41 protein-coding genes and 1 pseudogene (1 of these 42 only partly in view) are annotated in these 57,671 nt (G+C 62.8%); 21 read left to right on the plus strand and 21 right to left on the minus strand.

Annotation, left to right across the window (positions count from 1 at the left end):
- Positions 1 to 557: 557 nt before the first annotated feature.
- From HBO11_RS26015 to HBO11_RS26065, 11 genes are all read left to right on the plus strand, one after another.
- Positions 558 to 1,988, plus strand: coding sequence for a DUF6543 domain-containing protein (locus tag HBO11_RS26015; RefSeq protein ID WP_169955758.1), 1,431 nt, complete (start codon positions 558 to 560; stop codon positions 1,986 to 1,988).
- A 94-nt stretch (positions 1,989 to 2,082) separates the two neighbouring features.
- The gene (locus tag HBO11_RS26020; RefSeq protein ID WP_169955759.1) at positions 2,083 to 2,436 is read left to right on the plus strand and encodes a hypothetical protein; all 354 of its coding nucleotides are present in this window, start codon (positions 2,083 to 2,085) and stop codon (positions 2,434 to 2,436) included.
- A 245-nt stretch (positions 2,437 to 2,681) separates the two neighbouring features.
- Positions 2,682 to 3,641, plus strand: coding sequence for a MoxR family ATPase (locus HBO11_RS26025; protein WP_003218556.1), 960 nt, complete (start codon positions 2,682 to 2,684; stop codon positions 3,639 to 3,641).
- A 5-nt stretch (positions 3,642 to 3,646) separates the two neighbouring features.
- Entirely contained in the window at positions 3,647 to 4,579 is a 933-nt protein-coding gene (locus tag HBO11_RS26030) for a DUF58 domain-containing protein (protein ID WP_169955760.1), read from the plus strand.
- On the plus strand, positions 4,576 to 5,070 hold the full coding sequence (locus tag HBO11_RS26035; protein ID WP_169955761.1) for a DUF4381 domain-containing protein: 495 nt from the start codon (positions 4,576 to 4,578) through the stop codon (positions 5,068 to 5,070). The genes HBO11_RS26030 and HBO11_RS26035 overlap by 4 nt, the downstream gene beginning before the upstream one ends.
- On the plus strand, positions 5,063 to 6,151 hold the full coding sequence (locus tag HBO11_RS26040; protein WP_169955762.1) for a VWA domain-containing protein: 1,089 nt from the start codon (positions 5,063 to 5,065) through the stop codon (positions 6,149 to 6,151). The genes HBO11_RS26035 and HBO11_RS26040 overlap by 8 nt, the downstream gene beginning before the upstream one ends.
- Positions 6,148 to 7,884: a VWA domain-containing protein gene (locus HBO11_RS26045; RefSeq protein ID WP_170059009.1), complete on the plus strand. Its 1,737-nt coding sequence runs from the start codon at positions 6,148 to 6,150 to the stop codon at positions 7,882 to 7,884. Before HBO11_RS26040 ends, HBO11_RS26045 begins: the two co-directional genes overlap by 4 nt.
- Positions 7,881 to 9,521: a BatD family protein gene (locus HBO11_RS26050; RefSeq protein ID WP_169955764.1), complete on the plus strand. Its 1,641-nt coding sequence runs from the start codon at positions 7,881 to 7,883 to the stop codon at positions 9,519 to 9,521. The genes HBO11_RS26045 and HBO11_RS26050 overlap by 4 nt, the downstream gene beginning before the upstream one ends.
- A 217-nt stretch (positions 9,522 to 9,738) precedes the next feature.
- Positions 9,739 to 10,980 carry an exonuclease SbcCD subunit D C-terminal domain-containing protein gene (locus HBO11_RS26055; RefSeq protein ID WP_169955765.1) on the plus strand — a complete coding sequence of 414 codons (1,242 nt, stop codon included), beginning with the start codon at positions 9,739 to 9,741 and terminating at the stop codon, positions 10,978 to 10,980.
- Positions 10,977 to 14,615, plus strand: coding sequence for an AAA family ATPase (locus HBO11_RS26060; protein ID WP_169955766.1), 3,639 nt, complete (start codon positions 10,977 to 10,979; stop codon positions 14,613 to 14,615). The genes HBO11_RS26055 and HBO11_RS26060 overlap by 4 nt, the downstream gene beginning before the upstream one ends.
- Positions 14,612 to 15,220 carry a glutathione S-transferase gene (locus HBO11_RS26065; protein ID WP_169955767.1) on the plus strand — a complete coding sequence of 203 codons (609 nt, stop codon included), beginning with the start codon at positions 14,612 to 14,614 and terminating at the stop codon, positions 15,218 to 15,220. Before HBO11_RS26060 ends, HBO11_RS26065 begins: the two co-directional genes overlap by 4 nt.
- 21 nt (positions 15,221 to 15,241) lie before the next feature.
- On the opposite strand, the gene HBO11_RS26070 is transcribed toward HBO11_RS26065, so the two are convergent.
- From HBO11_RS26070 to HBO11_RS26080, 3 genes are all read right to left on the minus strand, one after another.
- Positions 15,242 to 15,421, minus strand: coding sequence for a hypothetical protein (locus tag HBO11_RS26070; protein WP_169955768.1), 180 nt, complete (start codon positions 15,419 to 15,421; stop codon positions 15,242 to 15,244).
- A gap of 155 nt (positions 15,422 to 15,576) precedes the next feature.
- Positions 15,577 to 16,752 carry a lactonase family protein gene (locus HBO11_RS26075; RefSeq protein WP_169955769.1) on the minus strand — a complete coding sequence of 392 codons (1,176 nt, stop codon included), beginning with the start codon at positions 16,750 to 16,752 and terminating at the stop codon, positions 15,577 to 15,579.
- A complete protein-coding gene (locus HBO11_RS26080) occupies positions 16,739 to 17,029 on the minus strand; it encodes a DUF5629 family protein (RefSeq protein WP_169955770.1) in 291 nt (96 codons plus the stop codon). Before HBO11_RS26080 ends, HBO11_RS26075 begins: the two co-directional genes overlap by 14 nt.
- A gap of 141 nt (positions 17,030 to 17,170) precedes the next feature.
- Between HBO11_RS26080 and HBO11_RS26085 the strand changes: the two genes are divergently transcribed.
- Together HBO11_RS26085 and HBO11_RS26090 are read left to right on the plus strand one after the other, a co-directional pair.
- Complete coding sequence (locus tag HBO11_RS26085) at positions 17,171 to 22,024, plus strand: DUF6543 domain-containing protein (protein WP_169955771.1); 4,854 nt, start codon at positions 17,171 to 17,173, stop codon at positions 22,022 to 22,024.
- 45 nt (positions 22,025 to 22,069) lie between these two features.
- Complete coding sequence (locus HBO11_RS26090) at positions 22,070 to 26,794, plus strand: hypothetical protein (RefSeq protein WP_169955772.1); 4,725 nt, start codon at positions 22,070 to 22,072, stop codon at positions 26,792 to 26,794.
- 3 nt (positions 26,795 to 26,797) lie between these two features.
- On the opposite strand, the gene HBO11_RS26095 is transcribed toward HBO11_RS26090, so the two are convergent.
- Positions 26,798 to 29,173 (minus strand): RND family transporter, encoded by a 2,376-nt coding sequence (locus tag HBO11_RS26095; protein WP_169955773.1) that lies wholly within the window; start codon positions 29,171 to 29,173, stop codon positions 26,798 to 26,800.
- Positions 29,174 to 29,188: 15 nt separating this feature from the next.
- A complete protein-coding gene (locus HBO11_RS26100; protein WP_169955794.1) occupies positions 29,189 to 30,229 on the minus strand; it encodes a YCF48-related protein in 1,041 nt (346 codons plus the stop codon).
- Between the two features lie 328 nt (positions 30,230 to 30,557).
- Between HBO11_RS26100 and HBO11_RS26105 the strand changes: the two genes are divergently transcribed.
- Positions 30,558 to 31,673, plus strand: a complete 1,116-nt coding sequence (locus HBO11_RS26105) for a Gfo/Idh/MocA family oxidoreductase (protein WP_169955774.1) — start codon at positions 30,558 to 30,560, stop codon at positions 31,671 to 31,673.
- A 122-nt stretch (positions 31,674 to 31,795) separates the two neighbouring features.
- On the opposite strand, the gene HBO11_RS26110 is transcribed toward HBO11_RS26105, so the two are convergent.
- The 10 genes from HBO11_RS26110 to HBO11_RS26155 all read right to left on the minus strand — a co-directional run bounded on the left by HBO11_RS26110 (position 31,796) and on the right by HBO11_RS26155 (position 45,510).
- Complete coding sequence (locus tag HBO11_RS26110) at positions 31,796 to 33,499, minus strand: AMP-binding protein (protein ID WP_169955775.1); 1,704 nt, start codon at positions 33,497 to 33,499, stop codon at positions 31,796 to 31,798.
- A 24-nt stretch (positions 33,500 to 33,523) separates the two neighbouring features.
- Positions 33,524 to 34,822 carry an acetyl-CoA C-acetyltransferase gene (locus HBO11_RS26115; RefSeq protein WP_169955776.1) on the minus strand — a complete coding sequence of 433 codons (1,299 nt, stop codon included), beginning with the start codon at positions 34,820 to 34,822 and terminating at the stop codon, positions 33,524 to 33,526.
- The gene (locus tag HBO11_RS26120; RefSeq protein WP_169955777.1) at positions 34,819 to 35,721 is read right to left on the minus strand and encodes a MaoC/PaaZ C-terminal domain-containing protein; all 903 of its coding nucleotides are present in this window, start codon (positions 35,719 to 35,721) and stop codon (positions 34,819 to 34,821) included. Before HBO11_RS26120 ends, HBO11_RS26115 begins: the two co-directional genes overlap by 4 nt.
- A 2-nt stretch (positions 35,722 to 35,723) precedes the next feature.
- Entirely contained in the window at positions 35,724 to 37,067 is a 1,344-nt protein-coding gene (locus HBO11_RS26125) for a 3-oxoacyl-ACP reductase (RefSeq protein WP_169955778.1), read from the minus strand.
- A 143-nt stretch (positions 37,068 to 37,210) separates the two neighbouring features.
- Complete coding sequence (locus HBO11_RS26130) at positions 37,211 to 39,736, minus strand: acyl-CoA dehydrogenase (RefSeq protein WP_169955779.1); 2,526 nt, start codon at positions 39,734 to 39,736, stop codon at positions 37,211 to 37,213.
- Between the two features lie 305 nt (positions 39,737 to 40,041).
- Positions 40,042 to 41,487 (minus strand): outer membrane protein transport protein, encoded by a 1,446-nt coding sequence (locus tag HBO11_RS26135; protein ID WP_169955780.1) that lies wholly within the window; start codon positions 41,485 to 41,487, stop codon positions 40,042 to 40,044.
- A 124-nt stretch (positions 41,488 to 41,611) separates the two neighbouring features.
- A complete protein-coding gene (gene praB, locus HBO11_RS26140; protein WP_169955781.1) occupies positions 41,612 to 42,136 on the minus strand; it encodes an alkane oxidation protein activator PraB in 525 nt (174 codons plus the stop codon).
- A 129-nt stretch (positions 42,137 to 42,265) separates the two neighbouring features.
- Positions 42,266 to 42,760: an alkane oxidation protein activator PraA gene (praA, locus tag HBO11_RS26145; protein WP_169955782.1), complete on the minus strand. Its 495-nt coding sequence runs from the start codon at positions 42,758 to 42,760 to the stop codon at positions 42,266 to 42,268.
- Between the two features lie 147 nt (positions 42,761 to 42,907).
- Entirely contained in the window at positions 42,908 to 44,185 is a 1,278-nt protein-coding gene (locus tag HBO11_RS26150; protein WP_169955783.1) for an alkane 1-monooxygenase, read from the minus strand.
- A 326-nt stretch (positions 44,186 to 44,511) separates the two neighbouring features.
- Positions 44,512 to 45,510: an alpha/beta hydrolase gene (locus HBO11_RS26155; RefSeq protein ID WP_262381121.1), complete on the minus strand. Its 999-nt coding sequence runs from the start codon at positions 45,508 to 45,510 to the stop codon at positions 44,512 to 44,514.
- Positions 45,511 to 45,810: 300 nt separating this feature from the next.
- Here HBO11_RS26155 and HBO11_RS26160 point away from each other — a divergent pair, with 300 nt between their 5' ends.
- From HBO11_RS26160 to HBO11_RS26170, 3 genes are read left to right on the plus strand one after another with little or no spacing between them, the layout of a single operon-like run.
- Positions 45,811 to 47,367: an NAD(P)/FAD-dependent oxidoreductase gene (locus tag HBO11_RS26160; RefSeq protein ID WP_169955785.1), complete on the plus strand. Its 1,557-nt coding sequence runs from the start codon at positions 45,811 to 45,813 to the stop codon at positions 47,365 to 47,367.
- Positions 47,364 to 48,260: an SDR family oxidoreductase gene (locus tag HBO11_RS26165; RefSeq protein WP_169955786.1), complete on the plus strand. Its 897-nt coding sequence runs from the start codon at positions 47,364 to 47,366 to the stop codon at positions 48,258 to 48,260. Before HBO11_RS26160 ends, HBO11_RS26165 begins: the two co-directional genes overlap by 4 nt.
- On the plus strand, positions 48,260 to 49,099 hold the full coding sequence (locus tag HBO11_RS26170) for a metal-dependent hydrolase (RefSeq protein WP_169955795.1): 840 nt from the start codon (positions 48,260 to 48,262) through the stop codon (positions 49,097 to 49,099). Before HBO11_RS26165 ends, HBO11_RS26170 begins: the two co-directional genes overlap by 1 nt.
- Before the next feature lie 44 nt (positions 49,100 to 49,143).
- Here the strand turns inward: HBO11_RS26170 and hemN are convergent, their stop codons facing one another.
- The 3 genes from hemN to HBO11_RS26185 all read right to left on the minus strand — a co-directional run bounded on the left by hemN (position 49,144) and on the right by HBO11_RS26185 (position 52,367).
- A complete protein-coding gene (gene hemN, locus HBO11_RS26175; protein WP_262381123.1) occupies positions 49,144 to 50,529 on the minus strand; it encodes an oxygen-independent coproporphyrinogen III oxidase in 1,386 nt (461 codons plus the stop codon).
- Positions 50,516 to 51,841 carry a coproporphyrinogen III oxidase gene (locus HBO11_RS26180; protein WP_169955788.1) on the minus strand — a complete coding sequence of 442 codons (1,326 nt, stop codon included), beginning with the start codon at positions 51,839 to 51,841 and terminating at the stop codon, positions 50,516 to 50,518. The genes hemN and HBO11_RS26180 overlap by 14 nt, the downstream gene beginning before the upstream one ends.
- Positions 51,842 to 51,923: 82 nt before the next feature.
- Complete coding sequence (locus HBO11_RS26185; RefSeq protein ID WP_169955789.1) at positions 51,924 to 52,367, minus strand: hypothetical protein; 444 nt, start codon at positions 52,365 to 52,367, stop codon at positions 51,924 to 51,926.
- Positions 52,368 to 52,695: 328 nt separating this feature from the next.
- Here HBO11_RS26185 and HBO11_RS26190 point away from each other — a divergent pair, with 328 nt between their 5' ends.
- Positions 52,696 to 53,301, plus strand: coding sequence for an SCO family protein (locus tag HBO11_RS26190; RefSeq protein ID WP_169955790.1), 606 nt, complete (start codon positions 52,696 to 52,698; stop codon positions 53,299 to 53,301).
- Positions 53,301 to 53,771, plus strand: coding sequence for a copper chaperone PCu(A)C (locus tag HBO11_RS26195; protein ID WP_169955791.1), 471 nt, complete (start codon positions 53,301 to 53,303; stop codon positions 53,769 to 53,771). The genes HBO11_RS26190 and HBO11_RS26195 overlap by 1 nt, the downstream gene beginning before the upstream one ends.
- A gap of 1,016 nt (positions 53,772 to 54,787) precedes the next feature.
- On the opposite strand, the pseudogene HBO11_RS26200 reads toward HBO11_RS26195, so the two are convergent.
- Positions 54,788 to 54,988 (minus strand): annotated as a pseudogene (locus HBO11_RS26200) (DHCW motif cupin fold protein); the annotation flags it as partial.
- 55 nt (positions 54,989 to 55,043) lie between these two features.
- On the opposite strand from HBO11_RS26200, the gene HBO11_RS26205 reads away from it, so the two are divergent.
- Positions 55,044 to 55,538 (plus strand): HIT family protein, encoded by a 495-nt coding sequence (locus tag HBO11_RS26205; protein WP_169957122.1) that lies wholly within the window; start codon positions 55,044 to 55,046, stop codon positions 55,536 to 55,538.
- On the opposite strand, the gene HBO11_RS26210 is transcribed toward HBO11_RS26205, so the two are convergent.
- Positions 55,519 to 55,989 (minus strand): GNAT family N-acetyltransferase, encoded by a 471-nt coding sequence (locus HBO11_RS26210; RefSeq protein ID WP_169957121.1) that lies wholly within the window; start codon positions 55,987 to 55,989, stop codon positions 55,519 to 55,521. The two genes, HBO11_RS26205 and HBO11_RS26210, sit on opposite strands and share 20 nt — an antisense overlap.
- Before the next feature lie 193 nt (positions 55,990 to 56,182).
- Between HBO11_RS26210 and HBO11_RS26215 the strand changes: the two genes are divergently transcribed.
- On the plus strand, positions 56,183 to 56,515 hold the full coding sequence (locus HBO11_RS26215) for a hypothetical protein (protein WP_169957120.1): 333 nt from the start codon (positions 56,183 to 56,185) through the stop codon (positions 56,513 to 56,515).
- Here HBO11_RS26215 and HBO11_RS26220 read toward each other — a convergent pair.
- A protein-coding gene (locus tag HBO11_RS26220; protein ID WP_169957119.1) for a hybrid sensor histidine kinase/response regulator crosses the window boundary here: on the minus strand, positions 56,512 to 57,671 show its 3' portion. 442 nt of this gene lie beyond the right edge of the window; only the last 1,160 of its 1,602 coding nucleotides appear in the window; the start codon falls outside the window, past its right edge; the stop codon is at positions 56,512 to 56,514. The two genes, HBO11_RS26215 and HBO11_RS26220, sit on opposite strands and share 4 nt — an antisense overlap.

The raw sequence follows: 57,671 nt of genomic DNA on the forward strand, positions 1-57,671 counted from the left end.
GTGAAGCTGGACAAGTCAATGAGGTCACATTCGACGTCCACTGGATGCCCCCCTGCGCATGACGGTACGGCGGGCAGGTCAGAGTCACGCAAAAGGCACATCCGTTGCGCAGCTTAACGAGTGCGGCAAGCTGGCTGCTTGCTGCACTGCGACATATTCGGTCAACACACGGCATTGCGCGGTTGCACCAAGAGCAACCCTTCCTACCGCTCAGGTGTAGGTTGAGGATTAAAAGCGCAGCCGCCAAGCAGGCATGATCAACCTGCCGCCCGGTAAAACTTCATACATCCGTAAAATCTAATTCCTAACTCCGCGCAGGAACCGTATTTCAATATTGAGTCACTTAGTTTGAGCAGGTATTTCCTTCGACACAGGCTCTATTACCACTCAACGAGGCGCTATTGAACGTATATTCCCCCGCCCTCCGCACCCCGCTGCCAGGGCACCAGCCCCCTTGCATGCAGCCCCCTGCACCATCACGTCCGGGTAGTGCAGCCACTGCAGGGCAAGACCTTACGGCGGCCTGTTTCAAAGCGCCCGTAGCCACCAATAAGGCCGTGCAACAACTCATCACCGACTACACCTACCCCAAGACACCGGACGAAGTCACTTCGCTCCACGTCAGGCGCCAGATCAAGCAAACGTTCGGTAAAGATATTGACCCCGATAAAACTTACTTAGTGAGCATTCAATATGATCACCGCACTAACGCCCCACCTTATAGCGGGGTCATTGTTCAAAAAATATCACTGACCCAGGCAGCAAGGCTCAACCAGCAGGACGAACCTGAGTTCCACGGGGCGCTACGTTCAAAAGAAGACGGGCCCTTTGAAATAAGACAAAGCTCAAGACATACCCACGACCCTGACGGCTTTGGCAGGTTCGCGCGCCCAAATGAATCGGGGTTCACCAGCCACTTTCAAGGTATTTACACTGAGCCGTCGCAAGCGACTGCCCATCTCTATGATGCAAGCAATAGAGTCGATATCAGCGCCACCGACTTCAAACAGATGGTATGGGATAACAGTTATAAGTCCCCCTATGACCAGTACCTGAACAGTTACTGGAACAGCAATTCCCGCCATGCCTATGCCCAAGCCTCCAGAGGCGCCTTCTTGCAGGCGTCGCACTGGTCCCTGAGCGAAAACGATCGACAGATCGCCATGGGTGCCGCAGGACTACCGGCCGACCAAAGTTACCAGTCCCTTAGTCACAATGACCTGATACAGCCCTACAAGGCTGATCCAAATCTGCAAACCAAATTCCTCACGTTCAAAGGTTTTAACATGCGCGCCTTTTACACTTTGGATAAGTCCACAGGCCGGGTCTTGTTGTACCTGCCTGGCCATGGGTCCATGTTGAAAGGCTTCGACTCCAAGAAACACATGAATAAGTGGCTGGCCGAACAATTGAAGGACCCGCAACAAGTCGACAGTTTCAAACTGTACTTCCGCCCCCAGGACCGTCCCGATGAATTCCTGTCCAAAGGCATTGATGCGCTCATAGACAACACCCGTAATGTGCTTAACAGTGACCTTCCTGTCGCTACGCAAGAAAAGCTCGGGTACTTTGACGAGGGCGGCCTATTCGATGGCCAGGTAGTCCAAGGGAACCCGTTTGAGGAACTGCAGCAACGCACCGAGCAAGACCTGAAGAACGCCACTCGCTTTCAATTCGTACTCAATCGCGACGTCACGGCAAAGACGGCCTTCAAGTATTTGAATTGGGCCAAATATGGGCTGCTGCTTTTAGCTCCACTAGGTATCGCTTTCCCACCGCTGGGCGCTGCACTGACAGTAGCGAGCGTCTCAGTGGGTGCAGCAGAGCTCGGCGTTGGCATTGACAGCTATATCAATAAGCGCCCCGAGGCAGACAAGCTCATCAGCGAAGGCACGGCGAAAACCTTTGTCCCGCTGTTTACCAGTGGCCTGGGCAATGCCTTTAAACCGATCAGCAGCACAATCAGCGCCTGGGCCTTCAATCCCTGATGCCCGTTTGACACAAAAGCCGACACAAAGCCCGAGGTAATGGCAGAATTACAGCCTGCCGGCCTTGTCGCCGCCTTTCCACACAGGACTCCACATGCAACTGACCACCGCCCACCTGCTCGCCACCCCTTGCGATGACGAAGAAGACAACATGGCCATGCTGTGCTGCCACGGCACCCAGGGCGAGATGTTCATGCTGTCCCGTTATCCGGATGAGGACGAGGTGGAGCTGACCTGGGACTACGAGCCTTCGACCCTGGATGGCTTGAAGATCACCTTGAGCGCGACCACCCTGCTGGTGGAGATCGGTGCGGCGGACAAGGATGCGCTGGGCGGCAATGATCACCTGCTGATTAACCACGCCACCGCCGAGTCGGACCTGGCCGAGGTAGAAGAAACCTTGCAGAACATTCTCAAGGGCACTGGCACCTACATCCGCACGCTTTGACTGGCGGCGGCTAAATCGCCATCGCAGCGATGGGGCGACCTGACAAGCCCGCTCCCACCTGTGGGAGCCGGGCTTGCCCGCGATGGTGCCCTCATCAACGCCAAAAACCTCAGGCCTTTGCTGTAAGCCGCAAAAAATACCCCCCGGTTCGTTAGTCGCCAGCCCCTCCAATGCATTAAAGTAAGCGCCCCAGGCCTTGGCGTTTTTCACAATCCCCAGGCTCATCTTTCCAGGAACCGTCATCGATGGAACATCGTGAAGCGCTGCTCGCGCTGCGAACCTTTCTTTCTACGCAGATTCTCGGCCAGGAAAAACTCATCGAGCGCTTGCTCATTGCCCTGCTCGCCGACGGCCATATGCTGGTAGAAGGCGCTCCCGGCCTGGCCAAGACCAAGGCCATCAAGGAGCTTGCCGAAGGGATCGAAGCACAGTTCCATCGTATCCAGTTCACCCCCGACCTGTTGCCCGCCGATATCACCGGCACCGAGATCTATCGCCCGGAAACCGGCAGCTTCGTGTTCCAGCAAGGCCCGATCTTCCACAACCTGGTGCTGGCGGACGAAATCAACCGCGCCCCGGCCAAGGTGCAGTCGGCGCTGCTTGAAGCCATGGCCGAGCGCCAGGTCAGTGTCGGGCGCAGTACCTACGAGCTGTCGCCGCTGTTCTTGGTGATGGCCACGCAAAACCCCATCGAGCAGGAAGGCACCTATCCCCTGCCCGAAGCCCAGCTCGATCGCTTCCTGATGCACGTCAAGATCGGCTTCCCCGATGCCGCCGTGGAGCGGCGCATCCTGCAACAGGCCCGTGGCGAAGCGCTCAACGGCGAGACCAAGCCCGAACGGCGGGTCAGCCAGCAGGCGATCTTCGCCGCGCGCAAGGAAATCCTCGGCCTGTACATGGCCGATGCCGTGGAGGAATACCTGGTGCAACTGGTCATGGCCACGCGCACACCAGCCAAGTTCGACCCGGAAATGGCCGAGTGGATTGCCTACGGCGCCAGCCCCCGGGGCTCGATCGCCCTCGACCGCTGCGCCCGCGCCCACGCCTGGCTGGCCGGGCGCGACTTTGTCAGCCCGGAAGATATCCAGGCGGTGCTGTTCGACGTGCTGCGCCACCGCATCATCCTGTCCTTTGAAGCCGAAGCGGCCGGCATCGACCAGGACCGCGTGGTGCAACGCATTCTCGACGTCGTTGCCGTCGCTTGATCCCCATGAACGCCGGCGATGGAATCCGTGTTTCCCTCAGCGAATTGATCGAGATGCGGCATCGCGTGCGGGAGGTGCAACTGTTTTCCACGCCGAGCCAACGCAGCCCGCTGATCGGCCTGCACCATTCCAAATTGCGCGGGCGCGGCGTCGACTTCGACCAGGTGCGGGTGTACCAGGCCGGCGACGATGTGCGCACCATCGACTGGCGCGTCACCGCCCGCACCCAGGAGCCGCACACCAAGCTGTTCCATGAAGAGCGGGAGCGGCCGATCTTTATCATGGTCGAGCAAAGCTGCCGGCTGTTTTTCGGCTCCGGGCTGATGTTCAAGTCAGTCCTCGCCGCCCAGGCCGCGAGCCTGATCGGCTGGGCCGCGCTGGGGCACAACGACCGGGTCGGCGGCCTGGTGTTCGGGGATAACGAGCACTACGAGATCAAGCCCCGGCGCAGCAAACAAAGCCTGCTGCAACTGCTCAACCGCCTGGTGCGGGTCAACCAGAGCCTGAACACCGAGAGCCGCCCCGAAGCCGATGCCCTGGGCATGGCCCTGCGCCGTGGCCGCGAGGTACTGCGCCCCGGCAGCCTGGTTATCGTGATCTGCGATGAACGCGCCCTGACCGAAGGCGCCGAGCAGCAACTGAGCCTGCTGTCGCGCCATTGCGACCTGCTGCTGCTGCCGGTCTCAGACCCGCTGGACCACGCCCTCCCCGCCGCCGGCCTGCTGCGTTTTGCCGAGCGCGGCGCACAACTGGAAATCGACACCTTGAACTTCGAGCTGCGCCAGGCCTACAAGGCCCAGGCCGAAGCACGCATCGCCCGTTGGGAACTGCTCGCGCAGAAGCTGCGGGTGCTGCTGATGCCATTGAGTACCCAGAGCGAAATGGTCGAGCAGCTACGTGAATACCTCAACCCGCAGCGCCCGGTGAAAAAGCCATGAGCAGCCTGGACTCGTTGCAACCGCTGATCGCCCCGCCGGCCATTGGTTTCTGGCCACCGGCGCCGGGCTGGTGGCTGTTGCTGGTGCTGATCCCCCTGGCGGGCTGGGGCGTGTGGTGGCTGCGGCGCTTTCTGCCCGGCAAACGCCCGCTGGCCCGGGCCGAGCAACCGCTGGACCCTCTGCGCATCGCCGCCCTCGCGGAGCTGGCGCTGATGCCCAAACCCTACGATGGCGCACCGGCCGGCGCCTGGCTGCAGCAGCTCAATGGCCTGCTCAAACGCCTGTGCCGCAACGACTACCCCTACAGCCAGAGCCACACCCTCAACGGGCGCAAATGGCTGGCCTTTCTTGACAACCGCTGCCCGGCGGCCGGCCTGACGCGCTGGATGGTCCTGGTGGAAGGCGCCTACAAACCCGAATGCAAACTCGACGACAAGGCCATCGCCGGCCTCACGCAAGCGGTCGACACCTGGATTCGCAAACATGTTTGAGTTCGCCTGGCCGTGGGTCTTTGCCCTGTTGCCCTTGCCGTGGGTGATGCGCCTGATCCTGCCAGTGGCCGACAGCGGCGAGCCGGCGTTGAAGGTCAGTTTCCTCGGCGACCTCGAAGGCCTGGCCCGGCGCCGTGCGCGCATCAATCTGCCGGGTTGGCGCCAACAAGCGCCGTTCGTGGTGCTATGGCTGTTGTTGCTGACCGCCGCCGCCCGCCCGGAATGGCTCGGCGAGCCGCTGCCGATTGCCGCCAGCGGCCGCGACCTGCTGGTGGCGGTGGATGTGTCGGGCTCCATGGACTTCCCCGATATGCAATGGCAGGACGAAGACGTCAGCCGCCTGAGCCTGGTCAAGCACCTGCTGGGGGACTTTCTCGAAAGCCGCGAAGGCGATCGCGTGGGCCTGATCCTGTTTGGCAGCCAGGCCTACCTGCAAGCGCCGCTGACCTTCGACCGGCGTACCGTGCGCACCTGGCTGGACGAGGCGCGCATCGGCATTGCCGGAAAAAATACCGCGATTGGCGACGCCATCGGCCTGGCCCTCAAGCGCCTGCGGCAACGCCCGGCACAAAGCCGGGTGTTGATCCTGGTCACCGACGGCGCCAACAACGGCGGCGAAATCGACCCACTGACCGCCGCCCGCCTGGCCGCCGAAGAAGGCGTGAAGATCTACCCCATCGGCATTGGCGCCAACCCCGAACAGACCGGGACCCTGGGCATGCTCGGCCTCAATCCCAGCCTGGATCTGGACGAGCCGGCGCTCAAGGCCATCGCCGCGGCGACCGGCGGGCAATATTTCCGCGCCCATGACGGTGCCGAGCTGCAAGCGATCAAGCAAACCCTCGACCAGTTGGAGCCGGTGGCGCAACAGCCGACCCAGGCCCGCCCGGCCCAGGCGTTGTATAGCGGGCCCCTGGCGCTGGCGCTGTTTCTCAGCCTGCTGTTGGTGATCCAGGAACGCTGGCCGGATAACGCCTTGCAACGGCTGCTCAATAAACTCTCGACCAAGGGCCATTTCCTGCAACAGCACCCACAATGGCGCCAACGCCTTCAACGCCTGCGTTTGCGGAGGCGTCGATGATCGCTTTATGGCCGCACTGGTTCCGTCCCTGGTGGTTGTTGCTACTGCCCGTGCTCGGCTGGTTGCTGTGGCAACTGTGGCATCGGCAAAAACGCGCTGGGCGCTGGCAGATGATCCTGCCGCCGGCCTTCCACGCGGCCCTGCTCAGTGGCGGCAATGGCCGGGAGAGCAAATCGCCGTGGCTGCTGCTGGGCCTGGCCTGGCTGCTGGCCCTGCTGGCCTTGCTCGGCCCAGGCTGGCAACGGGTCGAGCAGATCAGCCAGAAACCCGCCGACCCGCTGGTGGTGTTGCTGGAACTGACCCCCGAGATGCTCGCCACCGACAGCCCGCCCAACCGCCTGGAGCAGGCACGGCGCAAGCTGGTGGACCTGCTGCAGGCGCGCAGTGACGCGCAGACCGCCATCGTCGTGTATGCCGGTAGCGCCCACACACTGGTGCCGCTGTCCGACGACCTGGCCACCAGCCGCAACCTTCTGGAAGCCCTGCGCCCGTCGATCATGCCCGAGGCCGGCCATCGCGCTGACCTCGCGGTGGAAAAAGCCCTGGGCCTGCTCAAGCACGGCGGCCTGGGCCAGGGTCGCCTGTTGTTGATTGGCTCGTCGCTGTCCAAGCAGGAGCGCCAGGGCATTCGCCTGCTGCTGCAAGGGCAGGCACCGAGCCTGTCGATCCTGGGCATTGGCAGCCGTGAAGGCACGCCGGTGACTCAGGAAAGCGGCGAGTTCCTCAAGGACGAACAAGGCGCGATCCTCATCCCGCGCCTGGACAGCCCGACGCTCAAGGCCTTCGCCAGTGAAATGGGCGGCCGCTATCGCCAGGCCCGCCTGGACGACAAAGACCTGCGCAGCCTGGGCCTGCTGGACGGCCCGCAAAACCTGCGCGACGACGGCCAGCGCCTGCAACTGGACACCTGGGCCGACCAGGGTTACTGGTTTTTGCTGCCCCTGCTGCTGCTCGCCGCCTGCGCCGGGCGCCGTGGCTGGCTATTCTGCCTGCCGCTGCTACTGCTGGCGGCGCCGCAACCAAGCTATGCGTTCAGCTTTGATGACCTGTGGCTGCGCCCCGACCAACAGGGCCAGTACCTGCTCAAGCACAAACGCCCGGCCGAAGCCGCCGCACACTTTGAGAACCCGCAATGGCAAGGTGTGGCCCTGTATGAAGCGGGCAACTACGCCGAGGCGGCCCGGCGCTTTGCCGAGGGCAGTGACGCCTACTCCCACTACAATCGAGGCAACGCCCTGGCCCGCGCCGGCGAGCTGGAAGCCGCGATAGACGCCTATGAACAGGCCCTGGAAGCCCAGCCCGACCTGCAGCCGGCCCTGAAAAACAAAGCCCTGGTGGAACGCCTGCTCCTTGAAGAACCGGAGCCCGAGCCGCCAGCACCCGAAAAAAACGAGGATGACGAATCCCCCCAACCCGGCCAAACTGCGCAACCAGGCGACAACAGCCAGCAAACCAACGGCGGCGAGCAATCGCCCCAGGGCGCAGGCCAGGCGGGCACCGGCGAGACACAAACCGGCACCCCGCCCACCGCGGGCAACAACGAAGTACCCGGCAGCGAACTGGGCGACGAACAGACCACCACGCCGCCCTTGCGCCCGGCGGATGCCAACCTCGACGAGGAGCACCGCCAGGCCCTGGAACAATGGCTGCGACAGATCCCGGACAACCCCGGAGAGTTGTTGCGACGCAAATTCTGGTACGAACAGCAACAACATCAGGACAAGACTCGATGAGCCGCTGCACCCCATTTGTCTTATCGCTAGCGCTGTGGGCCGGTCACGCCCAGGCGGCCGACCTGGCCGCCAGTATCGACCGCAGCCGCGTCAATTCCGGGGAAACGGTGGAGCTGACAATCGAATCCGATGACGTTACCCAGTTCGGCAAGCCGGACCTGTCGCCCCTCGACCCGCTGTTCGACGTACGCGGCACCCGCCAGATCAACCAGCTCACCACCCTCGACGGCAGCAACCACGCCACCACCCGCTGGATCATCACCTTGCAGCCCAAGACCACCGGCACTGTGGTGGTCCCAGCGCTGCAACTGGGCGAATTCAAGACCCAGCCGATCAGCCTGCAAGTGGACGAAACCCTCGGCCAGGACAGCGACAACCAGCTCGAACCAGTATTCATCGAAGCCAGCCTCGATGAGGACAGCGTATATGTGCAGGCCCAGGCCCTGCTGACCGTGCGTATCTACCATTCGGTGGCGCTGTATGACGACAGCGTCCTTACGCCCTTGCAGTTGTCTGACGCGCGCGTCGAGCCAGTGGGTGATTCGCGCACCTATGAAAAAGTCATCAACGGCGTGCGCCATGGCGTGATCGAAATGCGTTATGGGATCTACCCGCAGCACAGCGGGCAACTGCTGATCCCCGCGCAAATGTTCAGCGCCACCATGGTCGAACCACGCCCGGCCCAGGGCACCGCGCCCCAGGCGCCCAGGCCCGGCAAGCTGTTGCATGTCAATTCCACCGAGATCCCCCTGACGGTCAAGCCCAAGCCTGCGCTCTATCCAGCGGACGCCCCCTGGCTGCCGGCGCGCAGCCTGAGCCTGGGCGAAAGCTGGAACCCGGAACCTACAAACGTGCAGGTCGCCGACTCCCTGACCCGCATCCTTACCCTCAAGGCCGAAGGCCTGGCCAGCGCCCAGTTGCCCGCGCTGCCCAGCACCGAAATCGCCGGCCTGCGGCGCTACCCCGACCAGCCGGTGCTGAGCAACCAGAACAGCGAGCGCGGGGTGATCGGCAGCCGTGAAGACCGCGAAGCCCTGGTACCCAACCGCGCCGGCGCCCTGGAATTGCCCGCCGTGGAAGTGGTGTGGTGGAACACCCACGAAGACCACCTGGAGCGCACCAGCCTGCCGGCCCGCACCCTGCAGGTGGCGGTCAACCCGAGCCTGGTGGTCGACACCCCGGCCACCCCCACCGTGATCACCGCACCGGACGATGGCCGCCTGTGGATCTGGCAGCTCACCAGCCTGTTCCTCGCCTGCACCACCCTGCTCGGCTTCGGCCTGTGGTGGCGCGCCCGCTCGCGCCCGGCGATCCAACGCGCCGCCCAGACCGGGCCCAGCCCCCGCACCTTGCTCGACGACCTGCGGCGTGCGAGCCAAGCCAACGACCCCCAGGCCACGCGCCAGGCGCTGGACGCCTGGGCACGCCAGCAACCGGAAACCCTGGCAGAGATGGCGGCGCGGTTTGTGCCGCTGTCCGATGCCCTGGATGGGTTGAACGGCGCGCTCTATAGCGAAAGCGGCCAGTATTGGCAGGGCGAAGAGTTGTGGCGGGCAGTCAAGGCCATTCCCATGGCCGAACGCGAACAGGCCCCGGTGGCCGACAGCACCAGCTTGCCGCCGCTGTATCCCAAGTAACCGCCCACGCTGTACCGACGGTGAACTCAGCTGTAGGAGCTGGCTTGCCAGCGATGGCGGTGTATCAGCCAATAAATGTCTTGGCTGACCCATCGCCATCGCCGGCAAGCCAGCTCCTACAAAGGATGCAGCTTCGCGCTCGGTTCTTGATCTTGGGCGCCTCGTTACCATTTACAGGTAAACTCCGCTCCTTTACCTATTCCCCACGGAGTTCGCCTTGCGTCTGTTTCACACCTCCGACTGGCACCTGGGCCAAAACCTCCACGGCCAGGAACGCGACTTCGAGCACGCTTGTTTCCTCGACTGGCTGCTGGGCCAGATCAAGCTGCACGGCCCCGATGTGCTGCTGATCGCTGGCGATATCTTCGATACGGTCAACCCGCCCCTCAAGGCCCAGGAGCGTCTGTATGACTTCATCATCAACGCCCATGAACAGAACCCCGACCTGACCGTTGTGATGATCGCCGGCAACCACGACTCCGGCTCGCGCATTGAGCTGCCGGCGCCATTGATGCGGCGTTTGCGTACCCATGCCCTGGGCCGGGTGCTGTGGCTGGATGACGGGCAACTGGATGTGGAGCGCTTGCTGATTGCCCTGCCGGACAAAACCGGCGCCGTGGCCGGCTGGTGCCTGGCGCTGCCGTTCCTGCGCCCGGCCGAAGTCACCGGTGCGCTGTTGGGCGACGATTACCTCAAGGGCATCGGCCAGGTGCATGAGCGCCTGATCGCCGCAGCCAACGCCAAGCGCCAGCCGGGCCAGGCGCTGGTTGCCATCAGCCACGCACATATGGCCGGTGGCTCGGTGTCGGAAGACTCCGAGCGCAGCCTGATCATCGGCAATGCCGAAGCGCTGCCGGCCAGTCTGTTCGATGCCAGTGTCAGCTATGTCGCCCTCGGCCACTTGCACAAGCCCCAGCGGGTCAATGGCGAGGAACGCATCCGTTATTGCGGCTCGCCGATCCCGCTGTCGTTTTCCGAAATCGGCTATCAACACCAGATCCTCGACGTGCAACTGGACGGTGCAACCCTGGTCAGCGTCGAACCGCGCCTGATCCCCCGCGCCGTGCATCTGCAACGCCTGGACGCCGCGCCCCTGGCCGAGATCCTCAAGCAACTGGCGCAGTTGCCCGACGTCGATCTGCTGGCCGACACCCAGCGCCAGCCCTGGCTGGAGGTGCGCGTGCGCCTCGACGAACCCCAGCCTGACCTGCGCCAGCAAGTGGAAAACGCCCTGCTGGGCAAGGCCGTGCGCCTGGTGCGCATCGCCGCCGAGTACGCCGGCAGCGGCGCGCGTCAGGACCAAGGCGATGAGCCGTTGATCGAACTCGACCAGCTCACGCCCCAGGAATTGTTCAGCCGCGCCTGGCAGGAAAGCTATGGCAGTGACGTGGACGAACAGACCCTCAAGGATTTCGCCGTGCTGCTCCAGGACGTGCAACACGAGGAGCAACAGCCATGAAGATCCTCGCCATCCGCCTGAAAAATCTCGCGTCCCTGGCCGGGCCGTTCGAAATCGACTTTACCGCCGAGCCCCTGGCCAGCGCCGGGTTGTTTGCGATCACCGGGCCCACCGGCGCCGGCAAAAGTACCTTGCTCGATGCCTTGTGCCTAGCGCTGTTTGGCGCCGTGCCACGCCTGGGCGACACCGGCCAGGCAAAAATGCCCGATGCCGATACCGATATCTCCATCGGCGACCCGCGCACCCTGATCCGCCGCGGTACCGGCGGCGGGTATGCCGAAGTGGACTTTGTCGGCGTCAGCGGCCGGCGCTACCGCGCGCGCTGGGAGGCCAATCGTGCCCGCGACAAGGCCAGCGGCAAGTTGCAGAACAGTCGGCAAAGCCTGATCGACCTGGACAGCGAGCAACTGCTGGCCAGCCAGAAGACCGAATACAAGACGCAACTGGAGCTGGCCCTGGGCTTGAACTTTGAACAGTTCACCCGTGCGGTGCTGCTGGCGCAAAGTGAGTTCAGCGCCTTTCTCAAGGCCAACGATAACGAGCGCAGCGAACTGCTGGAAAAGCTCACCGACACCGCGCTCTACACCCAGTTGGGCCAGCGCGCGTTCATCAAGGCGCGGGAGGCCAAGGAAGCCCACAAGCTGCTGCAAGACCAGGCCACTGGCGTCACGCCGTTGCCGGCCGAGGCCCGCGCCGAGCTGGATCAACAATTGAGCGCAGCCCAGCAGCAACTCAAGACCCAGCAGGCCCAGCTCAAGCAACTGGAACTGCAACACACCTGGCTCAAGGAACTGCACGAGTGGCAGGAGCGCCAACACAGTGCAGTCGAACAATTGCAACAGGCCGAGCAGGCATGGCACACCCAGGGCCCGCAACGCCTGGACTTGAGCCGCCTGGAGCAACTGGCGCCGCAGCGTCATCATTTTGCGCGGCATAGCGAACTGAACGGCCAATTGGAGCCCCTGGCCGCGCAGATCCGCCAGCACCTTGAGCAACAAACCGCCCTGCACGCACGCCAGGAGCAACTGCAACAGCAGCAAGCCAGCGCACACAGCGCCTTGGCCGCCGCGTTGCAACAGCAGACCGAAGCCGTGCCGTTGCTGCGCCAGGCCTTCGAGGAACAAAGCAGCCTCGCCCGCCTGACCCGCGAGCTGGCCCAAAGCAGTGAACAGCAACAACTGGGGCAAGCCGCCTGCACCGAAGGCCAGGCCGCGCTCGACACGTTGCACACTCAGCAGCAACAGGTTGCCAGCCGCCTGCAACAACTGGCGGCGCAACTGGAACGCAGCGCCACCCTCGCGCCCTTGAGCGACGCCTGGAACGCCTACCGCGACCGTCTGCAACAACTGATGCTGATCGGCAATCGCCTGAACAAGGGCCAGGCCGAACTGCCGCAACTGGAAGAACGCGCCAACCGCGCCAGCGAGCAATGGACCCAGCAACGCACGGCCCTGGAGTTGCTGTATCAGGAAGCCGGGGCCGAGCCCCATGCGGTGGCCGAGCAGATCCAGTTGCTCGATAGCCTGCTCAAGGACAATCGCAAGCAGCAACGGGCCTTCGAGGACCTGACGCGGCTGTGGGACAGCCAGCAGCAATTGGACCAACAGCAACAGGAGCTGGCCCAAAGACAGGCCAGCGCCCAGCAACAGCGCGAGCAACTGAACCAGACCGGCCTGCAAGCCAAGGCCGAGCTGACAGTGGCCGAGCAGACCCTGAGCGTGACCAAGCAGTTACTGGAACGCCAGCGGCTGGCACGCAGCGCCAGTGTCGAGGAGCTGCGTGGGCAATTGCAGGATGAGCAACCCTGCCCGGTGTGCGGCAGTGTCGAGCATCCGTATCACCAGCCCGAAGCCCTGTTGCACAGCCTCACGCGCCATGATGAAAGCGAAGAAGCCAATGCGCAGAAAGCGGTCGACACCCTCAAGGAAACGCTCACCGAACTGCGCGCTGCAGTCGGCGGCTTGATCGCCCAGCAAAAAGAATTCCTGCAACAGCAAGAGCAATTGGCGACCCAGCTCCAGGGCCTGGCGCCGAGCCTCGAGGCCCACCCGCTGAGCGCCGCGCTGTTCAACCAGGACAGCGGCAAACGCAGCGCCTGGCTGGCGCAGCAGTTGGGCCAGCTCAGCCAGAGCATCACCCAGGACGAACAGCGCCAGGGCGCCCTGCTCAACCTGCAACAAAATGCCGGGCGCCTGCAGCAACAGCTGCAAGCCGCCCAGGATGCCAGCCAGCAAGCCCGCCAGCAGTTGATCGACCAGCAACGGGAACTGGCCAGCGATCGCGAGCGCCTGGACGAAGAGCTCAATGCTTTCGCCAGCCTGCTCCCGGCCGAGACCCTCGAAGGCCTGCGCACGCAGCCGGCGGCGACGTTCATGCTGCTGGACCAGCAGATCAGCCAGCGCCTGGAGCAGCTTGGCTACCAGAAGGATGAACTGGCCGAGCAGCAACTGCGCCAGCAAGCCATCGAAAAAGAACAGGACCGCCAGCAGCATCGCCAGCAACAATTGGCCGTGCAGCACCAGCAGTTGGCCGAGTTGACCCAGCAACAGCAGGCCACCCAGGAAAAACTCAGCGCCCTGCTGGGCACACATGCCAGCGCCGAGCACTGGCAGCAGCAGCTCGAACAGGCCGTGGAACAGGCCCGTCACAGCGAGACCCAGGCCAATCAACAGTTGCAGGACACCCGCAGCGAACTGATCCAACTGGCCGCCGACCTCAAGGCCCGCCAGGAGCGCCAGCAAGCCCTGGACAGCGAACTCCAGGCGTTGCACAGCCGTATCAGCGAGTGGCGCGCCCAGCATCCGCAGCTCGACGACGCAGGCCTGGCACATCTGCTGGCCTTCGACGAGGCTGGGGTCAGCGAACTGCGCCAGCAGGTACAGCACAGCGAAAAAGCCATCGAACAGGCCAAGGTCCTGCTGCAAGAACGCGAGCAACGCCTCAAGGACCACCAGGCCCTGCACAACGGCAACCTTGACGCCGAACAGCTGGACAGCGCCCTGGCCGAGCTGAACCAGCAACTGCTTGGCGGCGAAAAACACTGCGCCGAACTGCGCGCGCAACAAGCCGAAGACCAGCGGCGCCAGGACGCCAACCAGAGCCTGGCGCTCACCACCGCCAAGGCGTATGAGGAGTGGCAGCGCTGGGCGCGGCTCGATGCACTGATCGGCTCGGCCACCGGCGACAAGTTCCGCAAGTTCGCCCAGGCCTACAACCTCGACCTGCTGGTACACCACGCCAACGTGCAACTGCGCCAACTGGTGCGCCGCTACCGCCTCAAGCGCGGCGGCAGCATGCTGGGCCTGCTGGTACTGGACACGGAAATGGGCGATGAACTGCGCTCGGTGCATTCGCTGTCCGGCGGCGAGACGTTCCTCGTCTCCCTGGCACTGGCCCTGGGGCTGGCGTCGATGGCCTCCAGCACGCTGAAGATCGAGTCGTTGTTTATCGATGAAGGCTTCGGCAGCCTGGACCCCGAATCCCTGCAATTGGCCATGGACGCCCTCGACGGCTTGCAGGCCCAGGGGCGCAAGGTGGCGGTGATTTCCCACGTACAGGAAATGCACGAACGAATTCCGGTGCAGATCCAGGTCAAGCGCCAGGGCAATGGGTTGAGCACCCTGGAGGTGAAATGAGCGAAGGGGTGTTGTATTCGTTTCGCCGCTGCCCCTACGCCATGCGCGCGCGGATGGCCTTGCGCTATTGCGCGGTGGCGGTGCAGGTGGTCGAAGTCAGCCTCAAGGCCAAGCCGGCGCAGATGTTAGCGCTTTCGCCCAAGGGCACGGTGCCGGTGTTGAGTGTGGGCGGCCAGGTGCTCGACGAGAGCCTGGCGATCATGGGCTGGGCATTGGCGCAGCATGATCCCGAAGATTGGCTGCTCAAGGAGGATCCGGCGGCGCAGGGGCTGATGGCAGCGTTGATTGCAGAGAATGACCAGGCCTTCAAGGAGCATTTGAATCGCTACAAATACGCCGAGCGCTACCCGGAGCAGCCGATGGAACACTATCGGGCCGAGGGCGAGGTGTTTTTGCGCAAGCTTGAAGGATTGCTGACGCAGCGCGACTACCTGCTGGCCGATCACCTGAGCCTGGCGGATGTGGCGCTGGCGCCGTTTGTGCGCCAGTTTGCCCATGTGGACCGGGAGTGGTTTGCAACGACGCCTTATGTGCACTTGCAGCAGTGGCTGGAGCGGTTTTTGGCGTCGCCGCTGTTTGTCCAATCCATGGCCAAAAACCCGTAGCCACGGTGCAGCCTTGGCGTGTCAGCCTTGGGTCTTGTGATCCAGGGCGGCATAGAAGTTGGCGCTCTGTTGCAGGTATTTCTGGGTGTAGGCGCTGGTGCTGGATTTTTTGCTGCTGATCTCCACGCTGGCGCTGGCTGGCAAGGCCACGGTGGCGGAAACAGCGGAGGCGGCGATGATCGAGAAGAGATTGAAGTTCATGGCGGTAACCCTTGTGTTCAGTTGGCTGGATGGCTTGTGAAGGCCTTGGAGCAAACTTACGCCTGGGTTCCGGCTGGCTGAAATGCTTTGAAACAGTAGCCGTTATCACTGGGATTGATACAAGGAGTCAGGCCCCGCACGGCGGGGCCTGTGGCTTATTGACGCACCAGGAACTTGAGGTCGCTGGGGGCATCAATCGGCAGTTTTTGTACGGTTTTGCCCAGTTGACCGGTCTGGGTGTCACGCGCGATCACCACAATCTGGTTGCTCTTCTGGTTGGCAATCAGCAAGAACTTGCCGCTCGGGTCGAGGCTGAACTCACGGGGATGGTCGCCTTCCACCGTGCGGCGCTGGATCTCTGTGAGCTGCGCGGTGGCAGGATCAATGGCAAACACCACGATCTGGTTGGCGGTGCCACGATTGCTGACGTAGAGGAACCTGCCATCGCTGGAAGCGTGCAGCGCAGCGCCAGCCTTGTCCGACAGCGGCTGCCCGGCGGCAAAGTCCACCAGTTGGCGCTGGGTCAGCCTGCCGTCCTGGTAGTCGTACACCGCCACCTGCGCGCTCATCTCGGTGGTCAGCCAGGCATGCTTGCCATCGGCGCTGAACAACAGGTGGCGCGGGCCACTGCCCGGCGGTAACTGCACGAAAGCCGGATCAGCCGGGGTCAGCGGCTGTTCGTGGTTGGCCTTGGGGTCGTAGCGGTAGGCAAAGACCTTGTCCGCCCCCAGGTCCTGCACAAACACGTACTTGCCATCGGGTGACGACACCACTGAATGCACGTGGTTGGACGCCTGGCGCTCAGGGTTGACCCGGCTGGCCGGGTGCGCGCTCAGTTGCACCGGCGGCGACAGCTTGCCTGCGGCATCCACCGGCAGGACGGCCAGGCTGCCGCCCGGATCTTCCAACACCGAATAGTTGGCGACAAACAGGTAGCGCCCATCGGCGGCCAGACTGGAATGGGTGGGTTCGTTGCCCAGGCTCTGCACCTGATTGACCAGGGTCAGTTGCTGGTTGGCCGGGTCAATGCGGTAGCTGCTCACGCGCCCCACCGGGTCTTGTTGGCCGGGGCCGTTTTCATTGACCACGAACAGGTGTTGCTGGTCCTGGGACAGGGTCAGCCAGGACGGGTTCTGCGCCTTGGCCGCCAGCACCGGCGCGCCGCTGAGCTGGCCGGTACGGCTGTCGAACTGCAGGCGGTAGATACCTTCGCTGGTACCTGCCGTGTAGCTGCCCACCAGCAGTGCAAAGGTCTCGAGCGGCGCGGCCTGGGCCGACATCGCGCCGACACTGCCGGCCATCAGCAGGGGCCAGAATTTACGCATCAGCATGTTCGTCGTCCTCGTCTTCGTTGCTGCCAGTGATGGCGCTCAGGCACACCAGGCGGTGCTCGCCCGAGTCACCGCTGAGGGTCCAGCTTTGCAAGGTTTCATCGAACGTCGCGGCCTGCACCTGGGCGATGCTGAACGTCCAGCGTTTCTCGGCCCGACCGTCCATGCTCTTGATCAGTAACTGCCGATCATCGAAGGTGAAATCAAAGGCATGCAGCCCATCGATTACGAGCATGTCGCTGGTTGCAAGTTCAGTGGCCAGGGTAGCAGCAGTCATCAGGATCATTCATCAGTGGAAAAACGTTGATGATAGGCCAAACCGTGGTCGCCGTCGTGTCGCGATAACCGGCTACCACACTGCGGCCCCAGCGGCTTGCCATTCTGCCGGAGAACCCCATCGCGCAGAACGGAACCTCTTATGCCCGACACTTTACCCGCCCCACCCCCTGGCCCATTGCTGTTCACTCACCGCAGCAACACCCCGGCCCTGGCCGTCGCCCGCCAATTCGCCGATCGCCCGACCTTGCGTCAGGTGGTCGAACACCACCTGCAGGAACGCCTGCTGGAACAGTTCCCGGCGCTGGCCCTGGACCTGTCCACCGTCAAGCTGGCGACCCCCAACCAAAAACGCGGCTGGGACCTCAGGCGCCTGAGCGATGTGGTCCTCGACCACCTGGGCAATGGCACGCCCCTGAACCTGACCCAGGTCATCGACGAACGCCGCTGCTTTCTCTCCCAGCAGCCACCCTCACGCCTGACCTATGAAGCCAATGGCCCGCGCGAACCGGACATGACGGTCATTGAACGGTTGATCGTGGACCTGCCCTTTACCCTGCCGATCGCTTTCCAGCAGGCCCTGACGAACTACTGGAACCTCAGCGCAGACACCCGCGCCAGCCGCTGGCAATGGCTCGGCGACCTGTTGGCCGATAACCTGAAAAGCACCGCAAGCCTGCTGCCGGCAGGCCCAACCCGGGACATGCTGTTTGACCTGACCCGCCAACCTGACCGGCGCGAGCGCCTGGCCGGGCCTGCGGGCATCGTGTACGCCTACTGCCTGGAGGCTTGCGTCGTCAGCCCGGGCAGCGATGCCCGCCTGTTGAGCACCGACCTGCTGTTGGTACAAGGCCCTCGGATCCTGCTGTGCCAGGCCTCGGGCAATGTGGAGCCGTATGCTTCATTGGAGGCGTTCACCCAGGCCTGGGGCCAACGCCTGGCCAGCCGCTTGCAGGTCGACAAAGTCGTGGTCAAGCGCTACGAACCCGATGGCAATCTCTTCGATACCCAGGCGGCCCTGCTGCTCAACCAGCAATTGGACGACCTCCAAGCCATCCAACTGCCGGCCGCCGAGGGCGTACGCGCCCTGGAGCAGCAGTTCGCCGAGGCCACCGACCCGGCACTCGCCTTGCGCGCCGCCCCCGCGCCAGACCCGACGCATCAACCCGCCCTCCAGGCAGCGTTGCCGTCCTGGCTGCAGGCGGCCAGCGCCGAACAGCGCTTTGCCTATCGCCAAGAGCTGCTGGAACAGGCGCGCCTGCAACGCAAAACCGAAGGTGCGTCCTTTCTGGACGGCGTCGAAAACCTGCAGGCCTTTACCACCCGCATCCTGCGCGAGCAGATGCGCCGTGACCACCCCGAGTCCAGCGTGGAACCGGACAACCTGGAACTGACCTTCCATGTCCCGGTCGGTGACATCCACAGCGGCTACCTGGCCCCGGTGCGCATGAGCCTGACGGCACTGGCCATCAACAACCTGGCTGCGGCGCCACAGGGCCGGCTAACCCTTCGGGACACATCGGGGGCGGCCGTCCCGGACTGGCTGACCGAGGACTACATACTCGGGGAAAAAGGCCTGTTCCATAGCACCCCCGGGCTGATCCGCCAGGTGGACGTTGGCCAACACTATCCGCAGAAAATCCGCGAGCTGCTGCTGGGGGACAGCCCCGGGATACGCCGGCGCGAGGTGCTGTTCGGCGACGAACTGGCCGTGCAACTGCCACGCCAGGCCCTGGAACTGGCAATACGCGGGCAACAGGGGTTCACCTTCCTCGGTTATCGCTACGTCAAGGCCGTGCTGCACCGCAGCGCGCCGCAGCGGGAGGTGGATGCCCAGGACATCGTGATCCGCCCGCTGGCCTTCGCCCGCAAACCCGGGGCGCTGCCGGATATCGTCAGCAATATATTTATCATCGAGCCCCGGGATATCGACGCCGGGCCAGCGATTCTCTACCGCCCGCTGTACCAGGACGCGTTGCAGCAATTCAGCCAGCGCGCGGCCCTGTTCGATGCCATCGCCGCGCCCGGGGCCTTGCAAGACAGCGTGCTGGCCTGGATGTCGGACCAGGCCCGGCCGATCTACAGCCACGGCGGTTTCCATAGCCCGCATATCCTGCGTTTCGGCCAGGGCGACGACACCGTGCAGTGGCCCGCGCCGCCCCCGGCACAGTTGGCGCAGGACACCAACGGTGGGCAAATCCCCGGGTCCCTGGCCCAGTCCCTGGCCACCGGCAACCTGACCCAGTACCTGTACGGCAGCAATGCCCGGGCACTGGTGGACCTGGCCGACCGGGACGCGGTATCCAATACCGAAAGTCGCTGGGCGGTGCTGCTCGAAGGTGGCTGGCTGCTGTTCAACGCCTTGCTGTTGCCGCTGCTGCGCGGGCCGGCGATGGTCGCAGGCTGGATGGTGCAACTGGCGGTCAGCCTGCGGCACGATATTGCGGCCCTGCAAGGCGAGGATGACGCCGCGAGGGAGCTGGCCTGGGTCGATGTGCTGCTCAATATCGGCCTGATTCTGTTGCATGTAGCCTCCCGCCCCCCTGAATGGCTGGCGCACGACAGCGAGCCGCCCTTGCCGCTGACTCTCGCAGCGCTACGCCGCCCGGCGGGCGCGACCCAGCCGGCCATCACGATCGAGCTGGGCCCGGTGGGCCTGCCCGCCGAACCACCGGCCGGCGACCAGACCCTGGTGGATTTTGTCCACTCCAACGCGCGCGACAGCAGCCGCCGCCGCCTGCTCGATGCCTTGCGCGAGCTGCATGTACCCTGGCCGGTGCCGACCCCGTTGCCCCTGGAGATCGGTGATTTCAAAGGGTTGTACCGCATCGGTCAACAGTGGCACGCCTCGGTGGCCGGCCTGCTGTTTCGGGTGAATATCGTGCCGGACCTGGGCGAAGTGTCCCTGATTCATCCGCAAAAACCGCAACATCCTGGGTTCGCGCTCACGCGTAATGCCCAAGGCCACTGGGTCCTGGATCTGGGCCTGAAACTGCGCGGTGGTGGGCCGAAGAACCGGTTCAAGGCCAAGCTGGCGCAAATCGCTCAGCAACGCACCCAGGCCTCGGATGAGATCAATCGCATCAGTGACGAGGTCAGCGCCCTGATCAAACGCCTGCAACCCATCGACCGGGTGCTGGAGGCTGCCCGACTGAAGTTCGAGACCGCCCACAATGCCCTGGGCGAGGCCCGCAACCGCTTGCGCAGTGCCCCTGACGACCCGGCGCGGGTGGCCGAACACCGCAACAGCGTGGCACAACGCTCCTGGGCCAGGACCGGGTTCCAGGCCTTTCAGGAGCGCTTTGACCAGGCCGCCGCCCAGTTGCTGCAACAACGACGCCTGCTGATCGAGGCCTACGGGCAGATGAAGGCCGTTGACAGCCACTTCGACTATGAGGGCCAGTGCGTGGAGCAATACCAGTCGATGCTGGCCACCGATGAGATACGCGTCAGCCAACTGGCCTCCCTGTATCTGGCAAGCTTTGTCTCCGAGCACGGCGAATCGCTGATCGAACTGCAAGGCACGGCGCACGATACGGCGGCGGTGCACTATGTCAAAGACCTGCTGGAGACTAATTTTGCGGTTTCCGAGCGTCATGCCCAGGCAATGCTTGCCATCGAGAACACCCTGGAGGAGATGGCCGCGCGCTTGAAGACCGGCCCTGCGCAGCGCCTCAAATACCTCAATGGTCATCCCAAGCGCCGCTTCTACAACCGCCTCAACGCCACCCTCGAATCCCTGGATGTGCTGACCGATTTGAGCATTGACCAGACGGTTGCGGCCACCACGCCCCAGGAACAGTACTTCCTGGAGCGCCATGACCACTTGCAATCCTCGTTGTCGTCCCTGGAAGACTCGCACCTGGACCTGCTGACCACCGAGGGGTTCACCTCCACCGAGCGCAAGGAGGTGTTGACCAACCTGATCCAGCACTACAACCGGCGCCTGCAGATTTATCAGAGCCTGCTGGAGCTCGACTCGCCCCTGGCCCACCCACGGTATATGCCGCTGTTGATCGAGCGGTTGTACACCGTGCGTGATAGCGCCGAGGCTGATCTGGCTGCGTTGTTGCGTGAAGATGAGTTCCTCCCGCCCCAACCGGGCGCCTTCAAGCCGGTACGGGCACCGTCAAGGACCAAGCGCGTGTTCAAGTCACGGGACAAGGGGGCCCTGGTGGGCGATCTGGAACCGGCCCAGCGCGACCTACCCTTCCCCACCATCGTGACCCGCAATCCCATCACCCAGCAGATCAGTGGGCGTTTCATGGAGCAGCCCCAGGAAGGCTGGGTGGAGATCATCGAGGCCAAGCCCACCCCACCCGCCAAGCCCACCCAGGTGCCGGCGCTGGCGACCTTGCGCAGCCAGGCGCAACGGCTGCTGGAGGAAGTGCCGGCTATCGAGCGCTCCATCGAGTTCCAGAAAAAGAAACTCAGCGACCCTTCGCGCCGCGATGAACTCAACCCCCAGGACTGGCGCGACATGCTCGTGCACCAGGCCGAACGCCTGGAAACGGTGGCGGCCGGGCTGGCCCAGCACCACGGGGGCAAGCCCGACATGCTCCAGACCGTAGAGCGCCTGCGCCTGCGGGCCGTCGAACTGCGCGCACAAGGCACACAACACTGCATCGAGGGCTACAAGGCGCAACGCCCGCGCCAGGAAAATATCGAATTCCTGCGCGCCCACGCCGCGATCGACATCGGCCTGGTCCACGGCCCGCAACGCACCGCGGCCAAGGACTACGTGTCGGAGTTCGCCGTGCGCGAGAAGAACCGCCTTACGGTGCTGTGGTATGCCCACTTTCACTACCCCCAGGCCGACAGCGTGCCAGGCGCCTACACCGCCGCGCACCTCAAGCGCCCCGAACAGCGCTTTGTGACCCTGCGGGACCTGATCGCCCAGGCTGGTGCAGACAGCCAGGCCATCGTGCGAGACCTGTACCACCCGATCACCGCGCCGCTTGACAAACGCCTGTTCCTCAGCCTGGTGCCCGCCTAGAACCCGGCCATGAAGGGCAACGACTGCCAATAAAAAAGGATGTTTATGCAAACCCTCACCCCCTCCTCTATCGCCCATGCCGTGAGCGCTCAATTTGCTGATCGCCCGACGCTGGAAACGGTAATCCGCCAACAACTCGCGTCGGCCATCGGCGCCAAATACCCCACGTTGACGATAGACCTGAGCCGCACTCGCCTGGCCCGGCCGCAACGCCGCAGTTGGCTGTTACAGCCATTTATGGCAGTGGTTCAGGATGCGCTGGCCAGTGGCATCGCGCTGGACTTCAGCGACGTGGACAACGTGCCCTGGTACCTCTCGGACGAGCCGCCAAAACGCCTGAAACTGCCCGGTTTGAGCCGGGAAAACCTCGATATGCAGGTCATCGCCAGCCTGATTGGCGAACTGCCCCAGACCCTGCCCATCGCCCTGCAAAATGCCTTGGCCGACTATTGGGACGCCGGTCATTGGCGCTGGCTTGCGCACGTACTGATGGACACCTTGCGCGTTTGCGCCCTGCGTCACACAAGCCTGGATGCACAGGCGCAGGAGGCGGTCGACCAACTGGTCACCCTCCCCGACCGTGAAGCGCGGATCGCCCGCCATGGCCAAGGTGTGGTGTTCGCCTATGGCCTGGAAGTCACCCTCAAAAGCGCGGAACAGAGCAGCCACCTGCTGAGCCCGGAACTGGTGTTGATCCGTACCGTGCAAGGCAAGACGCCGGCGCTGCTGTGCAGCCCCGGCGGTGGCATTGAAGCGTTTGCCTCCATGGATGCGTTGGTCCAGGCCTACGGCCAGCGCCTGGGTAGTCAATATCAGGTCGACGATATCCTCATCCAGCGCTACGAGCCCGACGGCGATATCTTCGAGCACCAGGCAGCAATGATCCTCAATCGCCAACTGGCAGACCTGGGCAACCTGCGCCTGCCCACGGCCCAGCCCTTCAGCGCCTGGCAGGCGCTGTATGCTGAACTCACCGATCCCGGGCGGTTTTTGCGCGACTCACCGGCCGCCCCACTCCAGGCCCTGGATACCCTGCGCCAACACCTGCCGAGCTGGCTGCTACAGGCCAGCGTCGACGACCGCGCGACTTACCGGCGGTATGCCCTGGCACTGGCCAGCGCCAAACAGCGCGGCGGCGGGCGCCACTTTTTCAGTGATCTGGACGATATCCGCACCTTCACCGTCAAGGCCCTGCTGCAAGCCCTGCAACACGACGCGGTGACCTTCGACTCCCTGTTGCCTACGCCACCGTCTGTCGCCGCCCTGCACCCCGACGACCTGCAACTGACCTTCACTGTCACCTCGGGCTATCCGGGCGCCGTCGGAATTATCCGCCACGAGCGCATGAGCCTTACGGACATGGCCATCGACAACCTGGCCAGCCGCCCCAGCGGCACCGTGACCTTGAGCAATCGCCATGGCCTGGCGCTGCCGTCCTGGCTGACCGCCGACTATTTGATGGGCGCCGGTGGCCTTATTGAAAAGGTCGATATCGGTCAGCACTACCCGCGCCTGCTGGAGCAGCACCTGTTGGGCGACAGCCCCGGGGCGCAGCAGCGTGAAACGTTGTTTGCCGATCAGCAGGCCGCGCAATTGCCGTTGCTGGCGCTGGAGTTGTGCCTCAAACAACAGGCCGGCGTGAGCCGCCAGGGCGCACGCCTGGTGGCCGCGCTGATGCAGGGCAATGTTGCCGAGCAGCAGGTCGACAACCGCCAGGTGGTGATCCGCCATTTGGCGTTGGTACGGGCCCCTGGCGCCCCTGCCGACAGCGTCTGCAACATGTACCTGATCGAAGCGTTGAACGCCGATGTCGGCCCTCATCTGCTGTATCGCCCGTTGTATGCCCAAGCGCTTCAGGAATTCGCCAGCCGCCAGACGCTGTTCGAGGCCATCGCCCAGCCCGGCGAGCTACAGGACAGTGTGCTGACCTGGCTAAGTGACAGCGCCCGGCCGATTTATGCCCACGGCGGGTTCCGTGAGCCGCACTACCTGCGCTTCGGCCAGGGCGATGAATTTGCGCCCTTGAGCAAGCCGGTGCCGGCGACCCTGTCCCGCGATGGCATCAACGAGGAATTGCAACAATGCCTGGCCACCGGGCGCCTGATGAGCTACCTGTTCAGCGACCATGCCCGCGCCCTGGTGCAACAGGCCAACCGCGAGTCGGTGTCCAACAGCGAGAGCCGCTGGCAGGTACTGCTGGAGGGTAGCAGCCTGTTGTTCGGCAATCTGTTGCTGCCATTGTTGCGCGGGCCGGCGATGCTCACTGGCTGGCTGCTGGGCCTGATGGCCAGCCTGGGCCAGGACATTGCGGCACTGGCCGCCGAGGATCAGCAGCAGCGCGAGCTGGCAGCAGTTGATCTGCTGCTCAATCTCGGCCTGCTGCTGTTCGAGGCGGCTCCCGAGGTGACGGCGTCTTACCCGCCCCTGGCTGCCGGGCTCAAGGCGCGTGCACTGCCTTCGGCGCTCGCCCCGCGTATTGCCGAACAATGGCCGATGCCCCTGGCACCGACGATTCGCGAGGGAGCCGTGACCCTGCCGGGCATGTTGCCGGACACCAGCCGCAATGTGTTGGACTTCAGTTTCGCGCAGACCCGTCAACGCCTGACGCCTGCCCAGCGCGTGCGGCTGAGCAGTTTCAAGGCCATCCGGCCGACGCCCCTGCCGCGCCCCGTGCTGAATGGGCCACGCAAGGGGCTGTACCTGGTTGAAAACATTTGGCACGCCGAGGCGAATGGCGAATGGTTGCAAGTGACCCTGGGGCCGGAGGGCGACATCAGGGTCGTCGCCCCTGGCGATACCACCCGCAGCGGCCCTTACCTGCGCAGCGATGCCAACGGCGTGTGGTCGGTAGATACCCGCCTGCGCCTGCGAGGTGGCATGCCCCCCAGGCGGATCGCCGCCGAACGTCAGCGACGGGCTGAGCGGATCAGCCAACTGACGCGTTCTTACGAACAGTTCATCCAGGGGCAGGTGGTCCGGCAAAAACGGATCGAGATTATCCTGGGAGTGATGACCAGCACCGCCGAAGACCCACGCTTTGGCGAAGCGCAACAGGCTGACAGTCGCCAACGCTTCGATACGGCCCTGCAGGAACAGACATTGGAATACCAGCAGCAGTTGGACAGCCTCAAAGAACGCAGCGAGCTGGGGATTGCCTTGCCACCCGAGTCGGTGGCGAGCTTGCTGGAAAATATCGTCAACAACACGCGCAAGCATGTGGTGGTGGCCAAGAAAGATCGCGACGCGCTGTACCGCAACAACAGACACTTCACGTTCCGAGGAGAACGCCTGGCCGAGGCTGTGTTCGGTAACTTTGCAGCTTACCGGCGGTTCATCCGGGAAATGATTGTCATCAATGAGCGTTCGATCCACTGGCTGGAGCAGCGTGATCGTTACCTGGACCAACTGTTCAACCTGGGCAACGCCGGCAGCGAACACTACCGCCGCCTGACCTGGGACCGTCCCCAGGAAATCAGCGCCCTGGCCGTCAAGGACTTGCTGATACGCAACTACGCACTGATGACCCACAACCACCCGGATCATCCACTGGTCAATGTACTGATCGACATCCTTGAACCCCTGCAGGAACACTTGCGTACCCACAGTGAGCTGAACGATCTGGAACTGACGGCCGAGGACCGCGTCAGCGTGCTGGAAAGCCTGGTGGAGCACTATGGCCGGGGCCTGGATTCGTTGCAGGGGGTCGGCATCGTCAAAGCCGATGAGCTGGACAGCGAGCATTTTGCCAAATTGCTCAAGCTGGTGGAGGGGCTGTACCAGGACGCGGCCCAGCAACTGGCCAGCGAAATCAAACCCGTCGCCCAGCCACCCAGGCGCCCGAGCCGGCGCAACCCGGCGGTGGCCGGCAAGCCGCTGAAAAAAGTCATCCGCACCCCGAAAAAAGGCACGTTTATCGGTGAGGTCAAACCCGTGGGCAGCGTGGAAACCGTCGAAGTACGCTCCCAGGTCAATGACGAGCTGCTGGGCCTGTATTCACAGCGGGGCGAGCAATGGATCGCATACAAAGAAGCATCGCCCCCGCGCTCTCCGGCGGCACCGCGCGCGCTGAACCTGGTCAAGGGTGAGGCCCGCAAACTGCTGGCCATGCTTGAAGAGCACCTCAAGCGTGGCGAGCAATACAAGAAGATTTCCCGGCACCCGGAAGAGGTCCAGGAGGTGCTGCAGTATGAGTCGACGCGCTATGACAAGCTGGCCACCGAGCTGCACCAGGCGATCCAGGCCCAGCCCGTCGAAGCCCGCACACCGGCTGACCAGACCCTGGAAAATGACATGCGCCAGGCCGCGGCCCGCCTGAGTGAGCGTGGCCAGGCGCTACGCATCCAACTGTGCCTGGAACTGCCGCCAACCCACGGCAACCTGGAATACCTGATCGAGCAGAAACACGCCAATATGGCGTTGCTGGGCGAGCGTATCCAGTTAAGCGGCGAGCGCCGGGACTTCGTCCAGGAGTATGCCGTCAACGACCCGCACGGTTACCCGTTGTGGTACGCCCACTTCCACTACCCGGCAGCCGATACGCCCAAGGAACACTACACCGCCGCCCACCTCAAGACACGCGAGCAACGCCGGGTCGGCTACTACTCGCAACTGGCCAGGGCACAAAGCCCCCAGGCGGTCGTGGATGTACACCGTGTGTTTGATTGGCAAGGCGTTGGCCGAGCGGTGGTTCCTGCCATTGGCCACCTGACAGGGCACACACGCTCGCGGGTGACAACAGGCCCTTGGGGACAAGGGCCTTGCCTGCGGTAAGGCTCAGTGGGCAAACAGCGAATTGCCCTTCTGCCCCGCCAGTTTCTCCGGTTTGATCAGGAACCGCGCCAGGGCCGGCAGCAGCCACAGTGCACCGAACATGTTCCACAGCAGCATGAAGGTCAGCATCAGGCCCATGTCGGCCTGGAACTTGATGGCCGAGAAGATCCAGGTGCACACGCCGATCGCCAGGCACAGGCCGGTGAACAGTACGGCTTTACCGGTGGATTTGAGGGTCTGGTAATAGGCTTCCTGCAACGGCAAACCGGCGCGCAGGAAGCTTTCCAGGCGGCTGTAGATGTAGATGCCGTAGTCCACGCCAATCCCCACGCCCAGTGCCACCACCGGCAAGGTCGCGACCTTGACGCCGATGCCCATGAATGCCATCAGCGCGTTGCCCAGCACCGAGGTCAGCACCAGCGGCAATACGATGCACAGGGTCGCGGCCCAGGAACGGAAGGTGATCATGCACATGGTCGCCACGCACAGGTAGACCAGGATCAGGATGGTCAGCTCGGCTTCCTTGATCACCTCGTTGGTAGCCGCTTCGATCCCGGCGTTGCCCGCGGCGAGGATGAACTCCAGGCCTTCCTTGTTGTTTTCCTTGGCGAAGTCCTGCACCGCATGCACCGCACGGTCGAGGGTCTCGGCCTTGTGGTCGTTGAGGAACACCAGCACCGGCGCCAGGGAGCAATTGTTGTTGTACAGGCCATCGGCACGGGCGATGGAGTTGTTCAACACATCCGGGTTACGGGACAGGGTTTCCCATTTCAGGTTGCCCTCGTTCATGCCCTTGATCATCTGCTTGGACACGGTCACCAGGGAGATCGCCGACTGCACGCCCTCGGTGTTCTGCATTTTCCACATCAACTGGTCGATGGGCGCCATGGCTTCGTAGCGCGAGCAGCCTTCTGCGGGGGTTTTGACCATCACTACCAGCACATCGGAGCTGGTGGAGTAGTTGTTGATGATGAAGTTGTTGTCTTTGTTGTAGCGCGAGTCCGGGCGCAGCTCCGGGGCACCCTGGTCGAGGTCGCCGATCTTCAGGTTCTGGCTGTACCACAGGCCGCCACCGAAGGCGACCAGGGCCAGGGCAATGGAGATGGGCGCGACTTTCGGGCTGGCAAAGTTCGACAGCAGGCGCCAGAACGGATGATCGCGGTTGGCGTCCTTTTTGCTCTTGGCAATCGCACGTTTGCTGATACCCACATAGGAGATCGCGACCGGCAGCAGGATCAGGTTGGTGAACACGATCACCGCCACGCCGATGGAGGCGCCGATGGCCAGTTCGCGGATCACGCCAATATCGATGATCAGCAGGGTGATAAAGCCCACCGCGTCCGCAAGAATCGCGATCATCCCTGGCAGGAACAGTTGCCGGAACGTACGGCGGGCCGCCGTCAGGGCGTTGTCGGCCTCACTGGATTGCAGGGCGATGCCGTTGATTTTCTGCACACCGTGGGAGATGCCGATGGCAAAGATCAGGAACGGTACCAGCATCGAGTACGGATCCAGGCCGAACCCGAAAAAGTGCATCAGGCCCAGTTGCCAGACCACCGCCACCAGCGTGGTACTCAACACCGCGATGGTGCTGCGCACGCAGTTGGTGAACCACAGCAGCAGCACCAGGGTGATCACGAACGCAACGCCGAAGAACAGCACCACCATGATCAGGCCGTCGATCAGGTCGCCCACTTTCTTGGCGAACCCGACGATATGGATCTGGACGTTGGGGTTCTGCTCCTGGAACTTGGTGCGGATCTTGTCTTCCAGTTCGTGGGAGAACTTCTGGTAGTCCAGGGCCAGCAATTTTCCCTGGTCCTGCGGGTCCGGGTAGGACTCCAGCAGCGGGATATCGACGATGCTCGACTTGAAGTCGTTGGCCACCAGGCGCCCCACCTGCCCGGACTTGAGCACGTTGTTGCGCAACTGGTCGAGGCTTTCCGGCGAGCCGTTGTAGCTCTGCGGGATCACTTCGCCGCCGGCGAAGCCCTCCTCGGTCACTTCGGTCCAGCGCACGCTGGGGCTCCACAGGGACTTGAGGCCGGAGCGGTCGACGCCGGAAATGTAGAACACTTCGTCGTTGATCTGGCGCAGGGTCTCCATGTACTCCTTGGAGAAGATGTCACCGTCCTTGGCCTCCACCGAGATACGCACGGTGTTGCCCAGGTTTGCCAGGTCGTTGCGGTGCTCCATCATCTTTTCGATGAAGGGGTGTTGCAGGGGGATCATTTTTTCGAAGCTGGTGGACGGGCGAATCAACGTCGCCTGCCAGAACAGGAAGATGCTCACCAGCAGGCAGATCACGATCACTGCCGGGCGGTTATTGAAGATCAGGCGCTCAAGAAAGGTCGCTTTATCGTTGTGATGACTGCTCATTCTATCCCCGCCTTCTTATTGTTTTTTGCGTTCGGCGCCGGTTGGCTCGGCGACGCGCACGCCACCCTGCCCCACCAGAATCAAGTCGCCATTGCCCGCCGCCGTCACCGCCGAGAGTGAAATGCGGTCCGGGCGGTTGAATACGCTGAACGTCAGGCCATCGTCGTGGCTGACCACCACGCTGCCGCCGTTGCCAACCACCACCAGGGTGCCGTCGTCGAGCAGGGTCGCACCCGACAGGCCAAACTCCAGGGCGCCACGGGCGGCCTTGAGCTCTACCGGCATCCAGGTGTCGCCAAAATCAGTGGAGCGGAACAGGTTGCCACGCAAGCCATAGGCCAACAGGGTCTTGGGCTGGGCGGTGCCGATCACGCCAAACAGCGAGCCCTCGTAGGGGCCTTCGAGTTTTTCCCAGGTCTGGCCCTCGTCGCTGGAGCGGAACATGCTGCCCTGCTCGCCAACGATAAACAGGCCGGCGTCCTTGACCTGGGCGATGGCGTTGAGGTGGTACTGGTCTTCGTTGTCCAGGCGGTCGCTGACGTCCTCCCAGGTCTGGCCCGCGTCGGTGGTCTCGATCAGCGCACCGTAGGCGCCCACCGCAAAGCCGTGGTTGGGGTCGTTGAACAGCACGTCCAGCAGCGGCGCTTCACGGCTGAGGTCCTTGAACTGCTCGGTCCAGGTAGCCCCGGCATCGCTGCTGGCGAGGATCTTGGCGTCATGCCCCACCGCCCAACCATGCTGCTCGTCGATGAAAAACACCGCCGTGAGCAACTGCCGGGTCGGCACCTTGGCCTGCACCCAGGTCGCGCCCTGATCATCGGAATAGAGGATATGCCCGCGATCACCGACCGCCACCAGGCGCTTGCCGGCGTGCACGACGTCGATCATCAGGCCTTTTTCGGCCTTCGGCGATTCAATGGCAAATGCCGCAGGTTCTGCGGCGTCGGTTGCAGCCTGGGCAGCCGTCGACAACGCGACAACCCCCAGCAGCGAGAGCGCTGTAGCCAGCACCGCGACCTTGCGCGACGCGAGCGGGCGGCAAAAACCCACACCCATGACAGGCTCACTCATAGACCTTTCTCCCATTTATTATTGTTAGGTCGTAACACCTTGCAGGGTGTTCGCAGTGCGCAAACCTGCAATCTAGAGCCCCTTGAGGAAGCAGGGGCCATCCTATCGGGCTTTGGAATCGTCTGACAATCGGCGCTACGTTATCTTTTGTTAACTAGAGGCCTTTTGCCTTCGCGCTGAATATAGCCGCATTCGCTGGAATGATGACTTGCCCGCAGCCAGCTGGCGGTATTTTTATTCCACATATTGATTGTAGGGAATTTTTATTCTATTAATTGCCCTCCTGAAAACAATAATCAAAAGGACCACCGCCATGCGCGCACTTGGAATCGGCCTGATCGGTACAGGCTTCATGGGCCGTGCCCACGCACTGGCGTTCAATAACGCCCGTGCGGTGTTTGACTTGCCCTTCAACCTGACACTGGCGGCCCTGGCCGATGCCGACACCGAGCGTGCGCAGCGCTGTGCCAGTGCCTGGGGTTTTGCCCAGGCACACGGCGACTGGCAACAACTGATCGAGGATCCGCAAGTGGACCTGGTGGCCATCACCACCCCCAACCACCTGCACTACCCCATGGCCATGGCGGCACTGGCGGCGGGCAAGGCGGTGTATTGCGAAAAACCCCTGGCGACCAGCCTGCAGCAAGCCGACGCCATGCGCCGCGCCGCCCGCGACGCCGGGGTGGTGACGCGAGTCGGCTACAACTACCAGCACAACCCGATGATCGTCCTGGCGCGGCAGATGATCGAGGCGGGCGAGCTGGGGCAGATCATCAGTTTCCAGGGCGAGTTCAGTGAAGACTTCATGGCCGACCCGGTGTCGCCCTGGTCCTGGCGCTGTGAGGTAGAGCATGCCGGCGGCGCCCTGGCGGACCTGGGCAGTCATCTGCTGGCCATGGCGCGTTACCTGGTGGGCGATGTGAGCAAGGTGTGCGCCGACAGCCAGACCGTCCACGCCCAACGCCCGGCCAGCCCTGGCAGCACCCAATTGCGCTCAATTGCGGTGGACGACCAGGTACATGCCCTGCTGCGTTTTGCCAATGGCGCACACGGCACTGTCAGCAGCAGTTGGCTCAAGCACGGCTACAAGAATCACCTGAGTTTCGAGATCAGCGGCACACGCGGCACCCTGGCGTTCGATCAGGAGCGGTTGAATGAGCTGCGCCTGTTTCGCGCCGGTGACCAGGGTTTCCAGCGCCTACTGGCAGGCCCCGCCCTGCCCGGCTATGCCGCGTTCAGCCCGGCGGCGGGCCATCAGTTGGGGTACAACGAACTGAAGACCCTGGAGGTACAGGAGTTGATCATGGCACTGGCCGGGCAAGGTGCAGCGGGTACTGATTTTGACGCGGCATGGGAGGTGGAGCGGTTGGCGACAGCGCTTCGGCTGGCGGTGCGGGAAGAGCGGTGGGTCAACGTGAGCGAAATTTAAAGACCCGCACCGATCAATGTGGCAGTGGGCTCGCCCGCGATGGCGGGCTGTCAGTCAGCACATTTATTGACTGACACTCTGTCATCGCGGGCAAGCCCGCTCCCACATTAGACCGTATCAAGTCAGCGCAATGCGCGGCGCAGGACCTTGCCCACCGTGGTCTTGGGCAACTCTTCGACGCGGAACTCGACAAACTTGGGCACCTTGTAACCCGTCAGATATTCCCGGCAATGGGCCAACAGCTGCTCCTGAGTCAGGCTGGGGTCGCGGCGCACCACGACAATCTTTACCTTCTCCCCGGTCACCCCATCCTCCACGCCAATCGCCGCCACTTCCGCAACCCCCGGATGCAACGCCACCACGTCTTCGATTTCATTGGGGTACACGTTGAAACCCGACACCAGGATCATGTCCTTCTTGCGATCCACCAGGCGGATGAAGCCCTGTTCGTTCATCACCCCGATATCCCCGGTCGACAGCCAGCCCTCGGCGTCCAGTACCTCGGCGGTTTCCTTGGGGCGCTGCCAGTAGCCCTGCATTACCTGTGGGCCGCGTACCTGCAATTCGCCCTGCTCGCCGATGTCAGCCACTTCACCGTCCTCGCGGATGAAGCGCACCCAGGTCGACGGCAATGGCACGCCGATGCTGCCGGTAAATTCCATGTCGCGCATGCGTGAGATATCGATGGGGCTGATGCTCACCACCGGCGAGCACTCCGTCAGGCCGTAACCCTCGATGATCGGCAGCCCGGTGACTTCTTTCCAGCGCTTGGCCACCGCGGTGTGCGTGGCCATGCCGCCAGCGATGACCAGGCGCAGGTCGGAAAAGTCCCGGGCGCGGAACTCTGCGTTCTCCAGCAAGCCGTTGAACAACGTGTTGACCCCGGCAATGCCGTTGAAACGCTCCTTGCGCAGGATCATCTGCACCCGCTTCACGTCCCGTGGGTTGGCGATCAGGATATTGCGCCCGCCCAGGCACATGAACATCAGGCAATTCACGGTCAGGGAAAAGATGTGATAAAGCGGCAACAGGGTGACGTTGGTTTCCTGCTGGTTCTGGTCCAGTTGATCGCCCACCCAGGCCTTGGCCTGCAACAGGTTGGCGATGATATTGCGGTGGCTGAGCATCACGCCCTTGGCATCGCCGGTGGTGCCGCCGGTGTATTGCAGGAACGCCAGTTCTTCACGCGCCAGCGGCACCGGGGTGTGGGTCAGGCCCCGGCCCTGTTTGAGCGTCTGGTTGAAACGCAGCGCACCCGGCAGATTGAAAGCGGGCACCTGTTTTTGCACACGGCGCAGGATGAAGTTCATCGCCGCGCCCTTGAAGGTGCCGAGCAGGTCGCCAATGGCCGCGATGACCACGCGTTTGATCGTGCTGCCGGCCACGACTTTTTCCAGGGTGTGCGCGAAGTTCTCGAAGATCACCACGGTCTCGGCGCCGCTGTCCTTGAGCAGGTGCTTGAGTTCGTGGGAGGTGTACAACGGGTTGACGTTGACCACCACCGCACCGGCGAGGATGGTGCCCAGCAGGCAGATCGGGTACTGCAGGCAGTTGGGCATCATCAATGCCACGCGATCGCCCTTGCGCACGCCCTGGGCTTGCAGCCAGGCGGCAAAGGCGATGCCCTGGGCCTGCCAAGTGGCGTAGGTCATTTCGGTGCCGATGCTGACGTAGGCCACGCGGTCGCGGTATTTGTGCAAATGCTCAAGAAACACCTCGCGCAACGACGGGTAGTCCTCGATGCCGGCATCGATGTCGCTGGGCACGCCGGGCAGATAGGCGTTCAGCCAGATACGTTCGGTTTGGTCCAGGCTTACAGCATTCATCGCAGTCTCCTTATTGTTGTAGGGCTACTTTTCAACGATGGCGGTAATGCCCAGGCCGCCGGCGGCACAGATGGAAATCAAGCCGCGCCCGCCACCACGCTGGTGGATGGCCTTGGCCAGCGCCGCCAACTGACGGCCACCGGTGGCGGCAAAGGGATGACCGCAACCGAGCGAGCCGCCGTTGACGTTCATCTTGGCGCGGTCGATAGGCCCCAGCGGCGCCTCCAGCCCCAGGCGCTCACGGCAGTAATCGGCGTCTTCCCAGGCCTTGAGGGTGCACAGCACCTGGGCGGCAAAGGCTTCGTGGATCTCGAACAAATCAAAGTCGGCAAAACCCAGGCCTTCGCGCGCAAGCATGCGTGGCACGGCGTAGGCCGGTGCCATCAGCAGCCCTTCACTGCCATCGACGAAGTTCACCGCCGCGGTCTCGCCGGTACGCAGGTAGGCCAGCACCGGCAGGCCGCGGGCGGCGGCCCACTCCTCGCTGGCCAGCAGCACCACCGAAGCGCCGTCGGTCAGGGGCGTGGAGTTGCCGGCCGTGAGGGTGCCGTTCTGCCGGTCGTAGGCCGGGGACAGGCTGGCGAGCTTCTCCAGGCTGGCGTCGGCGCGCAGGTTGTTGTCGCGGGACAGGCCGCGATAGGGGCTGATCAGGTCGTCGAAGAAGCCGTTGTTATAGGCCGCGTCGAGGCGCTGGTGGCTGGTCAGGGTCAGTTCGTCCTGGGCCAGGCGCTTGATCTGCCAGCGCTTGGCCATTTCTTCACAGTGTTCGCCCATGGACAAGCCGGTACGCGGCTCGCCATTGCGTGGCAGCAAAGGCTTGAAAAACATCGAGGGACGCACCTGCAACAGGCTGCGCAACTTGTTGCCGGCACCCTTGGCGCGGTTGGCCGCCAGCAGTGTGCGGCGCAGGGACTCGTTGATGCCGATGGGCGCGTCGGAGGTGGTATCGGCGCCCCCGGCAATCCCCACTTCAATCTGCCCAAGCGCGATTTTATTGGCCACCAGTAACGCCGCCTCCAGGCCCGTGCCGCAGGCTTGTTGCAGGTCGTAGGCCGGGGTCTCGGCAGACAGGGTGGTGGACAGCAACGATTCTCGGGCCAGGTTGAAATCCCGTGAATGCTTGATCACCGCGCCAGCGGCAAACTCGCCCAGGCGCAGGCCGTGGAGGTTGTAGCGGTCCACCAGGCCTTGCAGCGCAGCCACCAGCAAATCCTGGTTGCTGTCGTGGGCGTACACCGTGTTGGAGCGGGCAAACGGAATGCGGTTGCCACCGACAATCGCCACACGGCGCGTCGGGGCGGGGTTGAAGCTGTAGTCACTCATGGACGACTCTCATCAAAACGTGGGTGCCAGATAAACAGGCCGCGCATATGGGGTTTGTCGCCGGCCGGGTTGCGCACCTCGAACGCGCGGCGCGGGCCGTCTGCCGGGGCATTCCACAGGGCGACCTGGCCGGGCAGGAAGATCGGCAACTTGAACTCGCAATGGGCCTCGGCCACGTCCAGCCCGCCCGGGGGTTGCTGGGCGGCCAGGGCGCGGCCCAGGGTCCACATGCCATGGGCAATGGCCCGGCGAAAACCGAACAGGCGCGCGCCGATCAGCGAGGTATGGATCGGGTTGAAATCCCCCGACACCTTGGCAAAACGCCGCCCCAGATCCGCCGGCAGCACCCAGCGCTGGGTCCGCCGCAGGTCCTCTTCGGGTAATTGCAGGCTGTGCCCCCAGGGTTCGCCCAGCGGGTTGGCGACATCCCGGCGCAGGTACAGGCTTTCGCTTTGCCACACCAACTCGCCGGCGCTGTAGGCATGGGTGGCGATGCTCAAGGCCTGGCCCTTGGCATGGCCCACCCAGCGCTCGGCAAACACTTCCAGGCGCAGGGCCTGGCCTTCCTGCAGGCGCCGATGCTGGCGGATGCGGTTGGCCAGATGCACCATGCCACTGGCGGGGTACGGAAAACTCGGGCGCGTCAGCAGCATCAAGTGCAAAGGGAACGCCAGCACATGGGGATAGGACAGCGGCACCCCTTGCTCACGCCGGAAACCACAGGCCCGGCCATAGGCGGCAATATCCCTGGCACTCAACTCCACCGCCGAGCGCACCAGGCGCTCCCTGGGCAAGGCCGGCGCCCCCTCAAGCTTGGGTTTGCGCAGCGCCAACAGGCCATCGAGCAACAGGCGATTGCGCGATGGCGGCGGATCGATAATCTGCGTCACGTAGTCCATGCTCAGGCTCCCAACAGGCTTTGGCCGCACACGCGCACCACCTGGCCGTTGACCCCGCCCGAGGCCGGATGCGCCAGCCAGGCGATGGTTTCGGCGACGTCGATGGGTTGCCCGCCCTGGGACAGGGAGTTCATGCGCCGCCCCGCTTCGCGAATCATCAGCGGGATTTTCGCGGTCATCTGGGTCTCGATAAACCCCGGCGCCACGCCATTGACCGTGACCTGCCGCGCCGCCGCCACGGGCGCCAGGCCCTGCACCAGGCCAATCACCCCGGCCTTGGAGGTGGCGTAGTTGCTCTGCCCCAGGTTGCCGGCGATCCCGGAGATCGACGACACACAGACTACCCGCCCACCGGCATTGAGCCCCTGCCCCTGCAGCAAGGCTTGACTCAAGTGCAACGGCGCTTCGAGGTTGACCGCCAGCACACTGCGCCAGGCGGTTTCGGTCATTTTCGCGATGGTCTTGTCGCGCGTGATCCCGGCGTTATGCACCACCACATCAAACGCGCCGTGCTCGGCCACATAAGCCTGCAACTGCCGCACCGCATCGGCGGCGGTGATGTCCAGCGCCCAGGCGTGGCCGCCGACGCTGCTGGCCGCCTGTTCCAGGGAGGCCAACGCTTGCGGCACATCCACGCACACCACGTGCGCGCCGTCACGGGCCAGGACCTGGGCGATAGCCAGGCCGATGCCACGGGAGGCGCCGGTGACCAAGGCGCGGCGGCCGCTGAAGGGCTTGTCCCAGTTGATGGCGGGGGCGGCATCGACCGGTTGTTCCAGGCGCACCACCTGCCCCGAGACATAGGCCGAACGCCGCGACAGGAAAAAGCGTAGGCTGCTTTCCAGAGCCTGTTCGGCACCCGGCGCGACATAGATCAGTTGCACTGTTATCGCCCGCCGCAGCTCCTTGGCCAGGGACCGCACCAGGCCTTCCAGGGCACGCTGGGCGATGGCCTGGGGCAAGTCCTGGCAGTGTTCGGGCGCGGTGCCCAGCACCACCACGCGGGCGTGCTGCCCCAGGCGCCGGGCGTTGGCGTGGAAGAATTCGTAGAGTTCGTCCAGTTGCTTGAGGTCGAGCACGGCACTGGCATCGAACACCGCGCCCTGGACCTTGACCGTAGACGGCGCCTTGAGCGTGGCGGCCTGGGCCGGCACGGTGTCGGTGGCCTTGAAGATGCGCCGCACCTCGTCCGCCAGGCCCCCTGCCCCGGCGATGATCACCGGGTTGGCCAAGCCTTGCTGGCCGCTGCGATGACGTTGCAGGGGCAAGGGTTGTGGCAAGCCGATAGTCTGGGCCAGGCGACGGCCCCAGGCAGAGTTCACAAAAGAGAGATAGCTGTCGCTCATAAATCGATCCGTTTTCCTGACCTGCAAACCCAATCTCCTGTGGGAGCTGGCTTGCCTGCGATGGCGGTGTGTCAGATTGCATCTTTGGCACAGACACACCGCTATCGCAGGCAAGCCAGCTCCTACAGGGCGCGTGTTGGTGTTTAGTTCACCGGGGCGTTTTCACGTTTTTTGCTGCTGGGTTTGGCCACTTGCTCCAACGCCTGTTGACGCTTTTGCAGTGCCTCCAGCAACCCGAAGTCCTGCGGGAAGTCGTCCACCTGGATACCGTGGTCGGCGTACTCCACGTAGCGCGCCAGCAGGGTATCTTCGTCGGCGCTGATCAAATCCAGGGCCCGGGCCTTGATGCGCCAGGCGGTGAAGGCGGAGGTGCTGATCGGCATCGGGTCGAGGGTGCCTTGCTTGACGGCCGCCTTGAGTCGCCCTTCGATCAACTCCACCTGGGGCAGCAGGCGGAACGCCAACTCGCCGTAGGCCAACTTGTCGACTTCCGGACGCGGGATGTAGGAGTTGGCCAGCAAACGGTCGCGGCTTTCGCCCGGGGTCTGCACCAGTTCGGCCACCTGGGCCAGCAAGCGGTCTGACGGCTTGCGCTGGGGAATGCCGAACGGGAAGCTCAAGCCACGAATCACTGCCGCAGCCGGCTTCGAAGGATAATTGTCGAGCACCTCGGCCAGGGCTTCATGGGCCCGCAACAGGGCGTCCTGGGCCGACCAATGCACCAGCGGCAGATCCGCCTGGGGCCGGCCATCGTCTTCAAAACGCTTGAGCACGCAGGACAAGATGTAGAGCTGGGACAGCATATCGCCCAGGCGCCCGGTGATGCTTTCCTTGCGCTTGAGCGCCCCGCCCAGCACGCCCATGGAAATATCGGAAATCAATGCCAGCACCACCGACAGCCGATTGGCCTGGCGGTAGTAGGACGCAAGCGAAGGGTCGGTCTTGGCCGGCACGGCAATCAGCCGCCCGCCGGTAAGAGAATGCACCGCCGCACGTACGGTGTTGGCCAGCACAAAGCTCAGGTGACCGAACATGGCACTGTCGAACGCCAGCAACGCCTGGCGACTATCGGTGTTGCGCGCCGCTTCCATCTCGCGAAACACATAAGGATGGCACCGGATCAGGCCCTGGCCGTAGATGATCAGGCAGCGGGTCATGATGTTCGCGCCTTCCACCGTGATCGCGATGGGGCTTTGTTGATAGGCACGGGCCAGGAAGTTGTTGGGCCCCATGCAGATGCCCTTGCCGGCGACGATGTCCATGCCATCGTTGACGATGATCCGCGCACGCTCGGTGACGTGGTATTTGGCAATTGCCGAGATAACCGAGGGTTTCTCACCGGCATCCAACGACGCCACCGACACCTTGCGCACCGCATCGCAGGCATACAGGTGCCCGGCCATGCGCGCCAACGGCGCCTGCACCCCTTCAAACTTGCCAATCGGCAGGCCGAACTGCTTGCGCATCGCCGCATAGGCCGTGGTACCGCGTACCGCCACCTTGCCCAGGCCAACGTTGGCCGACGGCAGGGAAATCGCGCGCCCGGCGGCCAGGCATTCCATCAACATGCGCCAGCCGTTGCCCACTTGCTCGCGGCCGCCGATCACCCACTCCAGGGGGATAAACACGTCCTTGCCGGTGGTCGGGCCGTTCTGGAACACCGCATTGAGGGGCCAATGACGGCGACCACTGTTCACCCCGGGATGGGACGTGGGGATCAACGCGCAGGTGATGCCCAGCGAACCAGGCTGGCCCAGCAGGCCGTCCGGGTCTTCGGCGCGAAAGGCCAGGCCCAGCACCGTGGCGATGGGGCCGAGGGTGATATAGCGCTTGTCCCAGGTCACGCTGAAACCCAGCACTTGCTGGCCTTCATGCATGCCCTTGCAGACGATGCCCAGGTCGGGAATCGCCCCGGCGTCGGAGCCGGCATAGGGGCTGGTCAGGGCAAAGCACGGGATGTCTTCGCCCCGGGCCAGGCGCGGCAGGTAGTAATTGCGCTGGGCGTCGGTGCCGTAATGCAGCAGCAGTTCGGCAGGTCCCAGGGAGTTGGGGACCATCACCGAAATCGCCGCCGCCGAGCAACGGGTCGACAGCTTCATCACCACTTGCGAATGGGCATAGTGGGAGAAGCCTTTGCCGCCATATTGCTTGGGAATGATCATGCCGAGGAAGCCGGCGTCCTTGGTGTACTGCCATCCTTCGGGCGACAGGTCCTGCCAGACCTGGGTGGTTTCCCAGTCATTGGCCATGTCGCAGAGGGTTTCCACTTCGTTGTCGAGGAACGCCTGCTCTTCGGCGCTCAAGCGTGCCGGAGCGGCTTGCAGCAAGCGCTGCCAATTGGGTTTGCCGCTGAACAACTCGGCGTCCCACCACACGGTGCCGGACTCGATAGCCGCGCGCTCAGTGTCGGACATGGCCGGCATGATCGTGCGAAACAGGCCCAGGGCCTTGCTGGTCAACAGTGCGCGGCGCAGCGGCTTGATGCTCAGCAGCAGCGCCGGTACCACCACCAGCAACGCCGCAACGCTCAGGCCAAACCCAGCGACCACATTGAACAGGTAGCCGCCCGCCAGCCAGGCCAGGCCAGCCCCCAGCCACAGGGTGGCTGCCGCTTGTCGATACGCCAGGGCAGTCGCCGCAGCGAGTCCCGCCAATAACCAGATAACCATGGAGATACCTCTACTTGATCAGGGCAACTATTCAGGGCACGGCACGCATGTCAGCAGGTCGGTATGGCCTGCGACTGATCACCACACTACAAACTTGAAAAGACAAATTCAAATTTTGTTTTGAAATTTTTATTTAATCTGTTTGCGAAATAATTCTCGGCCGAACGTGTCAGCCGAAGTGTTGAAGGGAGAAAGAAATCACCAAGGGTCGCGTGGGCGACCCATGGGTGCAGCACCGGGTAAACGCAGTAGAAAGATGCGCTGACTACGCGTTTACCCAGGCACTACGCAGATACAACCTCAGGTCAGAAGGCGTAGGTAGCCGAGAGGCTGACCACTTCGCCCTTGGCCTCGGATTTGCCATCCAGCGACGCCGCGCCCAGACGATCAACGTTCTTGGTCTTGAGCTTGACGGTTTCCACGAACTGGCGGGAATACGCGCCGTCGATGCTCAGGCCAGGAATGGCGCGGATGTTGTAGCCAAAGCCCAGGGAGGCAAAAGTGCGGTCACCATCCGGGATACGTGGGTCACGGGTGGAGTTGCGGGTTGGGGTCTGGTCGAAGGCCACACCGGCACGCACGGTAAAGTCATCCGTGAGTTTGTAGTCGCCACCGAACGAATACATCCAGGTGTTCTTGTACTTGTACGGGATCGACACGATGGTGCTGCCATTGGACTTCAAGGTCAGCGCCTCGAAGGAGGACCATTGGGTCCAGGTCACACTGGCGCCCAGGGTCAGGCGGTCAGAGAAGTCGTGTACCCAGTCCAGGGACGCGTTGGCAGGGATATCCAGTTGCGTGGAGGCATTGGCACCACCCGGATACAGCTTCAGCCCAGGGTAAGCCAACTCGACCAGGGTTTTACCGTCGATCACAGGAATGGTCATCAGTGCTTCCGAGCCCGGATCGGCGTACATGTTGTACTTGCCTTCCAGCTTGTTCTTGATCTTGGCGTGGTAGTTCAAGCCCAGGGTGTCTTGCGCCGTAGGCTTCCAGGTCATCCCTGCAAACCAGCCCAGAGAGTTGTTGTCGACCTTGACGCGCATCAAGGCGAAGCCCTGGCCGGCGGGAAACGGAACGAAACCGAAATCCGGCGACTGCGCAGCAGCGGCATACAGGTCGACGTTCTGGCTCACAAAGCCTTTGGTGTGCTGAAGAATCGCACCACCACCGATGGAAAACTCATCATTGACCTTGAACGACAGGGAGCCGGTCAAGCCAACGGTTTCGATGCGGGTATCCACTGCAAAATCGCGGCCTTTCCAGTCCTCATCCCAGGTTGTGCGGGCGCCCATGGGCACCACCTGGCTCAGGCCAAAGGCAAAACGGTCGTTGATCGGGATCACCATAAAACCGGTGGGTACCCAGGCTTCGAATCCGCCTTGGCCGCCGTCACCGGTGCGCGGGGTCGACGAGACAAGTTCCCCGGTCGTAGGATCCATGACAGTGGTAGACGTCGGATTACCAGCGTAGTCATACGCCGAGCCTTTGTATTTGATATCGATATTTGCGTAGTTGATGGTGAACTGCGAAATAGTCTTGTCAATGAAAGCCATGGCAGCTGGGTTGTTGTAGGCCGCTGACGGATCGTTTTTGAACATCGAACCACCACCGAACGCCCGACCCCAGCCAGCAGTGTTAGCAGTAGGAGTCATGAAGCCGCCTGCCTGGACCGAGCCTGCAGTCACCATCAGCCCACTCAACAATGCCAGGCTGAGGAACACTTGTGCCTGTTGTTTCTTATTATTCATGCCCCACTCCTTATTGTTTTTTTTCGTCTCAATCGATAAAACCGATCAGACTTTCTTCAACAGGCGCCTCTTACGAGGCGCCTGTCTTTACTGGGTGATCAGCCCTTTTGGAGCAGTTCCTACATTAAGGAATAATAGTGACCCCAAGAGCGCCAACATTCAGTTTCACAACGGTGCAATTGCCAGAAAGCGGCTGATTGTTCGCAGTCAATGCGATACTTGGAGACGGTGCTGGTGTCGATGACAACAGCACGTCAATGGAGGAAGGGCCGCAGTTGGTTGGCGGTGGGAAGCCTGGAGTGACGATCTTGTAGCCAACGTTGTGAGCCTTGCCAGTCGTTGCAGTGAGAGGCTCCAGCAACCAAGGCAATCCAGTGATCTGAGGCAGGTCGCACAGAGAGCTGGTGCCTTGAGAGATGGTGACCTTGGTGATATCCGCCTTGCCATCTGAACGGACCGTGCCTTCAAAAACAGCCTTACAGGTCACCGAGCTCTGGAACGAAGAAGGCGACTTAACCTCAATGCTCCCAGTCGCCCCTGTAACAAACGTCGCTCCAATTGGACTAAAAGACGCCGCACTGGCCATCGAAGCCGCGCCAAAGCACAGAGCAAACGAACTTACACAAACGAGGGTTTTCAAACTTTTCATTATTTTTCCTCACATGTATGGCGAGTCATTTCGCCGGGGTAATGGCCATGATCGAGAGGTCACGGAGAAACAGCAGAACTTCCCTTTCCAGCCAAATTTCAATGCAATTACCGCTACAAATTCGGGGGTTTACTCGACGACTTTGAACGTCGGCGGCATCTTGATCGACACCGTCTTGATCTTGCAGTCTTCGCCAATCGGCACATTGGCCGCCTCCAACTTGCCGGTGGCGTTATCCCAGGTGCCTTCGGCAGTGGATGGGCCGCACTTGCCGCCCAGGCCAAAGGCGTGCACATCGACGCTGATCTTCGACATGGAGCCGCTCCTAGCATCCTTGGCCACTAAAATCCACGGCAGGTTGATGGCTTCGACGCGGCTGCACTTGAGGCCACCGTCGAACTCGACCTTGTCGACATTGACTTGCGAACCATCGGCCGCGACCTTGCCGGCCACCTTGATGGTGCAGTCGGCGCTGATCAGCGCGCCCTTGGAAAAGCTGATGGGGCCCTGGGCAGTGAAGGCGCTGCCGGCAGGTTCGATGCGTGCGGCCTGGGCCTGGTGATAGGCGATAAGGCCCAGCGCAGCGAGCACGATATGGGTGGTGAACTTGGCAGGTGTTTGCATGGTGTACGTCCTTCCCTTGATTTTATTTTTGTTAGGGTCAAACAACTTTCTTGCAACTTAAGCAGCACTCGAATCCGGCAAACCGTGGGCGATGAAAACCTGCGCGATACACAGACCCCGAGTGCGCCCTACAACAGTTGATTCACATTAGAAAGTGCTGGTCTTGCCGTACTTCTCCAGTATCTTCAAGCGTTTGGATGGCTGGATATTGGCCAGGGTGACATCCCCCGAATAATGCCGTAGTACCCGGTGATCCATACGCCGGCGCCACAAGTAAGGGATATAGGCCCAGACAATCATGCTGGCGTAGCCATACGGCAGTTGCGGCGATTCATCAAAGTGGCGCAACGACTGATAACTGCGAGTCGGGTTGGCGTGATGATCGGAGTGGCGCTGCAACTGGAACAGAAAGATATTGGTGACAATACGGTTACTGTTCCACGAGTGGCGCGGCGAACACCGCTCATAACGGCCATTGGGCAACTTCTGGCGTTTAAGCCCGTAGTGCTCGACATAGTTCACTACTTCCAGCAACGAGAAGCCGTAGATGCCCTGGATCAACAGGAAGGGAATCACCGCCGCACCCAGCCAGGCGATCATCGCGCCCCACAACACCACGCTGTACATCCAGGCGCTGAGTACGCCGTTCTTCCAGTGCCAGGCTGGCAGGCCGAGCTTGCGCAGGCGTTCGCGTTCCAGGTTCCAGGCCGAGCGCGCACTGAACCACACCGAGCGCGGCAGGAAGGCCCAGAAGCTCTCCCCCAGCCGCGAGCTGGCCGGATCTTCCGGAGTGGCGACGCGCACGTGATGGCCACGGTTGTGTTCGGTGTAGAAGTGCCCGTAGAAGGTCGGCGCCAGGGTGATCTTCGCCAGCACAATCTCCAGCAGGCGCGGCTTGTGCCCCAGTTCATGGGCGGTGTTGATCGCGATGCCAGTGGCGGCGCCGGTGGACATGGCCATGCCCAGGTAGGTGAACCAACTCACCTCGCCATGCAGTTGCACCCGGGCGGTCAGGAAGCTGGCGGTTTGTGCCATCCAGCTCGATGGGTCCATGGACGCCGTGAGTTGCAGCAGGCCGCCGTTGATCATCCAGTCGATGCCGCTGACCGCCAGCCAACCGGTCATCACCAGGGATGAAATAACCAACAACACCCCGGTGTAGACGATCCAGCGGTAGTACTTCTGCGACTCAAGGCCGCTGACAGCGGATTCTGGCGGGTTGCTGACGTCTTCCCCAAGCAGGCCGTCGATCAACGGGATCAGCCCGAAAATCACCAGCACACCGACCCACCACAGCTCTTGTACACCCGTAGTAATAGCCAGGGCGCCAGACAGCAGCGGGGTCGCCAGAGGCATGATGCCCAGCCACCACAGGTGGCGCTTGCCGTCGGTCCAAACGTGCGGGGCAGCCAGGGTCTGATTCATGGCAACCTCCGGACGCACTGCGCGGCAGGGAGGGAGAGCGAAGCAAAAGAGACAGGAAACAGGTTCAGGCGGCACTGAAGGCCACTTGAAATCAACCATGCGATAAAAGGCGTTTTTTTCATTATTTTATTCGCTCTTAGGCATTTCAAAAATCATTTCAAAATAAATATTGAAATATTTTTTTAAATAAATAGCGCGGAACCGATAGGTCGTCAACTACTTTTTCGAGGCCTTTTTTACGTGACCGGGCAGTCCCTTTTTCAGCCGTTCGGTCAGGTGTCTAGGGCAAGCGTTAGCGACTTTCGACCGCACCGTGGGGTTCATGATTATTTGCTCGCCAACGCAAAGGGCGGGTGCAGGGCTGTGGCTGTTTCCAGCGGCCTGCTGCGCTTGGCCACCTGCTCGACCAATGCCGCCACCCGCTCGGTAGCGGTGATGGGCAACATATGGCCACGGCCTTCGACCAGCTGCAGCTTGAGCCCTGGCACCTTGTCCGCCAGGGCCTGGCCGTGCATGCGAAAGTCCAGCACCTTGTCCCGCGCGCCATAGATCAGGCCGATGGGCAGGCGCAACTGGGCGTAGCGCTTGACCATATCGGGCAGGTAATCGTTGACCAGGCCGATTTCGGTGGAGGCGGCATAGAAGTTATCGGGACGCATCCCCAGCAGGCCGCCGCCACGGGTGGCGAAGTCGGCCGGTGCCGGGTCGGGAGCAAATACGCCCTTGACCACCGCGCCACTGGTGAGCATGCCGATGGGCACGGTCAGCGTGCGCGACACCCAGCGCCGCAGCCAGCCCGGGCGCACCGCCAGCGATAGAAATACCAGGGGGATCATGCGCTGGGGATGGGTCAGCGGGGCCACCAGCACCAGCCCGGACACCGCATGGGGATGGTCCAGGGCCAGGGCCAGGGAAATCGCCCCGCCCAGGGAATGCCCCAGCACCAGGGGCTGGCCCAGGTCCAGGGTCTGGATAAAGGTCGCCACTTGCCGGGCCTGGCTTGGCAGGTCGGCGCCGGTGCCTTTGTGCCGGGTGGAATAGCCTGAGCCGGGGCGGTCCAGGGTGATCACCCGAAAGTGCTCGCGCAATTGCGCGGACAAGGCATAGGTCAGGTTGCGACTGCTGCCCATCAGGCCGTGGATCATCACCAGCGGCGGGCCCTTGCCCTCGTCTACATAATGAAAGCGCTCGCCATCGATCTCCACAAAGCGCCCGTTGCTTGGAACAGCCGCTTCGATACGGCGCGTCATCCAGGCACTCAAGCCCCATAACGCCGCACTGGCAGCCATAAACACACCCGCAGCGACAACCCATTCGACAGCCATAGCTCGGTCCTCTGCTTCCCTGCTGCTGGCGATCCGACCGGTATTGGTCAAGACCTCAGCCATCGTCCACACCCTGGACTTCAACTGCGTGCGTAAAGGTTCGTCCGTCGGACAAATCGCACATAAAGGACAAGGTTGTAGCGTAGGCGATATTTTCAGGTAGATTATTTAAAATCTTTTTTAAAATAATAAATACAATCTTTCTTTGCAATGGTGTTCTATCTAAAAAGCCAAAAACAAAAAAGGAGCACATCCGATGTCAAAACCCGTAAGGCGCCCACAGCCCACGAGGGACACCCTATGAATGCCTCTACCCCGCCGAGCGGCCCGGCAGATTGCGTTGATATCGCCATCATTGGCTCAGGCTTTGCCGGCCTGTGCATGGCGATCAAACTCAAGCAAGCCGGGCTCGACGACTTCTTCATTGCCGAACAGGCCGACTCCCTGGGCGGCACCTGGCGCGACAACCACTACCCGGGCTGCGCCTGTGACGTGCAATCCCACGTCTATTCGTTTTCCTTTGCGCCCAACCCCGACTGGACCCGGCAGTTTGCCCCCCAGGCGGAAATCCGTGCCTACCTGGAGCACTGCGCGCAGCGCTTTGAACTGGCGCCGTACCTGCGTTTTGGCATGGGCCTGCAACGGGCGGTGTTCGATGAGCAGTTGCAACGCTGGCAACTGCAGTTCAGCAATGGCCGCCGTGTCAGTGCGCGGGTGTTGGTATCGGGCATGGGCGGCCTGTCCCGCCCGGCGCTGCCGGATATTGCGGGGTTGGACAGCTTCAAGGGCAAACGCTTTCACTCCCAGCACTGGGACCACGACTATTCACTCAAGGGCAAGCGCGTGGCGGTGATTGGCACCGGCGCCAGTGCCATCCAGTTCGTGCCGCGTATTGCCCCGCAGGTGGCGCACCTGGACCTGTTCCAGCGCACCGCGCCGTGGATCATGCCCAAGCCGGACCGCCCCATCTCACGCTTTGAGCGCTGGCTGTTCAAGCATCTGCCGTTCACCCAGCGCCTGGTGCGCGGGGCCTTCTACTGGGCCCTGGAAGGTCGGGTGGTGGGGTTTGCGCTGCACCCGCGCCTGATGAAAGTGGTGCAGAAAATCGCCCTGCGTCACCTGCACAAACAGGTGGCGCGCCCTTCCCTGCGCAAGGTCCTGCGGCCGGACTACACCATCGGCTGCAAGCGCGTGCTGATCTCCAACGACTACTATCCGGCGCTGTCACGCAGCAATGTCGAAGTGGTCACCGAGACGGTGCTGCGGATCGAAGCCGACGGGGTCATCACCGCCGATGGCATCAAGCACCCGGCTGACTGCCTGATCTTCGGCACCGGGTTCCAGGCCATCGATCCCCTGCCCCGCGACTGCATCATCGGGCGCGGTGGCGTCGACCTGATGGAGGCCTGGCGCGATGGCGCCCACGCATACAAGGGCACCACCGTACCGGGCTATCCGAACCTGTTCCTGATCGTCGGGCCCAACACCGGGCTGGGCCACAACTCGATGATTCTGATGATCGAGGCGCAAGTCACCTACATCCTCGATGCCCTGCAACAGATGCGCCGCCAGCAAATTGCCACGGTCGAGGTCAAGCCGGCGGTAGAAAGCGCCTACAACCAGCAAATCCAGGCAAAGCTCCAGCGCACCATCTGGAACACCGGCGGCTGCCGCAGTTGGTACCTCGACCCGCGCACCGGCAAAAATACGACGTTGTGGCCCGGTTCGACCTGGCGTTTCAAGCAGGTCACCCGCCAGTTCGCCCTGCGCGATTATCAAGTCACGCCATTAGTGACCGGCGCGCCGTCGCGCCCCGTCGCGCCACCCCATGCCACCGCAGAAGGAAGCCTGCCATGAAGTCATTCAATGGCCGTGTGGCGGCCATCACCGGTGCCGCGTCCGGCATGGGCCGCGCCTTGGCCCTGGCCCTGGCCCGCGAGGGTTGCCACCTGGCCCTGGCAGACAAGAACCAGGCTGGGCTGCAACAAACCGTGGAGCTGATCCAGCGCAGCACCCTGGCGCCGATCCGCGTGACCTCGCGGGAGGTGGATGTTGCCGACCGCCAGGCCATGGAGGATTGGGCCGCCAGTTGCGCGGCAGAACACGGCCAGGTCAATTTGATTTTCAACAATGCCGGGGTGGCCCTGTCGAGCACCGTGGAAGGCGTGGACTACGCCGACCTGGAGTGGATCGTCGGCATTAACTTCTGGGGTGTGGTGTACGGCACCAAGGCCTTCCTGCCGTACCTCAAGGCCAGTGGCGACGGGCATGTGGTCAACACCTCCAGCGTGTTCGGCCTGTTCGCCCAGCCCGGCATGAGCGGCTACAACGCCACCAAGTTCGCGGTGCGCGGCTTCACCGAAGCCCTGCGCCAGGAGCTCGATTTGCAACGCAGCGGCGTCTCGGCCACCTGCGTGCATCCCGGCGGGATCCGTACCGACATCTGCCGCAGCAGCCGGATCGACGCGAACATGACCGGGTTCCTGATCCATAGCGAACAACAGGCCCGCGCCGACTTCGAAAAACTGTTTATCACCGACGCCGACCAGGCCGCCAAGGTGATCCTGCAAGGCGTGCGCAAGAACAAACGCCGCGTGCTGATCGGCCGCGACGCCTACGCCCTGGACCTGCTCGCGCGCTGCCTGCCAGCGGCCTACCAGGCACTGGTGGTGTTTGCCAGCCGACGCATGGCACCAAAAAAACGCAAGCCACCGCTGCCCAACCCCATCACTGAACAGGAGTCGCCATGATGCTGCCCATTCGCCGCGACCTGCATTTCGTCCTGCCCGCCGAACGCATCAAGGACTGGCATGAGCAAGGCCCGTTCATCACGCATTTTTTCAATGCCCTGTCGCTGCTGTTTCCCCAGGGCGAACTGTTCTTCATGGACAGCGTGCGCCACTATCGCCAGCGCATCGACGACCCGGCGTTGAAAAAGGAGATCCAGGGTTTTATCGGCCAGGAGGCCATGCACAGCCGCGAACACGTGGCCTACAACGACCTGCTGCAAGCCGCCGGCCTGCCGGCCCATCTGCTCGACCGGCGCTTGAAATTTATGCTCGACCTGCAAAAGAAGCACTTGCCGCCGTCCTTCAACCTGGCGGTGACCATCGCCCTGGAACACTACACGGCGATGCTCGCGGAGATCCTGCTCAGCGACCCCACGCGTTTTGGTGATTCGCTCAAGGGCTACCAGCAAATGTGGTACTGGCACGCCCTTGAAGAAACCGAGCACAAGGCCGTGGCCTTCGATGTGTGGAACAGCGTGATCAAGCCGGGGCCCAAGCGTTACTTGCTGCGCACCGGGACCATGCTGTTCACCACGGTGTTTTTCTGGCTGGTGGTGTTTGATTTCCACCTGCGCCTGTTGATCGCCGATCGCCGCGCGGGCGGGCATCTGAAGGGGTTCTGGCGGATGCTGAAGTTTCTCTACGGCCCCAAGGGCGTGTTCCCGCGCATGGCGCGGCCGTGGCTGCATTACTTCAAGCCGGGGTTTCATCCGTGGGATCACGATAACCGGGTGCGACTGGAAGGGATCGATAAGCTGGTGGAAGAAGTGGAGCGCACCAACTCGGTTGCCGGAATGTAGCCTTGCAGGAGCCGGCTGGCCGGCTCCTGCAGCACGCCAACGGCTCAGACCGTGCGCGAAAACTGGCCCTTTTGCTGCCCGCCCAGGTACGCATCAAAGGCCATCGCCACGCTGCGCACCATCAATTGCCCCTGGGGCAACAGCTGCACGGCATCGTCCTCGATGTGCAGCAAGCCATCCGCCACTTGCTCATCCAACCGCGACAACGCGTGGGCAAAGTATTCGGTAAAACGGATCGCATGCCCGGCCTCGACCCCGGCAAAGTCGATGCGCCCGTGGCACATCAGGCCGTTGATCACGTCGCGGCGCAGCACGTCATCGGCGTTCAGGCGGTAGCCGCGCTGCACCGGCAACAGCCCGGCGTCGATCCGCGCGTAGTACTGGGACAACTCCTTGACGCTCTGGCTGTAGCTGTCGCCCACCTTGCCGATGGCCGACACGCCCAGGCCGATCAGGTCGCAATCGGCATGGGTCGAGTAGCCCTGGAAGTTGCGCTGCAAGGTGCCATTGGCCCGGGCCAGGGCCAGTTCGTCGTCGGGCAAGGCAAAGTGGTCCATGCCGATATACACATAGCCCGCCTCGGTCAGCCGGCGAATGGTCAATTCCAGCAGTTCCAGCTTGCGCTCCGGCGGTGGCATGTCTTCGGGGCGGATCATGCGCTGGGCACGGATTTGCGTGGGCAAATGCGCGTAGCTGTAGGCCGCCACGCGGTCCGGGCGCAGGGCAATCAGCTTGCCCAGGGTCACGTCGAAGCTGGCCACGGTCTGCAACGGCAGGCCGTAGATCAAATCCACACTGATCGACTTGAACCTTGCCTGCCGGGCTGCCAAGACCAATTGCACAATCTGCTCTTCGCTCTGCACGCGATTGACCGCCGCCTGCACATCGGCATCAAAGTCCTGCACGCCGAAGCTCAGGCGATTGAAGCCCAGCCCGCGTAGGTTGTGGATCCGTTCGACGCTGATGGTGCGCGGGTCCACTTCAATGGAAAACTCATGATTGTCACTGGTATCCAGGCTGAAGCCTTGGGCCAGGCAGTCCATCAATTCGGCCAGTTGCCCATCGTCGAGGTAGGTCGGCGTACCGCCGCCCAGGTGCAACTGGGTCAGGGGCCGCGCGCGGTCGAACAGCGCGGCCTGCATCTGGATTTCGCGCTTGAGGTAGCCCAGGTACTCCACGGCGCGATGGGTCTTGCGCGTGATGATCTTGTGGCAACCGCAGTAGTAGCAAAGGCTCTGGCAGAACGGGATATGGATGTACACCGACAGCGCCTTGGGTGCCAACGCCTGGTTGCTGGCCGCTACCGCCTGCTGGTAATCGTCCAGGGCAAAGGCTGAGTGAAACTGCGGCGCGGTCGGGTACGAGGTGTAGCGCGGCCCCGGGCGGTCGTATTTCTGCACCAGGGCGCGGTTGAACTCAAACGCTTTCATGATCGATGGTCTCATCGTTGGAGCAAGGGGGAACCGCGCTGCCTGCCCGGTCAAACAGTGCGCATAGAGCTTCGACCCGCTGCCGGCCCGCTGGCAGCACACAGAGGAAGCGCTCGGACAGGTCGATCAGGCCGTCCTGGTGCAGATGCTCCAGCAGCGGCCAGATCGCCGAGAAATAGCGGGAAAAAATCACCCCATAGCGGCGCTCCAGGGCCTGGATATCCAACTCCAGGTCACAGGCCAGGCGCTCCATCACATGCTGGCGGATCTGGTCGCCGGCCTCGCAGCGCCAACCGCGGGCGGTGGGCAGCAGGTCGCTGTCCAGTTGCTGGCGATAGCGCGCCAGGTCTTCGGTGTTTTGCGCATACAGGGTGTCGAGCTGGCTGATGGCGCCCAGGCCAAAGCCGATATGGTCACAGTAGCCGTGCCGGGTAAAACCCTGGCAATTGCGGCTCAGGTGCCCACGCTCCTGGGCCAGTGCCAGGTCGTCGTCGGGGCGTACGAACTGGCCCAGCCCGATGTAGTGATAACCGGCGGCCTCCAGGCGCTGGAAGGCGATGCGACGCATGCCACACTTGTCGACATTCGACGACAGCGCACGCCGTGGCTGCTGCTGGTAACGCCGTGGCGCCTGGGCATAGTCGAACACTTGCAGGCGGTCCGGCTCCAGGGCGATCAGGCTGGCCAGCTTGGCGGCAAAGCTGTCGCAGGTCTGCCAGGCGTGGCCGTAGCCGAGGTCGACATTCACCGAACGAAAGCCGAAGGTGCGCGCCGCGTCGATCAGCGACTGGATCGGCGCCGGGTCCTGATAGCCGGCCACCGACGGCGTGGCCTCGGCACTGGCATCCGGCACGCCGATATTGATGTGGTTGAACCCCAGGTCGCGCAACAGGCCCATGGTTGCCCAGTCGGTGTGCAGCGGGTCGAGGTCGAGGCTGTAGTCACCCTGGTCATGCTCAAGAAAATGCAGGCGGCTGCGCAGGTGCGCCATCAAGCGTTGCAGGTCGGCGATCGCCGGGGTGGCGCCGCCCAGATGGAATTGGTCCACCGGTTGCCGGCCGCCCACGTGGCAACCGACCAGGTGGATTTCCTGCTCCAGCGCGCCCAGGTAGTCATCCGCCACCAGGCCTGCCGGCCACTGCAGGTTCAGCGCCAGCGGGCGTTGGCGCTGACGGCTGCTGCGCAAGGCGCGCAGCAGGTCGAGGGAGCCGATGCCCGGATGGAATTTGCCGATGTCGACCTGGCCCTGGTCCAACACGCTTTGGTCACGGCGCAGGCGCCACTCGCGGGCGGGATGAATGACAGTGAGCATGACGGCCTCCGGGTCTGGCTACGGTGGGTCATTGTGCGGTGCGACCGGGCAGCGCACCTTGATATGCATCAAGCGCCGACGTTTACCAGGTGATGTAGAACATGCTCTTGGCCAGCAACACAATGGCAACCATATGGCAGAACAGGCTCAGATGGACGAAGCGCAAATAGGCCGCGCTGACCCGCCCACGGCGCATCAACCACACCGTCAGCAAAAAATGCATCAACACGCTGGCGGCGAGGATCAGCTTGAGGGTCAGCAAGGCACCGAATGCCGAGCTCGATGGCGCCGCCAGCACTGGCAGATAGCGCAACCAGACCATGCCGATCCCGGCGCCAAACAACACCAGCAGCACCCACGGCATCAAGGCCCTGGCGCGGCGGCCGATGCCCTGCTCCACCAGCAACATCACGCGGGCCGGCAGTTGCTTGTGCACACTGGCAAGGATCAACACTTCAAAGAACACCGTGCCGATAAACATCAGCGCCGCGAACAGGTGGGCCAGCAGGAACAGGAGATAGAGCATCAGAGCCTCACGGTGGCCGGTCCTTGTACCGTGACTGTGCCCCAGTGCGGACGAGCGGCGCCTTGATGCCGGTCAAGGGCCCTGATAATCGTTGAAACATTTGCCCAACGCCTTGTGCGGTGGGCCTTTGGCGGTCTCTGCGACAGTGTGCCACAGACTCAATCAGCGCCCTGGCTGGTAAGGTGGCCACCGCCCCTGTGGCAGAACGTCGCAGATTATCAAGCGTGATCAAGGCCGGTAGACTACCCAGCCTTACTGTTCACCGCTTTTCAAAGCCTGACTGACCTGTTATGCGCAGCCGTCAGGCGCTTCACGGGACGCCCATTTCATGAGTACGTTATTCACCCGTCGCAAGGTCCTCACCGGTATGGGCCTGCTGGGCCTGGGCCTGTTGAGCGGCTGTGACACCGGCCCCAAGCTGAACTTCAAGTACGGCAAGGACCTGAGCGACAAGATCATGGGCCGCACGTTCAAGCTCAAGAACACCGACGGCGAGACCGTCACCCTGAGTTCGTTCCGCGGCCTGATGCCGGTGGTGTTCTTCGGTTTCACCCAGTGCCCGGCCGTGTGCCCCACCACGCTTGCGCGCATGGCGCAGGCCAAGAAGATGATGGGCCGCGACGGCGAAATCATGCAGGTGATCTTTATCACCCTGGACCCGGAACGCGACACGCCCCAGGTACTCGACGCCTACGTCAAGGCCTTCGACCCCAGCTTCGAAGCGCTCTACGGCACGCCGGAAGAAATCGCCGTGGCCGCCAAGGAATTCGGGATCTTTTATGAAAAGATCCCCGCCGGCGACACCTACACCCTGTCCCACACCGCCACCAGTTTTGTGTTCGACACCCGCGGCAACCTGCGCCTGGGCCTGTCGGCATCCCTTAACGCCAAAGAGTGCGCAGAAGACCTGCTCACCGTCATGGAGGTCTGCTAATGACTGCTGTCCATACCCTCAAGCGCATCGCCCTCGGTCTTTCCCTGCTGGGTCTGGCCGCCCACGCCAGCGCCCAGGTGCAGGTCAGCGACGCCTGGGCCCGCGCCACCGTGCCGGGGCAGCATTCGAGCGGGGCCTTCATGACCCTCACCGCCGACAGCGACAGCAAACTACTGAGCGTCAAGTCGCCGGTGGCCAAGGATGTGCAGATTCATGAGATGAGCATGAAAGACGACGTCATGCGCATGGGCCCGGTGGATGCGGTGGCACTCCCGGCCGGCCAGGCGGTGAAGCTCGATCCCGAGGGCTATCACGTGATGCTGATGGGCCTGACGGGCCAGATCAAGGAAGGCGACCAAGTGCCGCTGACCCTGACGGTGGAAGATGCCAAGGGTGACAAGCAGACCCTAGAAATCCAGGCGCCGGCCCGCAGCCTGGGCAGTGCTGACGGCCATCATATGAACCATTGATCCTGAGGGTAGGAGCTGGCTTGCTCGCGGTGGCCATAGGTATTTACACAACTCTCTTCTGGGTTTGTGTACATATCCATTGCTGCGGTAACGGCCACTTAGGGTTCCGCCCTTACGGCGGCTCACTTTTGGAAAAGAGCCCGGAGTGCCGGCCCAGCCAAAAGTAACCAAAAGGGCTCTTGCCCCACCACTCGGCACCTCGCCTAGGCTCGGTGTGCCCGTCATCCGACATTAATTTGGGGGGCCGCCGCGATGGGCCATCCATGGCCCAGCGCGGCTAACCCGGCGTCCTGCCGGGTTACCCCCCAAATCAATATCGGATGACGGCCAGCGTGGTTTAACGGGGCGCCTAAGATCAAAATCACAAGCAAAGCGAGGCGGCCTGACAGCCGACCTGATCATCGAAGCGTACGCGTACCCTTGTAGGAGCGGGCTTGCCCGCGATGGTCGTTAACGATGACGAATGAATACCAGATACTCTGATGTGTTCTTTCGGGCGTCATCGCAGGCAAGCCAGCTCCTACAGGGGAATGCAGCTTCGCGCTCTGGTTCTGCTGTTGCTGTTGCTCTGCTTTTGATCTTAGGCGCCCCGTTAAACCACGATGGCCGCAGGCAGGTATTGCGCAGTGGGCACCCCGGCATGGATGCCGGGGTAGCCGCGACACGGCCATGGATGGCCGATCGCGGCGGGCCCACGGAGCAATGCCTGACTGCGGGCATGCCGAGCCTAGGCGAGGCACCGAGTGGTGGGGCAAAAGCGCTTTGGTTACTTTCGCGCTCTTCGAAAGTGACCCGCCGTAAGGGCGGAACCCTAAGTGGCCGTGACCGCAGCAATGGATATGTACACATACCCAGATGAGGATACCTATGGCCACCGCGAGCAATCCAACTCCCACAGGGGATCTTTGCCGGGTGCAGAGTTTTGTGCCGCACCGCCCATCAAATGCGGGAGTTTTGCTGGGGCACCGAACTCTGAAAACCCCACGATGGATCCGTCTCGGCCGATGGACGACAAATCAATCCACAATAAACAGCCTGGCCCCGGTTGCTGTGCTCGACCGGTGCCCGTCCCTGTCATTGCCCACCTGATAACTCATCCCCGCCGTCAGGGTGAACTGACGGCCATCCTCCAGTTCGGTCTGCAACTCCCACTCCAGGCACAACAACACATGCCCGCGCCAACACCCGTGGTCAGCCAGGTAGCCAGGGCTGTATTCCGCCATACAGGGAGTTGCCTTTGGTATCCTGCCGGCCCGACCTAGGTGCCCGGCCATGCACATTGCTCCGTCCCATATCCTCCACGAAACCGAACACTGGCTGCTCAACCATCACCTGGCCTCGGCCCTGCCCGGTTATTTGATGCTGGGGGCCAAGACGCCAATCAGCTCGTTGGCTGACCTACCCGACGCGGCCCTGGCGCAAATGGGTGGCCTACTGGCGAAAACCCAGAAGGTGATGGAAGTACAGCTCCAACCCAAGTGGCTATACATCAGCCGCTTTGGGCATATGCCCGGCTTCCCGCTGCACTTTCATTTGATCCCGGTCTATGACTGGGTCGAAACGCTGTTCTGGGAGGATGAGCGCTACCGGGTGCTGCAAGACTTCGGCGCTGGCAGCAACGGGCAAGCGGCGACGGATGGGGCCGAACTCACCCTGTTTATCTGGCGCGAGTTCGGTGAGAACCCGACGCCACCCGCGACGGCCGGGCTCACGGTGCCGGGCGTGATCGAGCGCCTGCGCGCCGCGTTCAAACAGTCAGACGCTTGACCATCGGCACACACGCCAGCTCCAGCCCCGTAGGCGAATGATAGATCGACTGCTCGCCGCCTTCGTATCCGCGGCTACGATAGAAATCTGCAGCATTCAACGTCGCGTCCAGCACCACCTCCTCAATCCCCAGCTCCAGCGCCACCTGCTCCAGGTGCTCGAGCATCTGCCCGCCAAACCCGCGCCCGATAAAACCGGGCAGCACAAACAGCGCGCCGACTTCTCGATGATCCGGGTCGAGCATGCCGGTGGCGACCGGCTCGCCATCGACGCAACCCAGGTAGAACGGCTTGGCCATCAGCGCGGTGTAACCGTCCTCGGCGGCGCCACGGGTCCAGGTCAGCATCTGCTCGGCGGTGTAGGCGCCGATGCATTGGCTGCGGATCGCCTGCAGGCGGATGTCGAAGGCGATGGGGCCGTCGTCGTGGGTGGCACGTCTGATTTGCAGCATTCGAATCTTCCTGAATTAACTGTGTTTGCCGTGACCTCAAGGTGCCATTAGCACACTTGTGCTAATCGACCCCGCAGGCACCCGGCGCTATATTCGCCGGCACCCCCAACGCTCCCCGCCAGCACGTCGAACCCGCCGTGCAAGGGATCGTTGTGCGTTGAAAACACCAAAACAACCCCAAGGAAGACACACCATGAAACTGCACTCCCCTGTTACCCGCCTGGCGCTGCTGGGCGCCCTGATGATCGGTGTTGCCGGTTGCAGCAATATCAAACCCACCGAAGATCATCTCAAGACCCTCTCGGAAACCAACCTCGGCGAGCCGGTCAAGCGTGTTTCCAATGTACGCAGCGACTCCATGACCACCTATTACATCGCCAGCACCGCTTCCGGTGACTACAACTGCTCCGTGCCCAGCGGTGCCAGTGGCGGGATGTTTGCCGTGGCCAGCTTCGGCCTGATGAAACCCGCTGCCTACTGCCAACCCAAGGGTGCCCGGGGTAACGCGTTGACGCCGTTTAACTAACCCTGGCTGAGGTCGCGCAGGGTGCCCCGTAGTTCAGCGGGGCGCACTGGCTTGGACAAAATGGCGATCTGCCGGTCGTGCAGCGCCGCCTGGATCTTCTCCACGTCATGCCCGGTCAGAATCAGCGCCGGCACCGCCACCCCGCGCTGCGCGCGCAGGTGGTCGATGCACTCGATGCCGGTGGCGTGGTTGCCCAGGTCATAGTCGGCGACGATGATGTCGCAATCGCTGACCAGGCCATGCCCGCTCGATTCGGCCTGCACCTCACAGCCCCAACGCTCCAGCAACGCCTGGGTGGCCAGCAGCACGTTGTGGTCATCTTCCACCAGGCACACCTTCAACCCGGTCAGCAGCCCTGCCTGGCGCGCATCGTCACGCACCACCGGTTGATGGGTCGCGGTCGCCAGGGGCAAGCCGCGCAAGCTGACCGAGGTGCCCCGGCCCACCCGTGAGCGCAGCGCCACGTCCATGCCCATCAACAGCCCCAGGCGCTTGACGATGGACAAGCCCAGGCCGACGCCTTCAACGTCTTTGTCGCGCAACTGGCGCACGCGATAGAACTCCTCGAACACCCGGGGCAGATGTTCCTCGGCAATCCCCCGCCCCTGGTCGTGAATTTCCACCATCACCTCGCCGCCACGCTGGCGCACGCCGATCAGCACCGGGCGCTGGCCGCCGTATTTGAAACAGTTGGAGAGCACGTTCTGCACCATGGTTGCCAACAGCGCAGGATCCACCCGCACCCAGTGGGCGCAGGGGCGCAGGCGCAGTTCTACCCCGGCCCAGCGGGCGGCTTCAGCGTTTTGCCGCAGCAGGTCGGCCAGCCACTCACCCAGGTGCACCACCTGGTATTTGGGCAGCAGCCGGCCGTTGTCCAGGGTGTAGAGGTCGAGAATGGAGCGGAACAATTGCGACACGTTCAGCAGCGAACGGTCGATATTGTCCACCAGCCGCCGTTCTTCATCGCCCAAGCGCGCTTCACGCAGGCAGGCGGTAAACAGGCCGATGGAGTGGATGGGCTGGCGCAGATCATGGCTGGCCTGGGCGAGGAAGCGCGATTTTTCCAGGTTGGCGGCGATGGCTTCTTCGGACGCCTTGCGCGTGCGCTCCAGCAGCAGGTGGGCGTAGACCGGGATCACCGTGCTGGTGATCATCA

The organism is Pseudomonas sp. WS 5010, from assembly GCF_012985565.1.
Lineage (GTDB): Bacteria > Pseudomonadota > Gammaproteobacteria > Pseudomonadales > Pseudomonadaceae > Aquipseudomonas.

What these genes read in the sequence shown, in the direction of transcription:
- HBO11_RS26020 (WP_169955759.1), top strand. Translation starts at nt 2,083, where the DNA reads ATGCAACTGACCACCGCCCACCTGCTCGCCACCCCTTGCGATGACGAA.
- HBO11_RS26025 (WP_003218556.1), top strand. Translation starts at nt 2,682, where the DNA reads ATGGAACATCGTGAAGCGCTGCTCGCGCTGCGAACCTTTCTTTCTACG.
- HBO11_RS26030 (WP_169955760.1), top strand. Translation starts at nt 3,647, where the DNA reads ATGAACGCCGGCGATGGAATCCGTGTTTCCCTCAGCGAATTGATCGAG.
- HBO11_RS26035 (WP_169955761.1), top strand. Translation starts at nt 4,576, where the DNA reads ATGAGCAGCCTGGACTCGTTGCAACCGCTGATCGCCCCGCCGGCCATT.
- HBO11_RS26040 (WP_169955762.1), top strand. Translation starts at nt 5,063, where the DNA reads ATGTTTGAGTTCGCCTGGCCGTGGGTCTTTGCCCTGTTGCCCTTGCCG.
- HBO11_RS26045 (WP_170059009.1), top strand. Translation starts at nt 6,148, where the DNA reads ATGATCGCTTTATGGCCGCACTGGTTCCGTCCCTGGTGGTTGTTGCTA.
- HBO11_RS26050 (WP_169955764.1), top strand. Translation starts at nt 7,881, where the DNA reads ATGAGCCGCTGCACCCCATTTGTCTTATCGCTAGCGCTGTGGGCCGGT.
- HBO11_RS26060 (WP_169955766.1), top strand. Translation starts at nt 10,977, where the DNA reads ATGAAGATCCTCGCCATCCGCCTGAAAAATCTCGCGTCCCTGGCCGGG.
- HBO11_RS26065 (WP_169955767.1), top strand. Translation starts at nt 14,612, where the DNA reads ATGAGCGAAGGGGTGTTGTATTCGTTTCGCCGCTGCCCCTACGCCATG.
- HBO11_RS26070 (WP_169955768.1), bottom strand. Translation starts at nt 15,421, where the DNA reads ATGAACTTCAATCTCTTCTCGATCATCGCCGCCTCCGCTGTTTCCGCC.
- HBO11_RS26075 (WP_169955769.1), bottom strand. Translation starts at nt 16,752, where the DNA reads ATGCTGATGCGTAAATTCTGGCCCCTGCTGATGGCCGGCAGTGTCGGC.
- HBO11_RS26080 (WP_169955770.1), bottom strand. Translation starts at nt 17,029, where the DNA reads ATGACTGCTGCTACCCTGGCCACTGAACTTGCAACCAGCGACATGCTC.
- HBO11_RS26085 (WP_169955771.1), top strand. Translation starts at nt 17,171, where the DNA reads ATGCCCGACACTTTACCCGCCCCACCCCCTGGCCCATTGCTGTTCACT.
- HBO11_RS26090 (WP_169955772.1), top strand. Translation starts at nt 22,070, where the DNA reads ATGCAAACCCTCACCCCCTCCTCTATCGCCCATGCCGTGAGCGCTCAA.
- HBO11_RS26095 (WP_169955773.1), bottom strand. Translation starts at nt 29,173, where the DNA reads ATGAGCAGTCATCACAACGATAAAGCGACCTTTCTTGAGCGCCTGATC.
- HBO11_RS26100 (WP_169955794.1), bottom strand. Translation starts at nt 30,229, where the DNA reads ATGGGTGTGGGTTTTTGCCGCCCGCTCGCGTCGCGCAAGGTCGCGGTG.
- HBO11_RS26105 (WP_169955774.1), top strand. Translation starts at nt 30,558, where the DNA reads ATGCGCGCACTTGGAATCGGCCTGATCGGTACAGGCTTCATGGGCCGT.
- HBO11_RS26110 (WP_169955775.1), bottom strand. Translation starts at nt 33,499, where the DNA reads ATGAATGCTGTAAGCCTGGACCAAACCGAACGTATCTGGCTGAACGCC.
- HBO11_RS26115 (WP_169955776.1), bottom strand. Translation starts at nt 34,822, where the DNA reads ATGAGTGACTACAGCTTCAACCCCGCCCCGACGCGCCGTGTGGCGATT.
- HBO11_RS26120 (WP_169955777.1), bottom strand. Translation starts at nt 35,721, where the DNA reads ATGGACTACGTGACGCAGATTATCGATCCGCCGCCATCGCGCAATCGC.
- HBO11_RS26125 (WP_169955778.1), bottom strand. Translation starts at nt 37,067, where the DNA reads ATGAGCGACAGCTATCTCTCTTTTGTGAACTCTGCCTGGGGCCGTCGC.
- HBO11_RS26130 (WP_169955779.1), bottom strand. Translation starts at nt 39,736, where the DNA reads ATGGTTATCTGGTTATTGGCGGGACTCGCTGCGGCGACTGCCCTGGCG.
- HBO11_RS26135 (WP_169955780.1), bottom strand. Translation starts at nt 41,487, where the DNA reads ATGAATAATAAGAAACAACAGGCACAAGTGTTCCTCAGCCTGGCATTG.
- praB (WP_169955781.1), bottom strand. Translation starts at nt 42,136, where the DNA reads ATGAAAAGTTTGAAAACCCTCGTTTGTGTAAGTTCGTTTGCTCTGTGC.
- praA (WP_169955782.1), bottom strand. Translation starts at nt 42,760, where the DNA reads ATGCAAACACCTGCCAAGTTCACCACCCATATCGTGCTCGCTGCGCTG.
- HBO11_RS26150 (WP_169955783.1), bottom strand. Translation starts at nt 44,185, where the DNA reads ATGAATCAGACCCTGGCTGCCCCGCACGTTTGGACCGACGGCAAGCGC.
- HBO11_RS26155 (WP_262381121.1), bottom strand. Translation starts at nt 45,510, where the DNA reads ATGGCTGTCGAATGGGTTGTCGCTGCGGGTGTGTTTATGGCTGCCAGT.
- HBO11_RS26160 (WP_169955785.1), top strand. Translation starts at nt 45,811, where the DNA reads ATGAATGCCTCTACCCCGCCGAGCGGCCCGGCAGATTGCGTTGATATC.
- HBO11_RS26165 (WP_169955786.1), top strand. Translation starts at nt 47,364, where the DNA reads ATGAAGTCATTCAATGGCCGTGTGGCGGCCATCACCGGTGCCGCGTCC.
- HBO11_RS26170 (WP_169955795.1), top strand. Translation starts at nt 48,260, where the DNA reads ATGCTGCCCATTCGCCGCGACCTGCATTTCGTCCTGCCCGCCGAACGC.
- hemN (WP_262381123.1), bottom strand. Translation starts at nt 50,529, where the DNA reads ATGAAAGCGTTTGAGTTCAACCGCGCCCTGGTGCAGAAATACGACCGC.
- HBO11_RS26180 (WP_169955788.1), bottom strand. Translation starts at nt 51,841, where the DNA reads ATGCTCACTGTCATTCATCCCGCCCGCGAGTGGCGCCTGCGCCGTGAC.
- HBO11_RS26185 (WP_169955789.1), bottom strand. Translation starts at nt 52,367, where the DNA reads ATGCTCTATCTCCTGTTCCTGCTGGCCCACCTGTTCGCGGCGCTGATG.
- HBO11_RS26190 (WP_169955790.1), top strand. Translation starts at nt 52,696, where the DNA reads ATGAGTACGTTATTCACCCGTCGCAAGGTCCTCACCGGTATGGGCCTG.
- HBO11_RS26195 (WP_169955791.1), top strand. Translation starts at nt 53,301, where the DNA reads ATGACTGCTGTCCATACCCTCAAGCGCATCGCCCTCGGTCTTTCCCTG.
- HBO11_RS26205 (WP_169957122.1), top strand. Translation starts at nt 55,044, where the DNA reads ATGCACATTGCTCCGTCCCATATCCTCCACGAAACCGAACACTGGCTG.
- HBO11_RS26210 (WP_169957121.1), bottom strand. Translation starts at nt 55,989, where the DNA reads ATGCTGCAAATCAGACGTGCCACCCACGACGACGGCCCCATCGCCTTC.
- HBO11_RS26215 (WP_169957120.1), top strand. Translation starts at nt 56,183, where the DNA reads ATGAAACTGCACTCCCCTGTTACCCGCCTGGCGCTGCTGGGCGCCCTG.